Below are 57,340 nucleotides of genomic sequence, written 5' to 3'. Positions count from 1 at the left end.
CATCTACGTGTTGAAGCATCCTAGTATCGGAGAAATCCCGGCTCCTATGAAACAACGGTTAGGTTTAAGTCCTGATGTCAGTATGACAGGAAAGAGCAAATAATGGCAGGTTGTGGAGCGTACCGCGTCTTGGCAAGTGTGATGGATTCTGAAAGCATTGAAACAATAAAAGTAAACGCGATTACAACATTGGCAATGTCGGTAGTTGTTTTGAGTGTTTAGGCGGCGTTTGACGGTCGCAGCGAGAGTTTACTCGCGATCGCAGAATCGAGCGTGTCTTTAGACCTGAGAGTGTCAAAGAAGGGAGATTTGATTTGTGCCTCAAGCACCAAATTTATTTGCGATTTAAACAGAAAAGACGCCTGAGATACTAGGTAAAATCTAGTACCGGGCGTCTTTTTGTTCGTAAAACAAAGCTGATTGTTAACTTTTAATTACTTACTTGGAGGAGCTCATGCTGGCATGACTGAAAAACTAACAATAGAGTTACCGAGCAATCAAAGCGCCATGTCGCTGGCCGGAAATCAAGAAGAAAACTTGAAAATTATCTCTAAGCAAACCGGCGCCAACCTGGTAATGCGAGGCCAAGAACTGCTGATTTCCGGCACAAAAACTCAAGTAGAATTGTGTCATAAATTAGTGCGATCGCTCTCCGACTATTGGAAATCCGGCAAAACCATCACCGGAGTAGAAATCCAAACAGCGCGCTACGCATTGGATACCAACCGCCAAGAAGATTTGCAAGACTTGCAACGAGACGTACTCGCCAAAACCCGCCGCGGCGAAGAAATAAGAGCCAAAACCTTCAAGCAGCGGCAGTACGTCCAAGCAGTACGCACCCACGACCTAACATTTTGCATCGGCCCCGCTGGTACTGGAAAAACATTTCTAGCAGCTATTTTGGCAGTGCAAGCACTGTTAAGCAAGCAGTACGAAAAGCTAATTTTAACCAGGCCCGCCGTAGAAGCAGGCGAAAAATTAGGATTTTTGCCTGGAGATTTGCAGCAAAAAGTCGATCCCTATTTGCGCCCGCTTTACGACGCCCTCCAAGAAATAATCGACCCCGAAAAAATGGCCGATTTAATGGAAAGAGGCTTGATCGAAGTAGCTCCTTTAGCTTATATGCGAGGGCGTACTCTCAGCAATGCTTTCGTCATTTTGGACGAAGCTCAAAATACAACACCTGCTCAGATGAAAATGGTGTTGACTCGTCTGGGCTTTCGATCGAAAATGGTAGTGACGGGCGATATCACTCAAACAGATTTGCCACCAAACCAACAGTCGGGACTGTCAGTTGCTCAAAAAATTCTGGGTAACGTTGAAGGCATTGCTTTTTGCGAATTCAATCAGTCAGATGTGGTGAGACACCCGCTAGTACAGCGGATTGTTGCAGCTTACGAATTGCACGAAAAATAGTCAGTTGACAGTTGACAGTTGTCAGTTGTTATCGGTTATTTGTTATTTGTTATTTGTTGGTTATAATAACTAATAACTAATGCCCAATTCCATAAAAATTGACAGTTGTTATCGGTTATTTGTTATTTGTTGGTTCTAACAACTAATAACTAATGCCCAATGCCCAATTCCCAATTACCTATTCCCAAATTATGCCTAATCTCAAAGAATTCTTAGAAGCTTGCGAAAAATTGGGGACGCTGCGTTTGATCGTGACTAGCAGCGCCGCTGTACTGGAAGTGCGCGGTTCAATTCACAAGCTGTTTTATGCAGAGTTGCCCAAGGGGAAATATGCAAATATGCACGCCGAAATATTTGAGTTTCACCTAAATATGGACAAAATTAAACAAGTTAAATTTGAGACCGGCGAGGCAAAAAGAGGCAACTTTACTACCTATGCAATTCGTTTTCTGGACGAGCAAAATGATGCTGCGTTGAGCGCGTTTTTGCAGTGGGGAAAACCTGGTGAATACGAACCTGGACAGGTGGAAAAATGGCACGAATTAAAAGAACAATACGGGGAGGTTTGGGAACCTGCACCTGTTGAGGCAATTTAAAACTAACAAACAATAAAAAAGGTTGGTAGTGAGGACTTCAGTCCGCAAAAATCAGGACTAAAGTCCTCACTAAAAAAGGTTTGTAGTGAGGACTTCAGTCCGCAAAAAGAAGGACTGAAGTCCTCACTACGAACGAATTAGAGCAAAATATAAAGTTAGCTGTTTGAATGTAATTTGGTATGAAGGTAATTTGGGTTTTTTGTCTGGTTTTGGTTGTGTTGCTGTGGGGTGGCGGTGCGAGGGCGGGGGTTTTGGGCGATCGCATTTCCAGTTTTCCCAATTGGGATAGCAAGCCTCCCATCGCCGTAGCTAAGGGAGATTTAGTGTATCCAGACTGGATGGCCGGAAGTTGGAATGTTGCCAGCACTTTAATAGATTTAGCAGCGCCTTTAGCCCCAAATATTGTCACGCCTGGATTTGAAAAAAACCGCCAGTATTTGCAGCAGCCAGTATTGTTTAAAGTTCGATTTCAACCTGAAAAATTTATTGGTTTAATTTCTACTTATACATCTAAAAAAGCTCCTAAAATTGTAGCCGATCGCAATTTTAACGGTTTGAACATCGCCAAAGCCTATTTAGGCAACGGTGGCGTACTTTCCGTGAAAGTCGATCCAAACAATCCCAACCGCCAGATTACCATACTCAAAGGCGATCGCCAACTAATCTCGATTGTCACCAGTCGCGGCACTGAAACGCCGAATCCTCGGGAGTTTGTATCTACAGAAATTTCTCAGCAGGTGTTTCGGGGCGAGACTGATATTTATTTAAACGAAGTGGAAACAACCACAGCTTATCGAGTGATTGGAAGCGGGGAAAATGGATCTTCTGGGAGTAAAAAAATTGTAGCCGATCAGGTGACAGCGATTTATTTATCGCCCCAAGACCCGGATTATTTCGCGGCTGGAGGGCATCCTGTGGCTTTGTACCGATATCGCTTGGAGTTGGTGCCGGGAGAATCGAGCTAATTTATTGTGAATTATGGCAACTCTATCAGGGCGAATGGCATGGGAACGCATAACACAAGCTATCTCAACTAGGATTAATCCAAAAGCAAGCGACTTTCAAATGTGGGCTGAGTCACAACAGGGCTGGCATCCTACTCAAACACCTAATGGCCCGTTAAAATATATTGATAAAAACGGAGTAACTAGATTAACACTCAAACAGGGAACTCCAAGAGCTCCCGGAAGCAACCACCCTCATGTAGAGCTAAAAAATGCTAAAGGCAGTAGAATCGATCTACAAGGAAAGCTCGTTAACAGAAAAAGCCCAGCTAATCATACTCCTATTGATTGGGACATTTAAAAATGGAACGCTTAAACTACTGGCAATTTCCGGGATTTGAAAATATTTATCTAGAGGATAGCTATGTACTTAGCATTAATGATAAAACATCTATACAAATCCTCTTGGAAGCTGTTCTCACAGAAAATCACTCTCTCTACACTCAACCCTTACCTGAAGAACAGTATTGTTATCGGCGGATGAGCTTAAATTTTCCCTACCCTCAAACCTACGATTTGGTTCTGAACAACATCAGCCCCATTGCAGATCCAGATGGTAGCGTTGATTACGGGAATATAGACGAATTTTTTAGCGCGGATGGCAAATACTATTTAAGAGGGGAATGGGGAGAACTTACTATAGTTTCCGATCCACCCCTACTTTTTGATGTAGAAAACTACCTAATTGTCAAAAACGGCGATAATTTTATTGAAATTAATAAGGAAAAAATTAGTATTTTTGAATGGAAAAGGGAAAGAAAAGGAGTAATCACCTTAGTTTACGAAAACACTTCAGGAAGTCCTTTATCTGTTCAAATTCAGGCAGAGCAAGATCCCGAAGGCTTTGCAGCCGTTTTGGGGTATATGGGTGAAATTGAAAGAGGTTATACAACTGAGTTAACAGGAGGCGATCTGACTTTTGACAAGCTCAAGCAATATTACGCCGCTAATTTGAATCAGGAAAATGTGCAAGCGTTTTCTGTTAAATATCCCAGCTCAACGGGCGATAAATATTTGATTTCGGCAATTACTTCCTAGAATTAAGGTGAAATCTCGATCCAGGCATTGTGAAGTGAGGATTTGAGACATCTCTGCTAATTGTCTTTGTCTTCAGCAATTTTATCGAGATTAAAAAATTCTTCCAACAGTTTGAAAAACTTATCGAGGGCGTCTTTTTCATCAGCAGAGAAGAAGAGAATTATACTGTCCCATCCGTGACTTGACGTAATTTGATATCTTTCTTGTATCCACTCTTGAAATCCATCAAGTTGTTGTTGTTGTTCTGTGTCGGGAAACCCAAGTTCCGCTCTAGCCGTCTCATATCCATCTAAAAATGCGCGCAGGCGGGTAATTGAACACTTGCCCAAATACATACCCGGTCTTTGTTTGATTCTTTGGAGTAAATCAAAAAAGTATTCATTTTTAACATCTAGTTTATTAACATTAACTTCGACCACCATAAAAATAGTCTCCTTTTAAAAATCTTCTTCTGTCACTATAAACCGTAAACCATTAAATATTTTACCGTGAAATTGCAGATTTGTCATCCATTGCTCTTTAGTAAGTCCATCCGGGTGATGGTTATCAAAAATAGTCTCTATATTGTTGATAACAATACCGATTCCTTCGTGGCGACCATTTTCTGAAATAGCATCTCTCGGTACGCTATCATCATAAATGCCACTGTTCCTGCCTCTGCCGAATCCAGTGTACAGTTTTATGCGCTTTCCAGGAATTCCTTGACTTGTCAAGTAATCTTTGAGATTGGTGGCGCACTCAACACATTTAAAGTTTTCATGGCGATCGACAATAGCCTTGATTTGCAGTATTTGCTCAGCACTAATTTAACTCATATCCCACCACAACCAACAAATTGATGACTTACGCATCAATGGCTAAATAACTTAAGCAAATTTGTGGGATGGGCGTCCCGCCCGTGCAGAAAGGACGGGCGGGACGCCCATCCCACAACAATCATCGAGCGTGTAAGTTATTAAATTTTCATTCCTTAGTCGCAGTGTACCCAACCTAAAAATTCACCTAAAAAAATTAGAAGGTGAAAAATTAGTTTTTCACCTTCTAACTTGCGACTTTCCGATTTCGGGTTACTGCACAAACTTCTTGAATGCCAGTGTCACGTTGTGGCCGCCAAACCCAAAGGAATTCGACAGCGCCACATCAACTTTTAGATCGCGACTTGTATGGGGAACATAATCTAAATCGCACTCAGGATCGGGATTTTCTAGATTGATTGTCGGCGGGACTTTATCGTTGGCGATCGCCATTACCGTCGCCACCGCCTCAATTCCCCCGGAACCGCCCAAAAGATGGCCTGTCATGGACTTGGTAGAACTAATTGCTACTTTGTAAGCGCTTTCTCCCAAAACCTTCTTAATTGCCTTGGTTTCCGTAGAATCGTTGGGAAGCGTGCTCGTGCCGTGAGCGTTGATATAGCTCACTCGATCCGGCGTCAAACCCGCATCCTTGAGGGCTAAAGCGATCGCCCGCGATGCACCTTCGCCCCCCGGTACTGGGGATGTCATGTGGTACGCATCGCAGGTTAAACCGTAGCCGACGATTTCTGCGTAAATTCGGGCGCCTCGTGCCAAAGCGTGTTCCATTTCTTCTAAAAGCAGAATCCCAGCACCTTCGCCGACGACAAAACCATCACGATCGCGATCGAACGGACGGCAAGCATGAGTCGGGTCATCATTGCGAGTCGAAAGCGCCCTCGCCGCAGCAAAACCCGCCACGCACAAAGGTGTCACCGCCGCTTCGGTACCGCCGCAAATCATGGCTTGGGCATAACCGCCCTGAACTAGGCGAAACGCATCGCCCACCGCGTTTGAGCCGGCAGCGCAGGCTGTCACCGTGCAAGAGTTCGGCCCCTTGGCGCCCGTTTGAATCGCCGTCAGGCCTGCGGCCATATTCGCAATCATCATCGGAATCATAAACGGGCTGCATCGATCGGGGCCGCGAGTCAGATAAATTTCTTGCTGGTCTTCTAAAACCTTCAGCCCGCCAATGCCGGTGCCAAGAATGACACCCACCTGTTCTGCGTTCAGGTCGTTAATCTCAAACTTCGCATCAGCCAGAGCTTGTTTGCTCGCTGATACCCCAAATTGAGCAAAGCGATCCATCCGCTTTGCTTCCTTGCGCTCTAAATACTCGTGAGGGTCGTAACCCTTCACCTCTCCAGCAATCCGGCAGTCGTGCCGCGACGCATCGAACAAGGTGATCGGGCCGATGCCATTCTTCCCGGCCAGCAACCCGTCCCAATATTCAGACAAGGTATTGCCGATCGGTGTAATCGCGCCGAGACCCGTGATAACAACGCGCTTACGCTCTAAATTTGTCATGATTTCAGTTTCAAAAAATTAAACACCCAGAACGCAGAACAAAAGAGGAGTTGTTAGTTTTTTAACTTCTCTCCTCTTAGGGGAAAAGACAGGTATTTTATGCTTTTGGAGCTGCAAGTTTGCTGCTGATGAAATCTACAGAAGCTTGAACCGTGGTAATTGCTTCGGCTGCTTCGTCGGGAATTTCAATATCAAACTCTTCTTCCAATGCCATTACCAGCTCTACTGTATCTAGGGAATCTGCTCCTAAATCGTTAGCAAAGTTGGCTTCGGGCTTGACTTCGGTGGGATCGACTTCTAGTTGATCGGCCACAATTTTCTTGACTCTAGCAAAAATGTCGTCTTGACTCATAAAAAACTCCAGTAAGTATAAAAACCCTGTGTCTTCAGACTAGGGATGAAACACGGCATTGGTTGCTGCGTATCTGATCTTATCCGAAAGGGGGATCTTCGGGAGAAAGGGTTGCCGCTTTTCTAACTGACCCTTTGTGTAGGGAGTGGGCCGTGGTCAACTTAAGGACTGTTGGGACTCCTCGAAACCGGGTTTTTCACCGAATCTGCGGTCTACAACGAAGTATTTTTCTCCGTCAAACCCGGTTTATGGGCCCAAAATCGTTTTTTTGGTCTTAGGTTCATCCGTCGCAAACAGCCCCTAGGGCGCCGGTACAGTTATTATGTAGGGCGAAGGATGAGGGTGACAGTAGATCGCGATCGCCAACCATTTTTTTGTCCTCATGCGAGAGCCCTGCCAAGGTCTACATCAACATACTATGTCGCTTGTGTCAACCTTTAATACTGAACCGACGCCCTAGAACTCATCCAACCAGTTCTATATGATCGGTGTGCATGGGCCTTATGCCAGCCATGTCAAGGTGCTACCGACACATTTACGCGATCCTAGCTGTTGGCGATCGATAATAAACAAGATTTATTGTTGATCTGGATTGAAAACAATCAGATTGAACGATCGTCTGAAACGAAATTTCAACCGTTTGAAGGCTTTCTTCACCACCTTGACAGGGCTAGCCTTGTTATGAATTCGCTGATTAATGAGTTGCCATTGCAGCATCCAAGCGAAGTGCGATCGTCTCATCTTTTTCTAATCTCATCTTCCAACGCTTGCTTCTTTTTTTCTTTGCTAGCATGGGCTGAAGGTCTTGCCTTTTGGGAACCGACTGATTCTAATTCCTCTTTCTTTACACCAGGCTCGGTTTTCCGTTGTATGCACCAATATCTTTTGTCCATCTGCTCCAGGGCGTTGTTAGATATCGCCGCTATTCACGTGATGTTGATATGCACGCTGGGATTCTAATTTCCCAACCAGTTTCTATGGAATCTGGATTATTGGTCAGAGAAGGATACTTATCACTGTTTACTGACGCAATTTCTTGTGCTGAAGTATTGAAACGAGCAGCAATTTTACTTAGAGTATCACCTCGCTGAATTTTATACAAAGTATCTAGTTTACTAAGTGATTGTCTTACCTTCCAGGCATTGACTAGATCGCCTTGTGAACGATAAAGTTCCTCTGCTATATTATAATCCTTGACAGCCTCTACCTGATTGCCAAATAAGTAGCATTGAAGCTCTCCTCGACTATAGTAAGTAGGAGCATACTGCTGATTTAATTGATATGCTTTTTGATATTCTGCCAGCGCAGCTTGTTTATCATTTTTTCTTCGATAAACATCACCACGTCCTACATAAGCAGGTGCATATTTAGGATCTTTTTGACGTGCATTGTTGAATTCCGTGAAAGCTTTATCAATCTCTCTAATTACAAGATATACCCTACCTTTACCAACATATGCAGGTGCATAAGAACTGTTAAAATCTAAAGCTCTATTAAAATCTTCAAGTGCTAAATTATATTCTTCAATATTAAAATAAGCATTAGCTCGATTTATCAGAAACTCTACATCTCCTGGTTTTTGCTTAATTTTTTCTGTGAGATCAGAGATTATTTGCTTGTTTTGATATTCAATAAACTTAAAACTGTTATCCCAGCGCGATGCTCGATTTGGGTAAGTGCAAGTTAAAGCAGAAGGCTGCCACTGACCAGTCATACTCCAATGTTCAAAGGAACACCAAGTCTCAATACTTTTATCAACTAGAGAGGTTACTCCCGGTGAAAAATCCAGCCAAGGGCGGATAAACCAAAATGGTAAAGTAATCAATGGTGTCAAATATAGGCTTTTTTTACCTACGATCCACTTCCGTTGAAAGGCACTTCTTTCAAAACTTTGACAGGCTTCTTTTGTTCGCTCAATAACTCTTAGTAATCCTTGAAGAAAATTCTCTATTTCCTGTAAAAAATCAGTAATACCATCACCAGACTTGTGTAAAAAAGGTTCAATCTTGTAGGAAAACCAAAATAGTCCATAAACAATTCTATACGCTAGCAAGAATATAAGCTGTAAAGCTCTGGCAATTAGCCAAGGAATCAAGCGTAATAATAAAAGTGGCAAGAAAAACATGAGAAGGGTTATAGTGACAAGTGCTTGCCACGGCATAGGCAAGTAGATTAGCCCCCCCCAAATGCTCCGCAAGATTAGGTGCAATAAGCTCATTACTCTAAAACCTAACTTTCTCTACATTTACAATTCATAGAAACTTATAACGAGTGTTCTAACTCGTCGGCACATCGTCAAAATTATCATCGTCATCGTCATCAGCTCGTGGTTGTAAGTCTTCGTTTGCTGCATTACCTTCCAAAGCAGCTTTTGGTGATTCGGTTAAACCCATTAATCGCCGTAAAACTCTTCTACCAGCTTCATCTAGTTGAGAGCCTTCGATTGCATCTTCTTCAATCATGATTTTTAGCAGATCCATATTGCTGCTTGATGCAAGTCGCTTTTGCTGATCGAGCCTATCAATAATACTGGCGATGTTTTCAGGATTTTGCGCTAGATAGGCAGCAAGTAGACTGGCTTCACCACCTCGTAGAAGTTTCTCATAATGCTCTTGATCCGCAGAAGAACGGATACGTTTTAATTTATCAAGCTCAATTTGGGCAATTTGGTCAGCTTGGGCAAGTCTAAATTGAGCCGCTTTGTCAGTTAATGATGCGGCTTCATTCAGTTCGGTTAGTGTTATTTGTTTGATAGTTCCGATCGCTGATGAGTCAATTTGCAATGAAGCTACCAGTTGAGGAACTCGCAATCCTAAGTCATCAAAGCAGCGTTCATCAACAACTCTTCGCCTCACACTTCTATTAATATCTTTTTCTGCCATCGCATTTTCTCGCAAATCATAATCACGAGAAATTTGTTTCATCTCATTAATGAGGCGTCCTTTTAAAACTGAAGCGACATCCTGTATCCCTGCCTTTACGATGATTTGTGCATCAGAAACAGAGCAGGTAATTTCTACTGTGGTTGGAAAGTCGAACCCAGAAGTTTTTGAAGGTAAGGAACAATCAATTTTTAGTACATATTCACCAACATCTATTTTGTATAAGAAATTATATCCCCCAAATTTAAATTTACTAAAAGAGATCGGTTTATCTGTGTGACTAATGACTAACAATTCACCGCCACTACGAGACAAGACGAGAACTGTATTGGGCGCAGGTACAGGAATCTCTTTAGTCAAAGACCAGCCTCGAACATCTTCTTGGCTTATAATTGGATTGAATGTTTCTTGCATAGTTTCTCTCCTTTACTGTGTTAATCCTTTTTGTTGTAAAAATGTCAGCATTGTTAGTGCATATGAATTTCCTCGATCTGCCCACCTCTTGAGATAGCCCTTAAGGCGGAGCCGTTCTTTTGAATTTCCATGTTTCATAATCCTAGTGATAATTTTTCCAAGAGGTTGCCTCAGTTCAGAATCTTTTTCTACAAAATTAAACCAGGACTCTAGCTCTTCGATCACCAAAGAACGAGTCAGTTTAAGATTTAGAGAAGATCTGATAAGCGACGAAACTGTTTGTGAAATTTTCTCATCTGTCTTGGCCAACCAAAATAGTGTTGGCAATTTTTTGTAAATGAAATTATCTACTGAAGTCTCTGATGTTTTCATAATGCCCCAAGTAACAAAAGCAGCCATTTCATGAGACGATTCTTTTCTGTCATACCTTAGCCATGTCTCAAGATGTTTTAAGATAATCAATCGATTATCAGGAATAGATTCACTCATTTCAAAAAGCATAACTATGCCTTCTAAAATATCTGAAAAAAGACTAACATCATTTGATTTTATAATCTTCTGAAACTTCTCAAAAGCATCATCTGGAAATTTCAAGCCAACGTAAAGACTATAAGCTTCTATGGACGTTTGTCTTAGGTTAGGCGAGTTTTTTAATGTACTCCAATGTGATAGTAGATTTCGTGCTTGTTGGGGAGAATTTTCATCATCGCCTAATGCAGTCATACTCAAAGATAATGCTGCTAACGAACGCTGTGAAGGGTTGTCAGTTTTTGCCCAGGGAATAAAAACCATTTCACGCACTAGGTCAAATCGATATTTGCAAGACTCACGGAGTGCATCAGCAAGATGAACTTTCGTTAGAGAACCTTGTGTTGTACCAAGTTCTACCAAACAACCAAGAATTATCTGCCAGTAATAGTCTTCTTCCTGCCAAATATACCTTAATAAAGCACCTTGAAAATTTGGGTCATTGAACAGGTAAATCTCAAATGAGTTGCGCCCAAACTCTGTATTTTCATGGCTATCTTCAGTATAAGCAAAGACTATCCTCAGTCGTTTTTTAAACCCTAGCATTTTAAATTTGAGGGTTTCATCATCTACTTCTTGAGTATCTTTGCCTGATTCTGAACGCATTTTAGACTCTAGTTTATCGCTCAGAGCGGTAATAGATTTGCAATCACTTCCGTTCAAAAACGCCATCGCTATCATTAGAGAACGATGATGCATCGCTGGATAATTCTCAAACCAACGCTCTACCCTTTCGGGCAAAGGTATTGCACCATAATCAAAATCATCTAAAATTGCAGGATCGCGATCGGAAGCTCCCTCTGAATTACTCTTACTATCATTATATTGGCTACCACCAACAAACTGCCCACTACTGTTGTAAAAACTTCCATCGATATGTGTACCACCAGTTTGGAAGTTAATAGTGCCTACTGAACCACCTTGTTTTATGAACTCGCTGACAAATCTTTTTGCAAAGTTTTGAAACTGCTGTTGAGATTCATCAACCTTATTCTCACTAGATGACTCCTTCTTTACAAATGATTGAAAGATTTTTTCACGCTCATCATCAGAAGGTTTTTCTTTTTTTTCAACATTTGCAGGTTCCTGTTTGGGTTGTTCAGGGGATAGATTTTCCTCATTGACATCGCCTGGAGGTGTGGCAATAGACATGGCGCTTTAAAGAAATCCGGCAGGTATGAACATAGCAGTTAACTTAGCAGGGTTAGAAATTTTACTTATTACCTGCATTGTGTTGATCGCCACCAACAAAAGTTCCGCCAGGATTGTGGAAGTCTCCTCGAACAGTAACTCCACCACTCTGGAGATTAACTGATTTATCTACTGCGCGCTCATGTTCTGAATCTTTCTCTTGCATTAGCTTCAGCAACTCTTGAGTCAGTTCTGGATTTCCTTCGAGAATATCTCTGATTTGACTAATTAACGCAAACTGCGAAATCTCATCTGGACGCTGTATTACATTAGTGACGGCCTCCTGGGCTGCTCCTTTCTGCTCAACTTGAGGGCTGAGTTTTGTCCAAACATTCTTAGCTTTGTCCCAACTGGATTTTCCTAGAGCTTTTACAGCGTCAGCACTAACCCCCTCAGCAACTTTCTCACCAATTTTCATGAGGAAGGGTAATGCAGGACATAGTAAGCTAACAAGGAGCTTTGCAAGTTCTGTAGCATCTGGCATATTAAGTTATCCTGGGTAGTTTAATGGTTAGCCTTCTGATTAGGCTGCTGGCTGCTGTATCTACGTAATTTCCGGCAAATTTGACATAAATTCGTGACAATATCGTCAAGATAGGATATCTTACCTAACGATCTAAATAAAATACACATGGTATGAGACAGCACAGAAGGTCATGAAAACTTAACTTTGGATGCAAACAAAGAGTTTCCAACTACTGCCCCATTGATAACCCTGAAGTCTAACTATGTATGATTCCGTAGGTAGGGTGTAATTTATGCCTATGAAAATATTATGCACCTATTTTTCTTTTTATGTCAAGCACTACTTAGTCTTATCGTCCTTCTGAATTTCCATGCAATACTCCGGACAGTTTTTTGAACTATTCTATAAGGCTTTCAGAGCTTGCAGTTTAAGGCTTGAGCCTTTTATTCAAAGTTAGCTTGAGCCCTAACTTTGAATAAAAAGATCCCACCCACGGCGGGATATGGGTTTGAGCCTCAAAACCTGCCTAAATTCTGTCCGGAGTATTGTCAACACGCTCTGGGGTAGATAATGTTGGTCAATAGCTAGCCGCCTCAACGATTGACTCATAATTGTTTAAAACTAGGTAAGGATATAAAGAACCGAAACGAAGCAGGAAGCATCCCAACTTCGTTAGCGCAGCCCGCCCCTACGGGGGCTGCGCCAACGAAGAGGATCGCCCTCCTGTCTTTTTCCTTGCCTTGTGTCCCCAGCAGAAACAATTATGTCATCCCCAAATCTCAAATATGCTTACTTTCCGGGTTGCGTCGCCCAAGGGGCCGCCCGCGAACTTTACCTGTCCACTCAAGCCCTGACTCAAGCCTTGGGGATTGAACTGGTGGAACTCAAAAAGGCTTCCTGCTGCGGTTCTGGCACTTTTAAGGAAGATTCGCAGTTGCTGGAAGATACTGTCAACGCCCGCAATATTGCTTTGGCTGAGCAACTGAATCTGCCCTTACTCACACATTGCAGCACTTGTCAAGGGGTAATCGGTCATGTGGACGATCGCCTCAAGCAATCCCAAAAAACCGATCCCAACTACGTAGAAAAAGTCAACGGTTTGCTGGAAAAACAAGGCTGTTCGCCTTACAAAGGCAGTACCGAAGTGAAACATCTCCTCTGGGCGATCGTTGCCGATTACGGTTTGGAGGAAGTTCAAAAGCGAGTCACTCGCAAGCTTTCGGGTTTGAAGTGCGCGGCTTTTTACGGATGTTACCTGCTGCGAGCTCAGGATAAGTTGCTTTACGATGACCCGCACCAACCCGAATCGATGGAAAATGTGTTTCGGGCGATCGGGGCAACTCCGGTTTATTATCGCGGAAGGACGCAGTGTTGCGGGTGGCCTCTGGCGAGTTATGCCACTAACCAATCTTTTCAGATGGCCGGCAAACATATTGTAGATGCGCTTGACAATGGTGCTGATTGCATGGTGACTCCTTGTCCGCTTTGTCATTTAAATTTGGATTCGCGGCAGCCGGAGGTGGAAAAAGTAATCGGGCGAAAATTGGGTTTGCCTGTGCTGCATCTGCCACAATTGATGGCTTTGGCTTTGGGTGTGGAGCCCAAAAAACTGGGACTCGATCGGCATATTGTTTCAACTAAGCCCGTGTTAGAAAAATTAGGCTTTTAGTTTTTCTAAAGTTCGTAGTCAGGACTTCAGTCCTTTCTAACTCGGATAGGACTAAAGTCCTGACTACGAACCTACGATCGACTGTGAAGTTTTGTCGCTTTTTCGCGAAGTGCTTCCAAGCACTGCGGTAGACTAACCTTTAATTCTCTGTGCAGGCATAAGCGGTGGTACCTCGCCGTCAAATCTTTTAACTCGCAGAGCCCGCAAATTTTTAGTGACTCGTTGGGAGCCTTTATTCAATGTCTCATTCAGTCAAAATCTACGATACCTGCATCGGCTGCACTCAATGCGTCCGCGCTTGTCCGACTGACGTTTTGGAGATGGTACCCTGGGATGGCTGCAAAGCGGCTCAGATTGCCTCGTCTCCCCGCACAGAAGACTGTGTCGGTTGCAAACGTTGCGAAACAGCTTGTCCTACCGATTTTCTGAGCATCCGGGTTTACCTGGGAGCAGAAACCACTCGCAGTATGGGTCTAGCTTACTAAATATCGATCGAACTGTCGATCGAGTTACGGGCACAGGAGAGGGGGCGATTAAATTGCCCCCTCTCTTTTTGTCGCGGAATCTGCATTCTGCGACAGGAAGAAGGTAATACAATTTGGGATTTGGGATTTGGGATTTTCGACGATCGGCAACAAACGGACACAAGCCCCCGACGCGAGTGTCAGGATCAAAAGCAAAATATTAGATCTGAGATCTTGCACCATTCTCAATTAGCCGTAGGGGCGGGTTCGCCAGTAGCCTTAAAGGTAGCAAACAGGTTCTATAAACCCGCCCGACCCCACGAAAAATCCTCTTATTGACAAGGCGTGCAAGATCTCAGTTAGATCCTAGTTCCAGCTTCCAAATTCAAAGTTGCAAGTCAAATCTAAAATCTACAATCTAAAATCGACTGAGTATCATGGTTGGGATCTTCCCTACAGTTGCATTCTTTTTTGCAACTGGTGTAAAAATGATAAAAATTGGGTTTTATCGCGATCGCTAAGCAGGAGAATTACCTTAAATGTGCGGAATCGTTGGTTATATCGGCACGCAAGCAGCAAGCGAGATTTTGCTATCAGGATTGGAGAAACTGGAATACCGGGGTTACGATTCATCAGGCCTCGCTACCATCTCCGAAGGAAAAATTACCTGCATCCGAGCAAAAGGCAAATTGCACAACCTCCGGGAAAAGCTAGCAGAGATAGACTCTCCCGCTCCCATCGGCATCGGGCACACCCGCTGGGCAACTCACGGCAAACCAGAAGAATATAACGCTCACCCTCACCTAGATAATAGCGGGCGAATTGCCGTAGTTCAAAATGGAATTGTCGAAAATTATCGCGAGTTGCGCGAAGAATTGAAAGCCAAGGGACATAAATTTGTCTCGGATACGGATACAGAAGTTATCCCTCATTTAATAGCTGAAATTTTCCAAGAAGGAAGAAGGAAGAAGGAAGAAGGAAGAAGGAAGAAGGAAGAAGGACAAGATCCAACAGCAGAGGAAATTACTGAGTTGTCGTTTTTGGATGTGGTTTCAAAGGCGGTGAATCGGCTAGAAGGAGCTTTTGCGATCGCCACGATTTGTGCAGATTTTCCAGACGAAATAATTGTCGCCAGACAGCAAGCTCCTTTGGTGATTGGCTTTGGTGCAGGTGAATTTTTCTGTGCTTCCGACACGCCAGCGTTAATATCTCACACCCGTGCTGTTTTGTCCCTCGAAAATGGCGAATTAGCAAGACTAACTCCGATGGGAGTAGAAGTTTATAGCTTTGCAGGACAAAGGCTGAAAAAAACTCCGCGCATCCTCGGCTGGAATCCGGTTTCTGTCGAGAAACAGGGCTTCAAGCACTTCATGCACAAGGAAATTTACGAACAGCCGGCCGTAGTGCGAGCTTGTTTGGAGACTTATTTAGACAGCGATTGGCAGCCCGGAAATCCAGGCTCTCCCATCAATCTCAACTTGCCACCAGAACTTTGCGCCGATGTCGAGCAAATTTCCATTCTCGCCTGCGGAACGAGCTGGCACGCCTCGCTAATTGGCAAATATTTGTTGGAACAGTTAGCTAATATTCCCACGGCTGTGCAGTACGCTTCTGAGTACCGTTACGCGCCCGCACCGCTGACAGCAAATACTTTAATTATTGGGGTAACTCAGTCGGGAGAAACGGCGGATACGCTGGCTGCTTTGGGGATGGAACAGCAGCGTCGCGCGGCTTTTACCGATAAATTTCGATCGCGAATGTTGGGCATTACTAACAGGACTGAAAGCTCGATCGCCCACATGATGCCACACATCATCAACACCCACGCTGGTATAGAAATCGGGGTGGCGGCAACTAAAACTTTTGTCACTCAGTTGATGGCTTTCTATTTCTTAGCTTTGGATTTGGCGCACCAGCGGCAAACCATCAGCACCGAGAGATTGGCAGAAATTCTTGCGGGTTTGCGCCAGTTACCAGCCCAAATCGAGAAGTTTTTGGAGATTCAAGAACAGTATGTCGAGGAATTGTCGCACCAGTTTACAGAAACCCAAGATTTTATCTTTTTGGGGCGGGGAATTAACTTTCCGATTGCTTTGGAAGGGGCGCTGAAACTTAAGGAAATTAGTTACATTCATGCCGAAGGATATCCGGCGGGAGAGATGAAACACGGCCCGATCGCCCTTTTGGATGCTAAAGTGCCTGTAGTGGCGATCGCGATGCCCGGAAGCGTCTACGAAAAAGTCCTTTCCAACGCCCAGGAAGCCAAAGCCCGCGACGCCCGTTTAATTGGCGTTACGCCGAAGCATGGCGCGGCGGAAGCTGATATTTTTGACCACGTTTTGCCGGTGCCTTTGGTGGATGAATTGTTGTCGCCGATTGTGACAGTGATTCCGCTGCAATTGTTGGCTTATCACATTGCCGCGCGCCGAGGTTTGGATGTGGATCAGCCACGCAATTTGGCGAAGTCGGTGACGGTGGAATAATTGTTGACAGTTGACAGTTGACTGTTGACTGTTGACTGTTGTCAATTACCCGATGCCCGATTCCCGATGCCCGATGCCCGATGCCCGATGCCCGATTCCCTATTCCCTATTCCCTATTCCCGATTCCCTATTCCCGATTCCGCAAATCGCCGCCAACAACACCCAACTTATCGTATTAACCCGCAAATCAAACAGAGTTACATCTACAGTGTTAAACAGCGTACAGGCGGCGAAGGCTAATAAATAACTGAAGAAAATTAGGCGATCGGCATTTTCGACATCTTGACAAACCACCTGATTTGTGCTACTAGATATTGAATTTTGATTGAGAACTAAATTATTTTCTGGTACTTCGAGAGTTGCTATTTGCTCTTGTTTAATATCCACAGCAGAAACCTGCCAATTCGCCAACAGCAAAACACCTCTAGCCAAAACCCAGCCAACTAAACCAAATAACAAAAGCGTTGTTGGGAATCCCGTTTCCGCAGCCAACATCAGCATCAAACTGTGAGGATGACCCAGCCATTCGTGCATTCTATCTTGATAGAGAGGCGTAAAATTTCGCAGTCCCCAACCAGTCCAAGGACGCTGCTGAGCCATCGACCAAGCAAATTCCCATTGAGTAGTTCTCAAAGTAGCAGTCGGGCGATTTGGAAACATTTCATCCGTAAGTCTCGCCCAGAAAAAAGCCGGGATAATTATTCGTAAATATTGCCGCAGCGGTTCCGGGCCAAACGCCGACAAAAACACTGCACCCACCGCACTAAAAACCGCAGCTAATATTTTTTTATAACCCGCATAAAATGCAAAAGCCAAAACTGCCAAAACTGCCAATCCCCAAGCATTCCGAGAATTAGTAAAAATCAAAGCAACAGCATTTCCTACTACTGCAAAACTTAAAAATATGAATTGGGTATTGGGCATTGGGCATTGGGCATTGGGCATTGGGCATTGGGCATTGGGCATTGGGGATTGGGCATTGGGCATTGGTAATTGGTAATTGGGCAATTCTCCCCCTCTCCCCGTCTCCCCCTCTCCCCCTCTCCCCCTTTCCCCCTCTCCCTTCTTCCCTCTTCCTTCTTCCTTCTTCCTTCCTCGTTCTTCCATCCACAATCCGAGTGTTAAAATAAAAGCGATTGTTAAATAGCCGGCTAAAATATTAGCGTACATAAATACAGAAGCCATGCGGCCGGGGGGATTGCCTTTCGGTTCGAGTACCCAGCCAAAAATAGGCTGCAATTGATCGATGCCGCTCCAACCTAAAAATTGCTGTCCCAAACCTAAAATTATGACGGGAATTGCACTAATTGCTATTATCCAAGACAATTGTCTTAACTGAGCCGGAGTTTGAATTAAACTGCTGAAAACGGCAAACAATATAAAGAATGGCCAAAAATTGCACAAGCCTAAAACAGCCTCGATACGGTTGTTGGCAAAAATCGTCGTGATGACTAGCAGCACACTCAAAATTGCGAATCCTCGATTCAGCGGGCTGCGGCAGATTTGCCGGAACTTTTGCTGACAAGTGCCGGCCAATCCCAGGAATATTCCTAAAGCTCCCAAGATTGGAATTGTCGGAAAAATTAGCATCCCGATTTGAGCTAAATTCCAAGGGATTTGCAGGCGGCGATCGGGATGTTTTTGCAGGTAAGAATTGAGATTTTTTGCTGTCTGTTTTACAGCTAATTTCCACGTTTTTTTGATATTCACCCAAACTCCCAATTCTTCAATTCTTCACTCCAAAATCCAAAATCCAAAATCGCTACGCTAGTTCCCAAACGCATTCCGATCGCGTTAAGCGAATTTGAGCCAAGGCAAAAATGGTCGGGATAATGCGCCCGTAGTTCGTAGAAATCGATCGCCAACCCAAATCTGCTAAAAACCAAGTCCACATCACCGGGCCGAGCAATGAAAACACGCTCCGTGTCGCACCGTAACGAGCCGCAGTCACGGCCATCCCCCGCCGCGCCGTCTGAATTGCGACATAATTTTGAAACTGGGTTGCTGCGGTTGCAGTCCCTGCGATCGCTACTTGTGTGGCCATTTGATAGGTAGCAAAGTGCAGCGCAAATTGATTGGCCATCAATTTCAGCAACATGGGTTTTAAAATTGAACTAACGGCTAAAGCGCTGCCACCTTTGAACAGCAAACCGAGCGGGTCTTTTTCAGCAGAAATTGGCAACGGTTCAGAAAGTTTAGCATCGACAATTGCTCGCTGTACGCGGACTGTCAGGGCTTGCTGTTCGTCTTTCGGTAAACGCTTCCAGGTGCGGCCCATTAAATGCAGAAATACTTCTGCCTCTAAGTCGGTGGTTGACAACTGTTTGGGATAAGGGATTTTGAGATAGCGGCAAACTTGAATTAGTGCTTGTCTGTAGGTTACTTGTTCGGTTCGCCCTCTCAGTACCGTCAACCCGTCGGCGGCAAGATACCGAAACCTTTGTTCTACGGCGTCTAGCCATGCTTCGCGATCGCGGCTTTGTACGTCTAGGGGTGCGGGGGTTTGCACGTAATCTAAAGGGTTAAACTTGCGACTGAACAGAAGTTCGGTTAGTTGCTGCAATTCTTCTTCTGTTGTCAATTCTAGTGCTGCTCTGAGTTCGTCCAAGATTTTGCCCTCCCGTCATACTATTTTAGATTTTAGATTTTAGATTTTAGATTGTCGCTGAGTAGCGCGCTTTTGGAACTTGCCGATCGCTACATTTTTTTAACTAATCTTACCTGTCGATTATTTTACTACCTGGCGGAGGGCGATGGCTTACGCCCCGCTACGGCTTTGGGCTTTTATGTTCGTGGTGCAGAGCATCTTTTGCCCCGCAGCCTTTATGCTGATTGGTAAATCAAAAATACCTCACAATTTATACGTATGTTCGATGTTGTGGCGATCGGTGCGGGGATGGCAGGGCTGATTTGTGCTCGACAGTTGCGTCTGGCTGGCTATTCTGTGGCGGTTGTTGAGAAATCTCGCGGCCCCGGCGGACGAGTCGCTACTCGTCGCGTGCAGGGGACTAGAGCCGATCACGGGGCCCGCTATTTGGAGCCGCAGGGGGATGCGGTGCAGGCGTTAATTGATGTTTTGGTCGATCGCCAGATCCTGAAACTTTGGACGGATAGCGTGGGAGAATTTCGAGAAGGAGAAATATCTTCGATTCCCAGTTCTTGTTATGTCGCACCGGCTGGGATGAATGCTGTCGGTAAGTATATCGCAGAGGGTTTAGACATTTGGTACGGCCGCCGAGTCAAAGCGATTTCTCGTACTGAGAGTGAAATGTGGCATCTTTCTCTGGAAGTTACCGACGACAATTTAGATCTACCTCAAGAATTGATTGCTAAGGCTGTGGTGGTGGCAATTCCTGCTCCTCAAGCTTTAATGTTTTTGGATACAGAACTTGGTTTTTCCTCTAATTTTCTTGACAAATTGCGCTCTGTAGAATACGACGCTTGCATTACAGTTATGGCTGGCTATTCTGCGGAACGAAATTCTGATTTGAGCAATCTAAATCCGCAGTGGAAATCGGTTTCTTTTCCCGATGATTCTGATTTAAGTTGGATTGGGCTCGACAGCAGCAAGCGGCTCGACGATCCGCAACAGCCTGTGTTTGTAGTTCACAGCAGCGCCAATTTTGCCGATCGCCATCTAGAATCTACCGATTTGCCAACAATCGGTCAGCAATTGCTCGATCGCGCTTCTGAACATTTAATGCCTTGGCTCAAGCAGCCGGAATGGTTGCAGGTTCACCGCTGGCGCTATGCTTTTTGTCGGAATCCTTTACCTGTTTCTTGTTTGGTGGCGGAAGAAACTTTGCCGTTGGTTTGTGCGGGGGATTTGTGCGGGGAAGGTCAAATTGAAGCTGCTTTGCGATCGGGAGTTGCGGCGGCTAATTGGGTTGATTCTCAGTTGGATAGTTTGCCGTTAAATTCCAGTCTAAATTGGTAATTAAGACTACAATTAAGGTGCGGCTGGGAGGAAAATCTAAGTTAAGCTTGATGTTAGGTTGGGTTCTGTAGTGAAGATTTACAGCAAAGCAAGTGGTTGAGATTAAACTAATCCAGCAACATCAAATTGAACAAGCCAAGCAAGTAGTCATTGCGGTATGTATAGAAATTTGGCAGGGCGTATTAACCAAGGATGAGTTGAGTCGCTATGATTCAATGTCTGATATTGAGAATGTACGATCGCACTATTTCGACAATAACGGCACTTTTTTGGTATTAGTTGATGGTGAGCAGGTTGTAGGCACTGGAGGCATCCGAAAACTTGATGATGAAATCTGCTAACTTAAGCGGATGTGGTTTCTCAAAGAGTATCGAGGACAGGGGTTAGGCTGGAAAATGGCTCAAATACTCTTTGATTTCGCAAAGCAGGCAGGTTATTGGAAGATTAGGCTTGACCTAGCAAACGAAGAGCGACAACCAGAGGCACTCAAACTTTATAGGAAGCTTGGCTTTTATCCAATTGAGAGATACAACGATAGTCCATGCCTTGTATTTATGGAGAAGTTGTTGCAATAGATTTCTGGCAAAAAGATAGTCCCTAACAGGCAGGATGCCTGTTCCACAATAATTATGCCAGAGGTCTAATAGTAGGGACAAAGAAGCAGAGCTTTATCTCAAACGCTGCACCTCCTCCACCGACACAGAAAGCGCCTGGGCAACTTGTTCGAGACTCAAACCCATTCCCAACAGTTGGGGGATAGCATCTCGTTGTGTTTGCTCCGCGCGATCGGCCCGTTGACTCTCAGCTTCCGCCCGTTGACTCTCAGCTTCCGCCCGCTGACTCTCAGCTTCCGCCCGCTGGCGTTCCTGTTCGGTATGGAGGCGTTCGAGTCGAGCTTGCTCGCTTCCGGTGAGCAACAAATTTCCCTGGTTATCCCACCAGCGCAACCACCGCTGTGTCTGATTTTGATAGCTGCCTTCCCATAGGCCTAATTCTATGCCCATACGGTCGATCGGGTAATGTCCGCGATCGTTCGGTTCCAATCGGCAATAGCAACCATTCACCCAGTTGTAGACTTCCAGTTGGCTGGTTTTAATTACATAAATGGCGTAGTAGGGAATGCGGATAATCTGTTCGTATACCCAAAACTTCCCTGGTTTCTGAGTAGTACCTTCTGGTAAACGGGATAAAGGCGTGTTGTCTCGCTCTTCGGAACCATTCCCACTGGCAAACTCGATCGCAATTATTGGCACCATATACTCGCGCCAAATCACGTAAGAGCGACGAATTTCGCCGTCCACGAGGGGCCCAACGTTGGGGACGTAGAACCAGTCAGGCGCTTCGGCACCCTTTTCTGGTGGGTCGGTTTCGCGCCAGTAGATGCCACAATCTTGCCCGATCGCATATTGTCCGTCGGGGTGAAGCCTTTGCAGTGTGATTTCTAGGGAGTCTGTGAGCAAGATGCTTTGGGGATGCTCTTGGAAATTTTTCACAAAAGTGCCATCAGATTCGGGGAGTTGCGTGTGATCCGGGAAGGCGGGGGGTAAGCCTGTCGTACTGAGACTTTGGGTCATGACTGGTACGCGATCGACCTAGCGATCGGACTGATGCTCTATTACCACAGCATAGCGATTGTCGATCGATTTGTGCAGAGGAAGAAGGCAATTAAAGCAATGATTTTAGCAATATAACATCCGGTGGAACCGGGCGTGGTTGCTACTTCTTCGTTATTCATTCAGCTATTGCTCTAAAAAATAGATCGAATGATATCAAATCCGCTCTTCATCGGAATCATATAAACGGAGGACACCGCGAGTGCCTTAGTCCCTACAATTGATCGCGGTAGGGAAACGGCATCTTGAGTGTCCTCTATATCATTCCGGCGCAGCCGGAATTGATATGACTTACAAAAACCTGGGAAATGGTGTAAATTGCCACTTTCCCCATTTTTTATTTTTGTGCTGTCTCCTGCTTTTTCAAAGCTTGTTCTTGCATCTGCAATAACTCTGGAACTGTTACAAATTTGTACCCTTCTTTTCTCAGTTTAGCAATAATATCCGGCAAAGCTTGTACAGTCCTCGATCGATTGCCACCGCCGTCGTGCATCAACACAATGCCGCCAGAATTTGCCTGCCGCATCACGTTGTCCATCAACGATTGCGTCGCAGTCCGCCAATCTAAAGAATCAGCAGACCACATGATAACTGCATAATTTTTCTTCTGTGCGTAGGCTGCCAAGCCATTGTTTAAAATGCCTCCTGGCGGCCGAAACAGTGATGTTTTTACCCCCGTCACTTCCTCAATTAATGATGACGTGCGATCGATCTCGCGAGCCGCACCGTCTTCGTTATATTTAATGTATTGGTGGTTCCAAGTGTGGTTGCCGATCGCGTGGCCGGCTGACGCAACTTGTTTGCCAAGTTCGGGATATGTTTGCAGGTATCTTCCTACCCAAAAAAATGTAGCCTTAATATTGTTTTTCTTGAGAATCTCTAGGATTTGTCTAGTAGTTGTCGGCCAGGGCCCGTCATCAAATGTCAGGGCGATCGCCTTGTGCTGCTGGTCCAGTTTTGCCTGACGCAGCATGGTACCTTTAAACTGGGATGGTAGGGATGATTGAAAACGAGTTTCCTGCTGTTGAGCTAGAGCTTTTTGGGAAACTTCAACTCGATGGGCGATCGCTCCTGCGATCCCACTAACATTAGATATCAGTTTTGGTTCTGGCGAGGATACTGCCAAGACTTGTGGCTGCATCGGTGGCGCTGGTTGATTGGCCCGCAAGTTCATTGGTAACGTCACACCCAGCAAAAAACTGCCTGCGGCGGCCAGAAAAGCAACGATTAATTTTTTTTGCCGCCTCAAAAGCCGTTTCATATTTGTCACGTCATTATCTCCTTCACACCTTGGAAAATTAATTCTAGATTTTATTTTGATATCAAGTTAATCCACTCAGGACGATCGTATTAAATGCGATTGTCATAGAAATGTTACTGCAAATGACCGATCGCGGGGAAGTCCGGCAGGATTAACAAGTTTAAGAATTTTCACCGAGAGTTCCCCTAACCGATCAAAACGGGGAATAGTGGCAATCTTCCGGAAGGTAGTTAAATCCCGTTAATTGCACGTTCTATTCTATATAGTTAGGGGCTCAGACCCAAAAAGCCGGGCCGCTAACTGACACTACGGGCCGATCGCCCGCCCCAGCGTCTTCAAATTAACTTTTAGGGCCGATTCTTTCTTGATACAAGCCGACAATCCGATCGATAACTTCGTCAACAGTCAGATTATCTGTTTGAATTTCCACAGCATCAGCAGCTTTCCGTAAAGGTGCTATCAGGCGAGTGCTGTCCTTGGAGTCCCGCAGAGCGATGTCTTGTTCTAACTGGGCCAAACTAATATTAGCCCGATCGGCGTCTTTAAGTTCTAACATCCGCCGGCGCGATCGCTCTTGTACCGAAGCCGTCAAATAAATCTTCAATTCCGCATCGGGAAAAACATTAGTTCCTATATCGCGGCCTTCTGCCACAATCCCACCTTTTGTACCGCAGCGCCGCTGTTCATCTACTAGAAACTGGCGCACAGCGGGAATTGCCGCCATTTCCGAGACGCGAGATGTCACTTCCAAACTGCGAATTGCCTCGGTTATGTCTTCGCCGTTAATCTTCAGCATGAAAGATGCGGGATCGAGATTGTATTCCAAATAGCTGTAACTAATTAATTCGGCGATCGCACATTCGTCGGACATCGGCGTGTTTGTTTTCAAAGCCAGCCAAGTCAGCGCCCGGTACATCGCGCCGGTATCGAGATAAAACAAGCCCAAAGCTTTTGCTGCTTGGCGAGTTACCGTAGATTTGCCAGCCCCCGCCGGGCCATCGATCGCCACAATTGGCCTGCGGTTCCTGAGAATTATATTATCAATCAAGCGAGTAGAGCCAACTCTGGCTGCTACCGCTAAAAGTCCCGCTGTTTCCACCACCTCCAACGGCATCAGAGTGTCGGGATCGACGAGTTCGGCGTATTCGAGCTTAACTTCGGGTTCTCCAGCGACTTCGGCGCGCGCGGCAGCGAGTGTGGCGGCCCAGGTGCGGTCGCCTGAAGCAAAAGTTTTTGAGGCTTGTTCCAGCGCGCGGTAGAGGGCGCAGGCTTGCTGTTTTTGCTCTGTTGTTAAATACTGATTTCGAGAACTCATTGCTAGTCCAGACTCTTCGCGGACGATCGGGCAAGCAACAATCTCTACAGGCAAGTTAAAATCCCAGGCGAGCTTGCGGATAATTGCTAGCTGCTGGGCGTCTTTCTGACCAAAATAAGCTTTTGTCGGCTGCACCAAACTCAAAAGTTTGGTCACAATTGTCGCGACGCCCTGAAAATGACCGGGCCGAGACTTGCCGCACAACACCGATGTCATCGCGGGTGGCGGCACTACTTGAGTTAAGGATGAAAGTTGATTTTGTGTTTGGGCGGTTTTGTCGGTTGCTGTGCGATCGCCCCCTGGGTTCCCAAACATTTCTGTTGCTGGGGGAGCAAAAATGGCATCAACACCAGCTTGTTCGCACAGCAGCCGGTCTCGATCCAAATTTCGGGGATAATCTTGAAAATCTTCTGTCGGGCCAAATTGCAGCGGGTTGACAAAAATGCTGACTAGGACGATCGCATTGTCTTGTCTTGCCCGCTGGATCAAGCTGAGATGTCCGGCGTGCAAAGCTCCCATCGTCGGCACCAAACCGACTGTCACGTGAGGTGCAGCAGACTTTTGTGAATTTAAGTAGCAGCGAAGTGCTGCAATGCTAGTAAACAGTTGCACCGATACAATCTCCTGAAGGCATTCGGCAGAATGCAGAATTTATTTGTCTGAATTTGTTCGATCGGACATCTGGCACCAATGTTAGCAACTTGCCTCGCGTGCGAGTTCCACAACAAATAAACTATGGTGGGGCGCGAGACTATGGCGACGAGTGCAAGATGTCAGATACTTCAAGCCCGGACAAGTTTTATTCTAGTTTCTGCTTTCTACAGTTCGGATAACTTTTGTATTCTGCCTTACCAGAAAGAATTGGTTTAAAGCCGCAACCCTTGTAGGGAGAAATTAAAAGCAGACTATTCATTAGACTTCTTGCATAAGTCTTTGAGCGATGTCTTTGAGCGATCCTTCAACCGCAGATGTCAGACAGATAAACACAGATAAACGCAGATGATTTCAGGGTGTTTTCCGATTTTTGCAAGAGGTCTATTACTCCAATCCTCGGACTTCTAGGTAGAGGTCGCCCTCAAGCTGTCAACTGTCAACTGTCAACTGTCAACTGTCAACTGTCAACTGTCAACTGTCAACTGTCAACTGTCAACTGTCAACTGTCAACTGTTGTTTACTTTTTCGGTTCGATTACTTGGATTTCCACTCTCGCAACGCCGCTGCTCATCATTCCGAGCACGTTGGCTGCGCCGGCCGACAAGTCAATCAGCCGATCGCCCACGTAGGGGCCGCGATCGTTAATCCGAACGACGACGGAGCGGCCGTTGTCAAGATTTCGCACCATGACTAGAGTGCCGAAGGGCAAGTGGCGGTGTGCAGCAGTCAAGGCATTTTGGTTAAAACGCTCGCCGCTGGCGCTGAGGTTGCCATCAAATCCGGGGCCGTACCAGGAAGCCAAGCCGCTGAGCCGCACTTGAAGTGGGCCCAAAGATAGCACGGGGGCTTCTGGTTCGGGTTGGGGTTGGCCTGCGACTGCTTCCAAGGGTGGGGCGTTGCCCAGGAGTCGGCGGAGGCGATTGGTTACTTGCAGAGCATCTCGGCTGAAGTTGCTCGTGGTGTCGGGGAGGATGTTTTGAGCGTTGATGCTTACCAAATCCTCGCCGTTTGCCTGGATTATGTAGCGATCGCCTTTTTCCCACTTAACGGTAATGCTGTTGGGATCGATGTTGTTGCGGTTTAGCTGGTTGAGTCTTGCTGCTAAGCTAGATGCCCGCCACATTGGATCTGGTTCTTGATTGGTGGAATTGCTGGCAGTGTTTCCGGCTTTGGGATTTTCTTTTGTGCCGGCTACTTTTGACTGACTGCTACCACTGGCTTTGCGATCGCCAGTTTCTCCAATTTTGGTGTTGGTTTCCTGGCTTGGGTTCAGAAAGGTGATGACTGGAATGTTTCGCACGTAGACTGTCACTGCTTGTCGCCCCTCCAAGTCGTGGGGCTGAATTTTGACGATCGAGTCTTGGTCAATGTCAGCTCTTGCTTGGTACTGATACTGTCCAACTTTTTGTGCTTCGGCCCGAGTTGCGTTTAACTGCGGGGACGGTTGGGTGGCAATTACTTGCTGCTTGGAGCCCTGAGAGTCTGGCTTCAGAGCGTCTGTCGCTTGTGCGTGACAAGAAGAGGCCGTTCCTACCACAGGAACTAACAGGACAGCGAGTAAACCACCAACAAATTTTTCCTTCATACGTCCATTTTTGTGAAGAGCCATTGCCAACCGAGATTGGAGGATTGGCCATTTGGCGGCAGGCGTCAAGGATTTTTCTCGATCCCTTCGCTATTCCCCCGTGAGTCAAAGCAAAGTATCCGGGTGCGTTTTTGCTGTAATGCTTCAGCGAAAAAAAAATTTTGGCTGAAACTTCCCCGATCTTTGACAACTCAATACTCGATCTGCAATTTGTGTTTTGGTAACGAACTGCAACAGACTACCACAAACTTTTGCGCTTGGGGATCGCTGTTTCGATACATTTGAGCAATATTGCTCAAATTTTCTCAGAACTCTGTCTAATAAAGTCCTTTAATTGCAGTGGTTACAGCCATTTTCAGAATTCCAGAAATTTTTACAAAAATTTACAAAAAATTCGTGTATTTTATGGCTGCCGAAGGATTAGCCTGAAAAAATCTGTTTGTCAAGTATTAAATGTTGAGTTCGCCCCCAAATGGATACTTGCTGCGATCGCAAAATTTTATACTTCTGTTCGAGATCCCAGCTCCAGAGCTCGTTCAACCTTGGCGCTTACCTGGAAGCCTAAAATCCGCAATCGGCAATCCCCAATCCCCAATCCGCAATCGGCAATCCTCAATCCGCAATCGGCAATCCCCAATCCTCAATCCAAAATCCCCAATCCTCAATCCAAAATCCCCAATCCTCAATCCAAAATCCGCAATGCCCAATGCCCAATGCCCAATGCCCAATGCCCAATGCCCAATGCCCAATGCCCAATTCTCAATCCCCAATCCCCAATCCAAAATCCAAAATCCAAAATCGGCTGACTCTTGGGAATAAACTAAAACTTACAAATGGATTTGGGGGACTTATGGATTATCGAGCAGCAGGTGTGGATGTTGAGGCGGGCAGAGCTTTTGTCGATCGCATCAAAAATACAGTCAAAAGCACCCACCGATCGGGAGTTTTGGGCGGATTCGGCGGATTTAGCGGATTTTTCAGCGTCCCGGAGGGTTTAAAAGAGCCAGTGATGGTTTCGGGCACTGACGGCGTGGGAACTAAGTTGAAATTGGCCCACGATCTCGATCGGCACGACACGGTAGGTATCGACTTGGTGGCGATGTGCGTCAACGACGTGCTGACATCCGGCGCCGAGCCCCTCTTTTTTCTAGATTATTTAGCGACAGGAAAGTTAAACTCCGAACAATTAGCTGGGGTGGTGACAGGAATTGCTGACGGTTGCAAACAAGCGGGCTGTGCTTTGCTCGGAGGGGAAACCGCAGAAATGCCTGGTTTTTACCAAGCCGGCGAGTACGATTTGGCTGGTTTTTGCGTGGGAATTGTCGAAAAGAGCAAATTGCTTGACGCTTCCCAGGTACGGGTGGGAGATGTGGCTGTCGGGCTGGCTAGTTCCGGGGTGCACAGCAACGGTTTTAGTTTGGTGCGAAAAATTGCCGGCGATCTAGGTTTTGATTGGAATTCCCAACCGGAAAGATTGGGCGGTCAAAGTTTAGGAGAAGTGCTGCTGACTCCGACTACAATTTATGTGAAACCAGTCCTCGAAGCCCTTAAGAGCGGTTTAGAAATTCACGGTATGGCTCACATTACAGGCGGCGGTTTGCCGGAAAATTTGCCCCGCTGTTTGGGAGCCAATCAATCTGTGAAAATTGACTGCAATAGCTGGCCGAGTTTGCCAATTTTTGACTGGATTGCTGAGGCTGGCTCTGTGGCGACTGCCGATATGTTCAATACTTTTAATATGGGTATTGGCTTTGTGCTGTTGGTCGATCGCCGGGAAGTTGAGCAGGCTGTGAAGTGGTTTGAGTCTCAGGGAATTGGTGCTTTTGCGATCGGCGAAGTTATTGACGGTAGTGGAGAATTGGTAATGGGCGTCGATTAATTTTAGTTGCGTGAATTAAAAAAAATCGCCCTTTTTTTTCGGGTTAAATGCTTGACTCCTGGCAGCAAAGGAAGTACAATTAGATAATGGAAATAGTGGCAATTTTAAAATTTAACTTACCACTCCCATTATCTAAAATATACCACAGTAATTCTAGCCTAGTCAATAGGTAATACTTCTTTTTTAAGGCAAAATTTTTTAACAAGATTTATCGCATTAACTCTCATTATAATCAAGACAACCTAAAGGAGGTAATACTATGTTGACAAGCGATCTCAATGCTCTACTTGACCAACAAGCACTCCAACGCCAAGATTCCGAATGTCGCTATATTACCGATCGCATTAACTGGGAACAATACGAAACCTTACTCACCAGAAATGGGGATAGTTTGGCATATCGAGTCACATATTTAGATGGAGTCTTAGAAATTATCTCACCTTCCCGTCGCCATGAAAACAGAAAAACGCGGATTGGAGATCTTTTAGAAATCTACTTTTTAGAAGCAGATATCGACTATTTTCCCTTTGGTTCTACAACCCTGCGGCAAGAGGAAAAAAGAGGTGGGACGGAACCCGATGAAGCTTACTGCATTGGTACAGACAAAGAATTTCCCGATTTGGCAATTGAGGTTGTTGTTACCAGTGGTGGTCTGAATAAACTGGAAGTTTACAGAAGGTTAAATGTTAAAGAGGTTTGGTTTTGGCAAAATGAACGTTTTAGCCTCTACTACCTGCGAGAAGAGATTCCAGTTCAATTTGTCCAAACCTGCGGTTATGAGCAAATCTATCGGAGCGAAATTCTTCCTAATTTAGATATAGAATTATTGGCGGAATATGTCCGATATCCGAATTCCCTCGCAGCAGTTAAGGAATTTCGACAACGACTGATTTCTGGTTAAAACCAGAATAGATGCCGATCGAATGTAGCTATGACTCTTGATCAGCATAAGCTTGACGGCATACTCAAATTACTGCAAAAACCTTTTGTGCTAAGATTAAAGAGCTTAAACATTACTGATTAAGAGCCTTTAACTAAGATGTCTAAGGAATCAGTCATCACAGAACATATCGAAATTACGCCTGGGGTACTTGGTGGTAAGCCGTGCATTGCAGGCCATCGAATTGCTGTAGCGCACATCGCTGAAATGTATCTGAAAATGGGGATGTCTATAGAAGAAATCGCGGGCAAGTATGATTTGCAACTTGCCTCGGTTCATGCAGCAATGACCTATTATTACGATCGGAGAGAAGAAATCGATCGTCACACTGCTGAAAGTCGAGCTATGGTGGAAGAATTAAAGCGCAAGAGTCCACCATCTCCGTTACAAGAAAAATTGAGAGCAATTAGAGGTGAGTGAGCAAATTCGTTTTCATTGAGACGAACATATTGACTCTAACATTGCGCGCGGTTTGCGTCGTTACGGCATAGATATTACAACAACAGTTGATGCAGGATTGCGTACAAAAAGCGATGAGTCACACCTGGAATTTATTCGCTTTGAGCAGCGCGTGATAGTAACTCACGATGACGATTTTTTAATTATGGCAAGCGATACCACAGATTATCCGGGTATTGTCTATTGTCCTTCTAATTCTCGTTCTGTGGGCGAGATTATCCGTAGTTTGATTTTAATTTATGAAGTGTATGCACCTGAAGAAATGATCGGGAGGATTGAATATATTTGACATGATTGTAAGGCGATCGCACTTTTTGTTGTTTGGGGGAAAAGGGCGATCGCACTTTTGACAATTTGGGACATAACAGATAACTCATCTTCTACCCTATTTTTTTCATTTTGTGTTTCTTGATGCTATTGACTTCGCATTCTTCATTGCCAGAGCTAAATATTTATCAATTTGCTCAAACCGAGAAGAATTTAATAGTATATTTTCTGAGATAACTTCCTCGCTGTCATAGATAATTTCTAAATGTGCTGGCTTAGAAGAAGAATAGATAGGATATTGATAACGAACGTTAAGTTCACCATTATCTAAAGGTATTAACCACCTCCAATATATAGCTCCATCCCTTTTGGCTTCGAGTGTCTGTGCCGCAGGAAAGTTATTCAAAATCCATCCTCTATCTTCACTCCGTATTTTTTGCATAAAATCTGTGGCTACCTCCATCTGAGGTCTATGTTCAGAAGCACCTCTATAGAAATTTGCTTGACTTCTACGATGAGCAAATGCAGCTTCTTCGGCAATTTTCAAAATTTGCTCTAAAGGTGATGATCCTTTAATAATATGTACGGCAGAATCAGGGATTTCCGCAGAGCCTTGACTTCTGACAAATAAGTAGTAACGCTTCCGAAGTTCCGAGCCACACAAATCTGTAATCAATAGAGCAAAGAAATAGTCCAAATCATATTGACGGCTATTCACAGTTTCTGTATAACCCCTAATGTCACCTTGACTCAATTCTGCTAGTCCATTGCAGTGATGAGTATGCCAAGAACCCAGGTAATTAATATCTTGGTCAAATGTCTCCAACACGCGAAACATTGCTTCTTGATACTCACCATCTGGCATCAAGTGACCTACTGAGTTATTGACACGAGGCCCAGAGTCTATATAAGTTTCTACTCGGATTTTTATATGATTGCCATTTTGACTAATTTTTCCAATAAACTTTCCACCTTCCTCACGGTTAGAAACTGATACTGCATGACTTATTCTGGCAATGACAGTCTCAAAAATTTCAACTGATACGTCTAGATTAGAAGGCCTATAATCTGATCTACCTATTCCAAACCAAGATAAAACTCCCGACATATTAATCCTCCATTTGATGATTGACATTAGTGCAGTAGCATACTTTTTGAGGTTTTAAAAGCATTTGCTTTGCTTCAAAATGACTGCGGAATATTCCTGGGGCTGGTCTATTTCCATACACAATCCAGTTACTTTTTAATGTAGGCATGGACTGAGTTGACTCTCTAAGCAAAATAGAGAGAGCCATCCTAACTTGAATCAATGCAATCATTTGGATATCAATTGAGAGTCCTGATGCACGAAATTCTTTTTCATCAAGACCATAAATTCTACTTTCTTCATCTTCCGTAAGTCCCAAAACCTCGTCTGATAAGTCAAGTTGATTGAGTTCGGAGAAAAGTTGTAAACACTTGTAACAACCAGTCAGAGTTGGAATGTAGCCAAAAACTTCACCTCCTATGCCTGTCCGAAACACGGATGCTGTTACAAAAGGAACTTTTGCTGCCACACACTGGTCACTGACAAACTCTCTGACACTCTTTTTATCTGAACAAGAAAGAACGAGATCGGAGCGACGAACCGACTCAATAAAGTTCGGAGATTGCATCACATCCTCTGCAAAAGTTTTAACTTCTACATCAGGATTTCTGTCTTCTATCCACTCCTTTTGTATGTCTACTTTGAGTCGTCCTAAATCTTTACGCATTCTAGGATGCTTGACAAGATTTTCAGGTTCTAGAGTATCTGGATCGTAAAGTTCCCAAATCCGAATACCATTCATTACAAGGTGATCGCAAGCTGGTGTACCACCGCTACCTAAACCAACAACAGTGATCCGCTTATCTGAAAAAATCTCTGGATTAAGTAGATAGCTAATTCTATCAAACTCAAGTGAATAATTTTGATCTTTCATTAATGTGCTTGCTCTTTTCCTGGCCAATTTTTAGTACGTTGCCAAACATCATATTTGTTAACCCAGATTGCAGCCTTAGATACCATATATGCCAATGAATAGTTTGAAGTCCATTGCTCTGGCTTCATCACACATAAATTGCCACTCGAATACCTGTGAGGACAATCAGGTTCAATGGTTCTTTCAAGCAACTTAATCAATGGCATATTGTAAGGATAGTTTGAAGGAATTTCTATTCTAACTCGGTAATAGTTTTCGTCCGCTGTCTTTAAATACCCCTCTACAGCCTTGATAGAGCCTTTAGATGCTTTAAAATTAAACTGTGGATAGTAGCGCTTAATTTTCTCACTCTCAACAGCCATCCTATCTCTAGATAAATCATTTTCGAGAAATATAAGTCCACGATTAATCGCAATATTTGTCATTATTTATTATTGTTTAATAACTACTTTTGAGGTTAGGCAACTAATACTCACCTTTTGGATCGCGCAGTGCCACTCCTTTTGGAGATTGATTGGGTTCGAGTGGACGAACTACACCATCTGAATCGATTTCTACAAACTCATCTTCTTCTTGAGCGTTAAAGGCTCTTTCTGCCATATTTGCAATTGATCTGCCAACGCCTCTAGCAGCAGCACTAATTACTCCTTCCGTAATTCCATCGACTATATCGTCAAAATCATTTGGCATTTGATTAACCCGTGAAAAACAGCTTTAGCTACTCCTAACTTAGTCATTCGGGCAAAGGGAGCAATTAATCTTGACTTACTTACTTAAGTAACAAATTCTGAAGTTATTGCAAATTAGCAAGAACTCTAAAAGCTTACTCTGTCAAGCTAACGATTTCTCAATTCCTCTTTTACCCTGAATTTTTTTAACCGTACATAGCCTGAAAGCATGATTTAGCAAAGCTTTGGGTGGGTATAATGCCTTGTTAGTCCAAATAAGCTAAATCTGAGTAGCTAATACGATGATAAACTAGCTATACCCAGCTAGCAACTAGCCATAGCTATAAATTTTGGTTAGGCTCTAGCTATCAACTTACCACAATGCCCTGCGATGACATCTAACGACGATATTTTTGCCGATGCCGCGAATAACTGGGACTTGGAAAGGCTCTACAAAGCTATGGCAGAAGCCAAGTGGCAAGTATCTCCTCGTGCCAGAAAGGGACTCACAGAACGGGAAAAGCTTTTTTTGCGCGGTTTGCTGTGTGGCTACAGTCCGGCTGAAATAGCTAACCAAGTACATCAAAGTCGCAAGGGTGTTGAGGTCTATGTCTCTAAAACTTTATATCAATACTTTAAAAAAATTAAAGATGTGCCTAATGAAACAGTAGGCAACTGGAGAAATATTCCTAACTGGCTAGAGGAAGAAGGATATAAAACTAAGTCATCTGTTCAATCTGACTCAAGGAATTATTGGCCGAATGAGCTATTAGTAAAGATCGGAAATATATGTTTTGATACTAATACAGGAACAATTGATATCAACATTCGGGTATCACTTCCATCATTTTCAGAATACCAAAGAACAGAAGATATAGATTCAGACGATCGCCCCTATACAAACTAATCTAATTGAAGGGCGATCTGATTAATTCTATCATTGTGCTATAATCTGCCTAATCTGAGCTAACGCTTCTTCTCCTGGAATTGGCTCAACCATACCGCTTCGGATTTCATCGCGACGCTGCTTAGCTTCCGCAGTCCACAACTTTTGAACTGTTCCGTCTATATCAAATTCAAGACTCTCAACTAGCCTCTCTGCTAACTGCGCTCTCAACGCATTTGGCAAAGATAAAGCTTCTTTCATCAGTTGCTCGATCGATAGCATAATTACATCCCAAACTAAAATCCCTAAATAGTTAAGTTGAAAAAAGGAAGCACATTGTGCAATCTTGTTTGATTATAGCCGATCGCGCGATCGAGAGTAAAACAGCATTTTCCAAACACTCTAAGCAACTCCATAGCTCGTAAATGGTCTTGCATAGGGAGGCTGAAGCCCCAAAACAATATCCTCCCGCGCCACACCCATCAGCACTAACTCCTCAGCAATCAGTTCATCAGTTTGATTGCGTTGAATCCAGACTTTTTCATTGCGGATATCTAAGTGGATCGGGCAACTATAAATCCGATTATGACCGTCCCAACCTAAATCTAATATCTGATAATGGTCATGTTCGGTGTCAAATAATACCTGAATTTCAATGTCGCCATTGATGGGTTTAGTCTTACTATATTCCATCAGGAAAGTGCGAACAATCTGCCGATATTTAGCTAATCGATCCATTCTACAATCACCTCATTAGTAGGGTCGTATACCAACAACTTCAGATCGTACTCAGCGATCGCCCTTTCATCCGAAACAGCGATCGCTTTTATACAAAAACTGGGCGGACACGCACCATCCACTGCCCCTACATAAACCGATCGCGCCTCCGATCAATTTTCGCCAAAACAGCACCGGAAACATCCGCCAGAATGCTGATAATCCGATACAAAGCGACCGCACTCAAAATTATACCCACAGAAAAGCGATCGCCAAGCAGGGCGATCGCCGTTGCTTCAAATACTCCCATCCCCCCCGGCGCACCCGGTACAACCAAACCCACAACAAACGCCAAACCAAAAGCACCGAACAAGTTGGGAATATCGATAAAATTTACCGGATTTAAAGCCATTACCGTTAGCAAAAAACCGCTGCCCCGCAATCCGATAAAACAGATTTGTCCGATTAACGGCACTAAAGGATAGCGTTTAATTGGTAAATTATTTTGGCGCTCGGACTTGACACTAGATGTTTTTTTAGCTAGATTGGAGCTAGACTCTAAAGGCGAAATTAGTCGATCGCCCGCAGCATCCCCAACCTCTGAATTTTCCCCCTTGTTCTTGGATAACTTCAACCGCTCTACAAATAGGACGATCGGATTTAAAATTCGGGGATGAATGGCTATTAAAATAGCAGCACAGCCGACAATTCGCAAATAGCCATCGGCGCCCTCAAAACAAATCAACCCAATCAGCACGCCCGCAGAAGCCATCAGCAACGGTTCCAGCAAGACGCTGAGAGTAGCAGCTTTGGGCGCAATGCCTGCCTTTTTGGCCTCCAAGATGCGACCCCAAAAATGCCAAATATTCCCCGGTAAATACTTGGCAATATTAGTCTTGAGAAAAACTTGAATCGCCCAGGCGGCATTGACAGGTTGGCGGAATTCGCGCAAAATCAACATCCACACCCAGCCGACAAAAATTAGAGACAGTAACGTGATACCAACCGCGATCGCCAATAACGGAAAACTTTCGGCTCGAATTCGGATATTAGCGACTTCTTGCCAATGACTTACAAAAGCTTTGGCAATAAATAAAAACGTGCCGCCCAAAATCACATAGCGCAAATAAGGCTTTAAACGTGATTTGGCGAGGTTGAAAAAATTCTGAATTCGATGCAAGTGTTGTTTTCCCATTTTCCGATCCTGATTAATGAATTTGGGATGGTAGATTTATTAAGGACAATTTCATGTTTGAAATCTAAAATTTAGATCGATCGCAATTTAAGGAGTAAATTTTTATGGCCGGCCCGAGCCCTGACGGATTTTCCTATCTTTTAGATGATAGCGCCAATAGTTTCGCATTAACTCCGGGCTTTTTGACTCCTTATCGTAACGGACTTTTTGCCCTCGGAGGTAATGATTTTATTGTCGGTGCCTCGGATGCCGATCGCCTCAGCGGTGATAATGGTAACGACAGACTCCTCGGCGGTGGCAATTCCGATACTCTCTTCGGTGGTGTCGGGAATGACTTGCTTAACGGCGGTGCCGGCAATGACTTCCTATTTGGCGGTAAGGGCAGCGATACCTTGCAAGGAGGTAGGGGAGATGATAGCCTCAACGGCGGCAACGGTAGCGACGTTTTAATGGGCGATGGAGGCAAAGATACGCTGACAGGGGGTTTGGGCGCAGATACCTTTGTCCTTCGCAGCAACTCCCCAGTCTCTGATCCGGCTGTTGCAGACGCGATCGCTGACTTTAACAGTTTTGAGGATGCGATCGGACTAACTGACAATCTTACCGAAGCAGACCTCACTTTAGAAACAGTTTCCGGCACTCCCAATACAGTAATTAAAATTCGCCAATCCGGTGCTATTTTAGGCTTAGTCGCCAACACATCACCACAAAACCTCAGCGGTAAGTTCATCTCTGCAAATACCGTATTGGGCAACCAACTCAGCCAAGCCCGAGATTTAGGTGTTTTGAGCAGCACTCAAACCATCGCTGACTCGGTTAGCAACGCCCGCCCAGACAACCTTTATCGCTTTACTTTGCCTGCAAATAACGACTTTAAATTAACTGTCAGCGGTTTTAGTGCCGATGTTGACGTGGCTGTGATTAAAGATATTAACGGCGACAATTCTATTGACTTTACCGATATTATTGCTTCTGCTAAAGAACCCGGTTTATCGCCAGAGTCTATCGATCTCAAAAATTTGGCAGCCGGAACATACTTTGTCCGAGTTTATCAAAACCAAGGTAATACAAATTTTACCCTAAATTTATCTGCAACTCCTGCAACTATTGTTCCTGACAATCCCAGCAACTCACCGGGTTTTGACTCTCGTTTTGGGTTCGGTTTGGTGAATGCAGCGGCGGCAGTTGCTAAAGCTCAAGGTGTGCCAACTTTTCCTGATGTTCCCGACTTGGGCGGCGATGAGTGGGGCAGAGACTTAATTAAAGCTCCAGAAGTTTGGGCGAAGGGCTTGACTGGAGATGGCATTGTCGTAGCAGTTATCGACAGCGGCATTGACTACAATCACCCAGATTTAGCAGGGAATGTTTGGAGCAATGGGGGGGAAAATGGCGTTGATGCCACAGGTAGAAATAAAGCTAGCAACGGCGTAGATGATGATGGCAATGGCTTTGTAGATGATTTCCGGGGATGGGATTTTGCCAACAACGATAACGATCCAATGGATGATAACAATCATGGCACTCATATCTCGGGTTTAGTTGCGGCGAAAAAGGATGGGGTGGGAATAACTGGAACGGCTCCGACTGCCAAGATTATGCCTTTGAAAATACTCAACAGCACAGGAGTAGGCAAAATTAGGGATGAAATTAATGCGATTAATTATGCGGTGGCAAATGGGGCAAAGATAATTAATGTAAGTTTTGGCGGTCAACAGTTCAACGATCAAGAATTGAGCGCGATTCGAGCCGCAGAAGCTAAGGGCGTGGTGGTGATTTCGGCGGCAGGGAATGATGCTCGCCCGGATGTAGATTATCCGGGTAGGTTTGCAACTGAGGTAGGCATTACTGTCGGTGGAGTTAACCGGAATGGCTTGTTTACCGATTATTCTAACCGGGCGGGATCTAACACAATTAGTTATTTTGTCGCTCCGGGTGGCGACGGCGGCAGGGCTGATGCTGGGGACGTTTATTCAACGGTGTCGCTTTCTCAACCGGGGGTTCCCTATCGATATTTTGCGGGTACTTCCATGGGAGTGCCGCACGTATCCGGGGTGATAGCTTTGATGTTGCAAGCCAATCCCAGTCTGACTCCTGCTCAAATTAAGCAGATTCTGGCGGAAACGGCGAGTCGATCGGTTTAAACTCGATTCAGTTCGATCGTTCGGACTTCAGTCCTTCCTTGAAGTTTTACGAGGAAGGACTAAAGTCCGAGCGATCAAAATATCTCTTACAAAAGTCCTTTTAATTAAATTTGGGAACAGGCAAGATGCCCGTTCCACAGAAAAATAATTCTTGTGGAACGGGCATCTTGCCCGTTGCGTTTTAATTAAATTTGGGAACGGGCAAGATGCCTGTTCCACAGAAAAAATAATTCTTGTGGAACGGGCATCTTGCCCGTTGCGTTCCTCCAATCTTAATAATTGGCGGCGTAAATCAAGTCAAATTGACGGCACAGGGTGATGCAGCAGTAGCCTGGTCGATCGAATACTAACTCGTAATTCATCTCGCCATCTATTTTGGTAATCGGCTGCTTTAAGGGGATGCCGTGAATGTCGTATTGGCGGCGTTCTAAGGCACTCCAGTCGATAATTTTGATATCGATTTGGTTCTGCAACTCACTTGCGATCAGATACAGGTGCATCTTGTCTTGAACTTTCCCAGTCAGGGGAATTTTCATTAACACTGACTGAGTGACAAGGGGTTTTTGGTCGTTGGGATGCTTCTGAGTGTGGCAGTTGTTGAGTTCGATATCGTAAGGTTCTAGCTTAAATTTCTCTCCATTGGCGATCGAGGAAGAGTGCAAATCTTGCAGGCACTTTTCTAGATGAGGGATTAGCCCTAAATCTGGATCGCACAGCAGTCTGCGAATATTGGAGGTTTCAGTTACTGTCATTTTAGATTTTTGATGTTATGTTTGTGATTCTTAAATCATAGCTTACCGCAAAAAGTAATTATGTTCTATTATACTTGCGACATAGTTCCAAAAACCAGGTTTCTGGGCAGTATTTCCCGGCAAACCAGATTTTGATTAGTTAATGTTTTTATAGCCTTTCTCAGAAAGATGAGGTATGACTATAAATGGAGTTTTTTATGCGACCTCGCTTACTATATAATAAATATAAGAGGGCTCCCATCCCAACAACGTACCTCACTTTTTTGAGAACCGCTATAAATTATTTTTTGGTGAGTTTCCACAGATTGAGTTCGACATTACCGCCAACCGGATCTATTTGATAGTTTTGCTGTTCAATTGCCGATCGCAAATCTGAGGAAGGCCTGTATAAAAACAACTCGCCCAAACCGCTGGGAATTTTCGGAGGTTCTGGTTTTTTTCGTGCCAACTCTCGATTTGTGTAACAAGAAGTGTAACAGCGGGGTTGGATTAGCAGTTTGACTTTTGGTTGCAGGCGATAACTTAAAGGCATGATGTATGCGATATTCGCATCGCTGATAATTAAGGGATTGCTTGCAGAATTGACAGTCGCTGCGACTTCTAATTCCGCACGCAACCAACCGCTGCCTTTATTCCACCAACTATCGGCTTGAGAACTAACTCCACCGGAGATGATGCCTGCACAAAACAGTGCAACTATAACTATTTTCCACAGTCTTTGCAGTTTTGAGTTATCAAAATTGTTGCTAATTTTCACAGACAGCAGGTAAGCAACTGCTAGCTGAATTCCCACATAACAAGGAACTAAATATCGCGGATTTGCCGATCGCCTCCCGCCTTTAAGTATATCGGGCACTGCCAAAAATAAGGCAGTTGTGGCAATTAACAATAATATCAATAACCAAACCCGTTTTGGTGTTTGCCGGCATAGAAAATAAAGGGAATAGCCGACTAAAGCTAGAATCAGGATGCCAACGGGAATTACCAAGGCTAGTTGTGCGGCGTTGGCAGTCCCATCAGTGCCAATATCAAAAAATCCTATGCTGACTGCGCCCACCCACCTGCTGACTAATCTGAAGAGATTTGTTTGTTCTGCCCATACTGTGGTACTTCTAACTTGATTGAAGTTTTCGACAATATTTACGAGGGAAGGCATGAAGCCAATTAAGGCGACCATTGCTGCTGCATAATAGGCAATAAATGTTTTAACATCGCGCCAGTTGGCAATAACTGCGACGTAGATTGCGTGGGCTGCGGCTACGCAGATAAATAATAAGTGGGTGTACAATCCCATTGCTGCTGTGACTGCGTATAGTGTCCAGTGATAAATCAGCAACATTGGATTTTGATTGACATCCGGGCGCATTGCTCGCAATAAGGCTGCACTGGATAAAATGGTAGTTAATGTCCACAAACTGTACTGTCTGGCTTCTTGGGCAAACAGGATGTGGTAGGGAGAAATGGCGAGAATTGCGATCGCCATCCAAGCCACAGCAGAGGATTCAAATAACTCCCAAGCCAGCCAATAAATGGCGGGAAATACTAGCAAGCTAATGACGGCGGCCAAACTTCTCATTGTTGCCACGGAACTGCCGAACCATTGCGCCCAAAATCGCGCTAGTATGTAATAGAGTGGCGGGTGTTGGGGGTCTTCGGTTGTTAAGGAATTGAGGGTATTGCTTAAAGTTTTTTGGGAGTTGATCTGCTGGTATTTTTGTAAATCCGAGGGCGAAGTTATTTTCTGGTATGAAATTTGTTTGATAATTTCGGCTTCGGTGTAGCCGGAAACTCTTAAGGAAGTATAGTTTTCGTCGATCCAGTAGAATTTGCGATCGAGATTGACAAATCGAAATAAAATGCCGATCGCTAATACGGCTATAATTAAAAATCGCAACCACTTCTCAAGTGGAGGGTTGTGAGAATTTAGTCGATCGCGATTTTCAGTAGATTCCATTTTTTAGCTAGCTAATCTCGCAGAACTTTTTTGATGTCACCCACAGACAACACGGTTCGTAGTGAGGACTTTAGTCCTTCTGTCTAAAGATCCGATAGAGATCGAGGACGACAAGACATTGTAATTAATCCACTTTCACGCTCAGAGCATCCCGTTTTTGTAGGGGCGAAGCATTCGCGCTGACAATCTCTCCTATAGTCGATAGGATACAGGCGCGAATGCTTCGCCCTTGCGGATATGTTTGTACAATCGGGATGATCCCCTTTCCCTGTTTTCTAAAGTCTGTCATAACTTTAAAAAAATGGTATTAGTGCTTCTTTCTTTCTTAATAGCCAGAGAGAGGACTGAAGTCCTTACAGACAACATGGTTTGTAGTGAGGACAGGTGCATCTGGTTTTTGCAGAGGGCGAAGCATTTCGGCACATAACTTATGAGTGAGAATCAGAGATTTACTGCCGAAATGCTTCGCCCCTACAAATCGTCAACTGTCAACTGTCAACTGTCAACTGTCAACTGATTAATCGTCTACTCCTTCAATCGGTGCAAAACCTTGGCGCTGAATATTTTCAGTTATAGTACGAGGTTCGAGGAATTGCAGCAAATAATCCGGGCCGCCCGCTTTGGAACCAACTCCCGAAAGTTTGAATCCTCCGAAGGGTTGGCGCGATACCACAGCGCCGGTAGTTCCGCGATTGATGTACAGATTTCCGACTTCAAAATCGGCTTTGGCGCGATCGATATGCGAAGGCGTGCGAGAATACAATCCACCAGTTAAAGCGAAATTCGTATCGTTAGCAATTGCGATCGCCTCATCGAAATTATGAGCCCGAATCACCGACAAAACTGGGCCGAAAATTTCTTCTTGGGCGAGAGTTGCAGTCGGCGCTACTTCCGTCACAATCACTGGGCCGACAAAATAGCCTGTTTGGGGCGCGGCCATTTCTAAGGCTATCTTAGCTTCAGCGCGACCTTTTTCGATGTATTCGCGGATGCGCGACTGCGCCGTAGCATCGATGACAGGCCCGACTTGAGTGCCGGGATTTTCAGCAGGGCCGACATTGAGCGATCGCGCTGCTTCTACCAATCTTTCCACAAAAGCATCGTACACCGACTCGACCACAATTACTCGCGAACAAGCGGAACATTTTTGACCGCTATATCCAAAGGCAGAATAAACTACGCCAGCAACTGCTTGGTCTAAATCCGCACTTTCATCGACAATAATTCCATTCTTGCCACCCATTTCCGCAATTACTCGCTTCAGGTGTTTTTGTCCCGGTTGCAAAATCGCAGCTTGGGCATAAATCTGACAGCCAACTTCCTGAGAACCTGTGAAGGTAATCATGTGAACGTCGGGATGTTTCACCATGTAAGCGCCGACTGTTGAACCTTTGCAAGGTACGTATTGAAATACGCCTTTGGGGATGCCTGCTTCTAGCAAAATTTCAGCTATCTTTGCAGCAATTACTGTGGAAAATTCCGCAGGCTTGAGTAAGGTACAGTTACCTGCAACTAGCGATGCAACTGTCATCCCGACGGGAATTGCCAGGGGAAAATTCCAAGGTGAAATAATCAGAGAAATGCCGCGCGGTTGATAGGTATAGCGGTTGTTTTCTCCGGGGATGTCGTAATTTTGCCCTTGTTCCAACCGTTCCATTTCGTCGGCGTAGTAGCGACAAAAATCAATGGCTTCGGAAACTTCGGCATCGCATTCTCTGACTGGTTTGCCGACTTCAAACACCATCCAAGCTGACAGTTCGTGGCGCCGCTGTTCCATCAATTCGGCTGCTTTGCGGAGGACTCCGGCGCGCTGGCGGACGGGGGTTTTGCGCCAACTTGTGGAGGCTGCTTTGGCTGCTTCTAGGGCTTGTTTGGCTTGTTCTTCAGACAGCAATCCGATTTTTCCGACTACTTCTGCGGGATTGGAAGGGTTGAGGGAATTAACTGTTGTTTCGGTGTTTTGGTACTCGCCATCGATTAGTGGCAAATATGTTTTACCTAGGTTGGCGCGCACTGATTTGATGGCTGCTTCTGCTTGTTGCCGCAATTTGGTATTGGCGTAGTCGGTATCGGCGACGTTGGGAAATACTTTGCTGTAAGCTATCTGGTCGTTGCCATTAGCGACTGGGGCGGCTAATAATTGTTCGATCGGCATTTCTTCGGAACTTTGCCGGATAAACGAACTGTTGGCGGTATTTTCCAGCAATCGGCGGATCAAATAAGCCATACCTGGGAGCAAATCGCCGTAGGGACAGTATACTCGGACGCGATAACCGCGATCGACCAAAAGCTTGGCCAGTTTGTCGCCCATGCCGTACAGCACTTGCATCTCAAAGCGGCGGCGCGGTATATTGAGAGTCTCGGCAATCGCGATCGCCCTGGCTTGCGATCGGACGTTATGACTTGCGATCGCAGCATACAAATATTCATGATTTTCGAGCAGTAACTGAGTCATCTGCTCAAAATTTGCATCCGTAGCAACCTTGTCATTGTAGACAGGCTGCGGCCAATCCTTCTGCATCGCCTTAATTGTTTCCTGATCCCAGTAAGCGCCTTTCACCACACGCACCGTTACCGGGTTTCCACGTTTTTTTGCCCAAGCAATAATGCCTTGCAAATCTTGTTTGCTATCGCGCAAATATGCCTGCATTGTAATTCCGACATCTGTGCGACTGCGGAACTCTTCCTCTAACAATAAGTCTTTGAGAATGCTGAGAGTTAAACTCTTATATTCGTACTGTTCCATGTCGAAGTGAACAGCCGCACCCAACTCTTTAGCGCGCCGCAATAACAGGCGAATTCTCTCGCTAACTTTTTCCTCGCTGCCTTTCGCATCCAGCGGATCGAACTGAGAATAAAAAGCCGTTAACTTGACAGATACTTGCACTCGCGGCAGAGTTTCGCCGTCAGCCTTATCAATCGCATCTACCTGCGACCAATTCTTAGCTGCACTGCTCAATTCGGTCATCAATTCCAAATAGCGATTCAGATAAACTTCCGCCTCAGTTTCAGTAATCACAGCTTCGCCCAAAAGGTCAACTGTAAAACCCATTTTATCTTTGCGAAGTCGTTCTAAGGTTTTAATTACCTGCTTGATATTTTCCCCAGAAATATACTTGTGCGCCAAAGTTTCTACAGCAGGTGCAACCGTCGTCGCCGCCAATTGTCCAGGAATCGAATCAGCGTTAGTAAAACTTAGCAATTTTTTCAAAGCTTCCGGCAATTCTACCTCTTCCACAGTCAGGTATTCTTGCAAGTGGCGGGCAATTTCCGGCTTGCTGCGGAGTGCGGGTAAACAGTCAATAAATCGAAACAATTGCACGCGCAGTCCGGGGCTAGCCATTGCCCAATCCATCAGTTTATCGTCCCAGCGCATTTGGTCTTGCAATTGACCGAAAAACGATCGCTTTTTGTCTTGAGTTGCCTTAAGGATTTCTTTAGCAATTTCCTGAGTCTTGGCTTCGTAGATGCTTGGAGATACTTGTGCGACCATTGGTAATTAGTAATTGGTAATGGGTAATTGGCAACGGGAGCATCTCACTTTTGCATTTACAGTGCGAGCGTCCCCGCTCGCGTATTGTACAATACGCGAGCGGGGACGCTCGCACTACAATAAAAAAAATGCTTTTTACAAAACTGAGATGCTCCCATTGGCAACCAGGGCGGGTCGATCTATTGTGCAACTACCCCCTGATACAATTATACTGGCTATTTGACTTCAATTTTCACTCCGTAGTTTGCTTGGCGATCGCCCGAAATTTCAATAGTATAATCGCCGCTGCTGGCTAGTTGACCTTGCCACTGACCTGTGCTATCAACAGTACCTACTTTTTCACCGTTAGGAGCAATAATATCTGCACTAACTTGACCTTCTTGAACCTTTACTGTCATGCTTTGGCCGCTATTGCATTCTAGCAAGTAGCGCTTCGATTTGTTGGCTGGCAAACTATTGCTGAGAGTAGTTCCGGTAGCACCTGCTGGAAAGCTAACTCGCTCAGTTACAGGGGTTTCCACCGCAGCGGGAGACGCCGCCGGAGAAGGTAACGGTGACGGGGAAGCAAGTTGCGGAACGCCTGAGAGCGATGGTACTTGAGTCGGATTCGGCGATGGTGCGCTGTTGGCGGGCAGTGTCTGCTGGGGTGCTGGGGGCACTCCGGGCTGGCGGTAGGCGCGCGCTGTTGGAACAGGGGGAGCGCTTTCCGGTAGGGGTACGTCGGAAGGCAATCTGATTTGAAGGTTCGCTCTTTCTTGATACATTCTCCACGCGAGCAAACTGCCGAGACTTATCGTGGAACCGACTAACATTCCGCTCAGAAAAATTGCCAATATTTGCCAGATTCGACTTGGTTTGCGATCGGGATTTGCGGTGTAATTTGTAACAGGTAAATCACCGATATTTTGACTGGTTTCCGGGGCATTTTCGGCGGAAATTGGAATTGTTTCTGTTTCGTCTATTGCCGTTAAAATATTTTCGGGTGCGGCAATTTCATCGGAAGTTTCTGGGGGTTGGGAAGTTGCTGTTAAAACATTTTCACTGGGGAGATTTTCTGTAGGAGTTTCTGGGGGTTCGGAAGTTGCTGCTAAAACATTTTCACTGGGGAGATTTTCTGTAGGAGTTTCTGGGGGTTCGGAAGTTGCTGCTAAAGCATCTTCAATTGGGGGGATTTCAGCGAGAGTTTCTGCGGGTTCGGAGGTTGTATGGGGATTGGTAATGACAGTATTCGCGAACTCATCGCTGTCAGTAGCAATTGTTTCCGGTTGCTGAGTCAAAATTTGATTTTTTTCCTGTTCGTTACTCATGGGACTAAATTTTTTGTACAAATACTGCTTTTAGACATTTTACGTTATATTAAATCTGGTGATAGCCCAATGATGCTGAGGGCGCGGGCGGGACGATCGCACTTAGGACTGAAGTCCTCACTACAAGCCAATTTTATGAGAAATTTGTCGGTTGGGGCGATCGCAAATTTAGCAACTTTTAAAACCTCTGATATTTATCGAGATGGATGATTGACTCTAAAAAGCCTCCCTGTCAATGTTTCCACATTAGAAATAGCCTCCGAAATTCGTGCAGCCATCCTCTGTCTGTCCTGTTGGTCGTCTTTACAGACAATGATACCAGCATGGTTAGGCTGTGAAGCGTGCAGTCGGATAAAATCGATTCAATTGAGTGTTAAAACTACCCGTTCATTTGTAACAGCGGCGCGGGTGCGTCGCTCATATATTGTCGTCAATTACCGAGATTATCGCAGCGACACACCCTACTTTCATATCAAATCCCGTTGCATAGGAATTATTAATCTCTCTATTCTCTCTCTGTGTCCTCTGCGCCCTCTGCGGTTAAATCATTTCCATACAACCGGAAACGATATCACTCGCGGCGCGGGTGCGTCGCTCATATATTGTCGTAAATTACCTAGATTATCGCAGCGACGTACCCTACTTTGACTACAAAATTGGTACATTTGAATTTATCGTTGGGTGGGGGCGGGTTTTTGAGATTGTGGGTTTTTGGCGGGAATTTTTGGCGAACCCGCCCCTACAAGATACTCAATTATTAGGCAAAGATTGCCAAAAAGGCCGGGGTTCAGGCTTCCTCACAGTATTCGTCGCCGACTGTACATTTCCTTTCAATTCTTGATAATATCTATCGTCCAGAAAACTCATGCTAACACCAGCAGGAAGCAGCAATTGGCGCAATCTTTCTTGAGTGTAATCTAGACCATCAATTATCGGGCCGCGCGGATTTGAGACTAACAACTTACCGTTAACAGGCACCGAATTGACCATATTCGGCCACCAAGCATAACCGCTGTAGCCAAACATCGCTGGAACCTGAACGATTTGGTCGTCTGCGAGGGAAAACTCTCTTTTCAACTTCTCTAAAATCGGATAGATTTTCTGCTTTTGCAGATTGAGATTGTGTTGAATTAAAGCAGGATTATTCAATGCAGCCCTGACTGTAGTTTCGGTGCTCAAGCCGCGATTGATTGTAACATCACCATAACCTTTTCCCGCCAATTCTTCCAACAGCCTAACTCCGGCTTCTGGACTGGCGATCGCCATTATATATTTTCCCGGAATTTGAGTGGGAATAAAATTGATAATTTCATCGACTTGGCGAGTCAAAAGCCAAGAAGTATCAATATCCACCGCTGGGCCTTGAATTCTTTGAGCTTGAATAAAATCAAGTACCTCAGGATTAAAACCAGCATTCCCCGAATTTCCGTAATAAACTCGACCCATTGGATGTCCGGGAATCGGCGGCGTCACCTGCAAATTTCCGTATCCATCAGACCACTGATTCACAGGGTCTAAAGAGCGAGGTTTGCCAATTTTAAATACTCTCAAATCCCGCTCTTGATTTGACTTAGCCGGCTTGTCGAGTGCTGGATTGCTAGGGCTTTTAATCGCGACATTAACTTGACGCATATCGGATTTTTCTGGAACTTGAACGTAGCCATTTTTATGACTGTCTTGCATCCAAGCATTATCACCCTGGATGATTTTTACTTGAGCGCCCGTGGGTTCTACAGCTTGTTTGAGTTGGGAGATAAATTCACTGTTAGCCGAGCCTCGATCGCTGACCTGAACTTCTGTTACTGGTGCTGTATTTGGTGCTATCATCCAAGGACTAACGCCCATTTGGATGGTCGCGGCGGCGATTTGTTGACCGTTATTTTCGGCGGTTGCTTTGAGATTAACAGTGCCGTTCCAATTGCGATCGGCAAATTGTTTGGCTTCCACTCCTAAAACAATATTGGTGCTGAAAATTATGGGTTTAGTACCGGATATATCTACAGGTAGCCAGCCGCCGGCAGTTTTCTGAAAAACGCTGACGTAAGGGCTGCCAATGCTGTCAGCGGTGATAAATAATTGAGAATTTTTGAATTTTTCCGACAGGATTAAGTTAACTTGAGAAAGCATTGCTGCGCGGCGAGGGACGCTAACCTTGGTTTCTTGCCAAGTCGGTATTTTGCTGCGGCGATCGTTATTGCGATCGTTATACACAATCAGCGCGCCGCTGGACAATGACCATTGTTCTTTTCCGGCTTCGTCTACCTGATTAATTTTGCCGTCTCTGTTAGTATCTCCGGCAAAGAAGAAGTTGGTCGGTGAGGTTGCGGGCGTAACTAGGGCTGGAGTTGCGGTTGCGGTTGATTCGGGAGTTGGTGTTGCGGTTGACTCGGGAGTTGGTTGAGGAGTTGGTTGTTGATTGAGTTCTAATTGTTGTCTTTGTTGTTCTTTTAGGGCGAGTTCTTGCTTTTCTAATTCTTGTCTTGTGAGTTCTTTTAGTGCTAATTCTTCCCTTTCTTTTGCTTGGCGGGCGAGTTCTTGTTTTTCTTGTTCTTTGCGGACTAATTCTTGCCTTGCAAATTCTTGTCTTTCTATTTCTCTGCGGGCGAGTTCTTTTTTCTCTTGTTCTTGTCTCTCTATTTCGCGGCGAGCAAATTCTATCTTCTCTTGTTCTTTTCTGGCAATTTCTCTTACCTGTTCTTCCTCGGCTCTAATTTTCTGTGCAGAACGTGCTACTTGCCATTCGTAGGTAGCGAGAGTGAGGTTTCCTTGATATTCGATGGTTTTGTCGATCGCGCGTTCAGCCAACAAAGAACCGTGGGGAATGAGTCGGAGGTTATTGATAGCCAATTGCCAAAAGCGTTGCGACTGTTCCCAAGTAGCGGGATCGGCTTTAGAAGTGCGTCCAATGACGACGGCTTGGGAAGCTATTCTAGCAGCTTCGTCCCAGTTATTTTTGGCTTGTTTTTCTATTTCAATCTGATTTTGAAGGTTTTGGAGTTGCTGCGTAAGAGTTTGGGATTGGTGGCGGGGGCTTTCTGGTTGCCAATATTCGGGAGAAAACAGACTGCTGTCGGGAGTTTGGGCAAGTTTATCTAATCGTACCTTGAGGCGATCGCGCAATTTGTAGAGTTCCGGGAGGGATTGCGGAGTGTCGCCGTCGGGTTGTCGCGCCGAGAGTGCGAGTTTGTAGTTTAGAGTAGGTTGAGCCACTGTCGTAGGGATGGCAACCCAAATTATACCGATGACGACACCGAAAGCATTGACGATCGCGATCGCCACATATCGAACCCAGCGCATATAGTTAATCCTCAGACACCCAGATGATTTTACCTAATCTTGGTGCATTTAGTAAGATTTTAGGATAGGTTTGGGCAAATAGGACTTAGCATGGGGCCCAGAAACCGGGTTTTTCGCGAAAATACTTTGTTGCTACCGACAGATTAGGTAAAAAACCCGGTTTCTTTGTCGGAGTCGGTAAGTTCTGTTATGGGTAATTTGCGCCATGTTTTATGCTGCTTCATTTCTAGCTATTGCTGTTTCAATTTCGTCTGGGTAAGCATCAGCATAAGCCCAGGCATTTACTAAATCAGCCGCAGTCAAATGGGGATAGCACTTCAAAAGTTCAGCATCGCTGCATCCGAGACGGCGATACCCGACAAGTACCCAAACTTGTATGCGAGTATTGCCAACACAGGCATCGCCGCCACACACGCCGGGAGTTTTTTTAACGCCTAGAGAACCGTTGGTTAAAGTTTGAGTTAGGATGCTGATGAGTTTAGCTTTATCAACCGGATTTTTTGTTAGTTTGGAAGTTTCGCGGGCGGGAAGCAGCGAGCAAGATGGCGAGAAGAATCAGAAGAAGAGTGAAGTGAGGATAGATACTTGCTAAACCCTTATTTTTTCTTAGTGCGGTTGCGTTTTCTCGATTCAGCCGCCATATTTTTGGCTTTTTTTTGCTTTGCTTTACTTGCCTTAGAGCCATTGACAGGACTACCACCGATCGGTTTGCTTGACCATCCAAATAGATCGGAGTTTTCAGATGCAAGCGTAGGGGCAATTTTAGCATTATATATCTGCTGAAATTGTTTTAGACCTTCCTCCGTACTCATATCAAACCCTGCTTGATGACCGAGCGTTACAAAGGATTTGGCAAATCCGAATTTAGAAGAATCTTCCATAATCTCCTGAAATTCCGGCTCAATATCCCGCAGGTATTTGATAATTGAAGTGGCATTTTGCAGTTTAAATTCTCGTTTCAAAAATTGCCATAACGCCAATAATTCCGGGATAGCATTTTCACCGTCTTCCGGCGAAAGCAAAGTCACTTTCCTGGGAAATAAGTCTTCGATTACAGTTTCCACATCTGCCACTTTCATGCAAGGTAGTGTAAAACCTTCATAGCTGAAAGCGTAATAAATGAACTGCGATATCCAAGATCCAACGTCTGGATAAGTTTTACCGTATTCTTCTCCTTCGGGAGAATTGACAAATAACTCGATTAGAGTTTCCTGATAATCTTCCAGGAGGGGTTCTGCTTCGTCATAGTCTAGGCCGTCTAGTTGGCGGATGTTAAAAGGTTTATCTGACATAGTTGATTTTTTTTGAATTTAATTGACTTTAGATCTAAGGTTAGTACAACTTTGGCAGTTCGATTAATTCTTTAGGATTTTATTATATTTAAAATCTTCGATCGCAGAAATTTGTGCCATGTTTTAGGCTTCCTCATTTTCTCTGATCGCAGCTTCAATCTCTTCTGGGTGTGCCTCAGTGTAAGCCCTAGCATTCGCCAAATCCGCTGCACTCAAATGAGGAAAGTCTTGCAAAATCCGCACATCATTTGCACCCAGAAGGCGATAATTTGCGATCGACCAAATAGGTATGCGAGTCTTGGTAATTCTAGCATCGCCACCACATACGCCCGGAGTTTTTTCAATTCCTTGCCAAGTATTGCTTAAACTTTGAACTAATAGCTGTATTGCTTGAGTTTTTTCAATGGGAGTTAAGGCAAGGAGTTGTTTTTTTAATTCTTTCAGTGCCATTTTTTACAATCTCAATCATTTTATATGGTTGGCTTTCTTTACATTGAAGGACGATTAACTCGAATCAATTTGCCACTCAATGTTTCTTCAGCAGAAATAGCGTCATTAATTCGGGTCGCCTGTCTTTCCCAGTTGCTATCTTGAGTACAAATGATAATACCAGCATGGTCTGGTTGTGAGCGATGCAGTCGAATAAAATCACCTCGATTGAGAGTCAAAACTGCTCGCTCATTAATCACTGCAAAAGCCAATACATCCTCATCAGGAATTCCTGATCCTGCGTTTCCGGCTTCTTGAACTGTTAAAATATCGTAACCTAAAGGTCGAAGAAACTCAACTACTGGCAACGGATATTGTTCATCTGCATAAATTCGCGCCATGTTTTAGGCTTCCTCATTTTCTTTAATTGCTTGTTCAATTTCTTCTGGGTAAGCATCAGCATAAGCCCAAGCATTGACTAAATCAGCAGCAGTCAAATGGGGATAGCACTTAAAAAGTTCAGCATCGCTGCATCCGAGACGGCGATAACCCACAAGTACCCAAACTTGTATGCGAGTATTGCCAACGCAGGCATCGCCGCCACACACGCCGGGAGTCTTTTTAATGCCTATAGCACCAGTGCTTAAGGTTTGAAGTAAAATTTCTATAGCTGCTGCTTTGTCCGCTGAATTTAAGGATGCTAGATCGATTTTTAATTCGGTGAGTGTCATTATTTACTATCCCATTTTTACAGATAGAATATCCTAGCTAAATTATAACGCTTTATCCACTTGCTTCACCTCTTCCAAGGTTAGTCCCAGCACCTCTGCGATTTGCGAGTCGCTCAAGCCAAACTGCCGTAACTTACCAATTGTTTCTATTTTGGCTTCATCCTTTGCCTGCTGAAAGTCAGGAGTTTTAGGCTGATTTTCATCTGGGGTAGCAGTGGGGCGATCGGAACAAACGTTGATATAGCCAATAATGTTGCTATTACCAAAACTAATATTCAGATTGTCTTGCCGAGCAAGAACAGATTTAAGATTACTTTTATCAACAGGTTCATCAAAGGCATCAGATAACATTTGTAAAAGTTCGTAACCCACATCTTTAACGTGACCTTGTGTAAGACGATAAGTATCTGCAATCTCAGAATACTTTTGTTGCTTCAGTGTTCCCTCGATAATTCCGCGCTGCAAGTCATTTAGACGTTTGCCAGTCTTGGCATAGACAACTTTATCTACAAATTGCAATACCTCGTGAATGTCCATCAGCATAGATGTGAGAGAACTGGTGTCATTATACCCGACTTTATCCGTCTATATCCGTCCCGATCCGACTTGCACATCAAAGGTTATAAAAGATCCGTCTTTTTCCGCTTTTCAGATTGTGAGAGAAAACTCTACTATATGGAGGGTAAAGTTATGAAGCGTAGCTTGGCTGGAGAAAGTAGCTATGAGTGGAGGACTATTCGATTGGGTTGGCGAAGTGATTGCAGAGATAGGGTCTGAGATCGCTGAAGCGTTCGGATCTGATGATGCTGCTGGTAGTAACTCAGGACAGGCACAGGAGAAAAGCAGTAACAGCGATCGAGAAAGAGGTAGAGCTAGTTATCAACAGGGAGAAGACTTGGAGGTATACACAGAGGAAAAACTCGAAAAATTTGGATTGAATGCTGTTCAGGTTCCTCGTAACTTCCTTTACAATGAGACATTTGAACAGTACGGTAGACCTACTCAAGTCGATGTCACCATTGATGATAATAATGACAACGAAGTAGCAATAATCGAGTGCAAAGCTTACACAACAAAATGGAATGATGTGGATCAAGCTCAACGGCTAGTTCATGTAGCCAAGGAAAGAGGAATTCCCCTAATCTTTTCTACTTCTGATGGAACGACAGACTGCTTTGGCTCTCGTGTCAAAGAAGTTTTGAATGAAACTCAGTGCTTCGTAATCTCTCCCGATAATATCTTCTTTGCCGATCCATCTGATGTCAAAGAAAATGGCATTACACTGGGACTTCCTCCTGAAATCAAATCTCACTGGAATAGCAACAGTAGTGACAGTGGAGGAGAATCATTATCGAGTGATGGTGGAGGAGAAGCCTTACTTGGTGGCTTAATATCATCATTTGTTGGCTTTTTTGGGAGCAGTCCCGACTCTGAATCAAGTGATACTTCTGATTCCAATAGCAGTGATTCTAGCGATAGTGACGGCTCTTGGGATTTGTTCGGTAATTGGTTCAGTGATAGCTCTGACTCTGAATCGAGTGATAGTTCTGATTCCAATAGCAGTGATTCTGGTGATACTGGCGGCTCTTGGTTCAGTGGTTTGTTCGGGGATAGCTCTGACTCCGAATCAAGTGATAGTTCTGATTGCAGCAGTAGTGACTCTGACTCAAGTTACAGTTCCGACTCTGGCTCAAGCTATAGTTCCGATTCTGGAAGTAGTGATTATGGAAATAGTGGCGGCTCTTGGGATTTGTTCGGCGGTAGCTCTGACTCCGAATCAAGTGATAGTTATGATTGCAGCGACAGTGATTCTGACTCAAGCTATAGTTCCGATTCTGACTCAAGCTACAGTTCCGACTCAGACTCAAGCTCAAGTTCCGACTCTGGAAGTAGTGATTATGGAAGTGGGGATTATGGCGATAGTGGCGGATCTGATAGTAGCTCTAGCAGTAGTGATAGTTGGTGGTAACACCGGCTTTTTATGGGAAGGGAGCAATGGATAAAGCTATCTGGCAAGAAAAGAAATTTTCGGGAAAGGTAAGCGACTACATCATCCTAGTAGCACAGGGCAACATCCTAAATAGTGAGACTTGCAGTGTGGTTTTATGAATCAACAACCAGTTATTAGACAAGAGACTCATAGCGGACACAATTTTGAGACTCCTCTCTCTCAACTATCGGAAACAATTAGAAAAAGCAGATGGGCTAAGTCTCAACTAGATGGCATAGTTGCAGTTGGTTTGGAAGTTGCCAAGGAGACTGACGCTATTTACTATGAGGAAGGAAGCTTTACCAAATTTAGGCTATACCTACTGTACAAAGTAGCTTTTGAAGTATGGTCATATCAGCATCAAGCTATTCTCCAGATTCTAGAAGCCGGTAAATCGGAACACTTGAAAAAACATTCCCAGCTAGTTTGGCAGCATCACAATGTAATGATAAAGATGTTTGATGATCTCAACCAGCTTGCTAGTGTCACTGACCCAAATAGCTTGAGAGATAGCTGGTTATCAGTATGGACAGAGGCTATCTCTGAGTTGACGAAATTCGTAGACATCCCAAGGCTTTATCCGGTAAATAAAAACAAGAAGCTAAATTTCCCTAAATTTAGCTTTAGGATGAGGCTACCGGATATGTCTCCAGATAATAAGTTTGCCATTTTTGCAACCTGTTTATTAGTGCTTGCAATAGTTATTGCTACCCTACTACTGATTCGTAATTGAGGAATATATGAGAGATAAAGGAATATCCGAAATCTTAATTTTTGGGTTTGGCTGTGGGATGCTATGGGACTTCATAACAACATTTTTAGGGGTAGTAACTATAGTTGCAGGACCGAATTTTTCTATTTCTATGAAGAACATTGATACTAATACTTTTGGAGTCTACGGAATAGCTTTTGTTGGTACAGTTATAGTCTTTTGCTTCAACCTCATTACTAAAAATGTCTGGAATGACGCTCGTGAGGGAAAATGGACATTATTACCAATTTGGTTTCTCTGCGTTGTTTTTGACTTCGTTACATCACTTGCTGGAAACTACAAGTTTATACTACCGGGAAGACAAAATGAAATAGCTGTTATAGGTGTCGTATGGTTCACAACTCTACTCACTACTATCAGCCCAATGACTGTTTACTATTTAATGATGGACTACGAGGATAAGAACCGCTAGATAGACATAAATCCCCAAAACAAAAACCCGGTTTCTCCAAGAAACCGGGTTTTTTACGAGAGGCGAGCATAATTCATGTGATATAATGACGAGTAAAACTATAATTGTTTGAGCTTGGCAGTCCGCCACTTCAAATTATGAAGTCAACACAACAGTTTACAGCAATCATTGAACGAGAAGGCGACGGATATGTATCCCTTTGCCCAGAACTTGATATTGCCAGCCAAGGTGACAATATAGAAGAAGCGCGACAAAATCTGATCGAAGCGCTGGAACTATTTTTTGAGACAGCCGATCCTTCTGAAGTCAAGAATCGGCTGATAAGATTCGGCGATTGAAATCGCTTCTACAAAAACGAAGTCGGCCTCCGCCGACTGAAGAATACTGATATCAAACTAGACTTAAATACCACTTATTTTCTTAGTCCGCGCAGGCGGACTTCGTTTGTGTAGACGCGGTTTCAACCGCCGAGTTTCTCTAAAAAAACTAAAAAAACCGGGTTTTTCATCAAATCTATCGACTACAGCGAAATATTTTCGTAAAAAACCCGGTTTCTCGGCCTCGCAATCCTACAACTGCTTCACCTCAGCAACCAACTTCGCAACCACATCCTTAGCGCTACCAAACAACATCATTGTCTTATCTTTATAAAACAACTCATTGTCAACACCCGAAAAACCAGCACTCATCCCGCGCTTAATTACGATCGTATGCTTGGCCTTATCAACCTCCAAAATCGGCATCCCATAAATCGGGCTCGCCGTATCGTGACGCGCCGCCGGATTCACCACATCATTCGCCCCGATTACCAAAGCAACATCGGTTTCGTCAAATTGCGGGTTGATATCGTCCATATCGTACAACTGCGGATAAGGCACATTTGCTTCCGCCAACAGCACATTCATGTGCCCAGGCATCCGCCCAGCCACCGGGTGAATCGCGTATTTCACGTCAACGCCCATTTTTTCCAAACCGTCGGCTAACTCGCGTACTGCGTGCTGCGCTTGCGCTACAGCCATCCCGTAACCGGGAATAATTACTACCGATCGCGCATAGCCTAACATCATCGCACTTTCTTCGAGATTGATACTGCGAACAGTTTTGTCGATCGCACCACCAGCAACCCCAGCAGCCGCAGCACTTCCGCCACCGCTACCAAAGGCGCTAAACAGCACGCTACCCAACGATCGATTCATCGCCTTACACATGATTTGCGTCAAAATAATCCCCGACGCGCCCACCAATGCACCAGCGATAATCAGCATATTGTTCATCAAAATGAACCCAGCCACACTCGCCGCAATCCCCGAATAAGAGTTTAGCAGCGACACCACCACGGGCATATCGCCGCCCCCAATGGGTAGCACAAACATGATTCCCAGAATATTGGAAATCGCCACCAAACCGAGGAATACCGGCACATTTTCGGGATTCGTCAGCATATAGCCACTGCCGGCTAAAAGCGCGATCGCCAGCATGGCATTAAACGGCTGTTGTAGCGGAAACGTCATCGGCGCACCCGGCAGCAATTCTTGCAGCTTCGCAAACGCTACAAGGCTACCAGTGAAAGTGATTCCGCCAATCAACACGCCCAAAAGGATCGTGATTGTCGCGTCAGGTGCCGGCGATTCCGGGATGCTGAGATAGCGCCAGAATTCGCCCACAGCAACGAGTGCAGAAGCCGCGCCCCCAAAGCCGTTGAGCAAACCCACCATCTGCGGCATATCCGTCATCGCGACGGTTTTCGCCATGATTGTTCCCAAAATGGAACCGATGATGATGCCGACAGCAATCAATTCGTAGCTGATGACTTGCTTTTCTAGCAATGTACCAACGATCGCGATGAACATCCCGATCGCAGCTAACACATTTCCTTGACGCGCAGTTGCGGGCGATCCCAACTGTTTCAAACCGACAATAAACAAAGATGCGGCAACTAAATAACCTAGTTGAATGGCACTTGGCAGAAAATCACTCACGCTTTAACCTCTTTTTTCTTGAACATTTGTAGCATTCGATCGGTGACTAAGAAACCCGCAACAACGTTAATTGTGGCAAGGGCGATCGCGATCGTCCCCAAAATCGAAGTAACAGTTACATTACCTTGCCCTGAAATTAGAATTGCGCCTAAAACAGCAATTCCTGAAATCGCATTGGAACCCGACATCAAAGGTGTATGTAGCGTCGGTGGGACTTTGTTAATAACTTCAAATCCCACAAACGATGCTAGGGTAAACACCACTAAACCTGCAATCAATCCTTCTGCCATGACAATTGGTAATTGGTAATTGGAAATAACTCGTTCTCGGTTGCGTTTTGCATTAACATTCGGCGGTTGAAACCGCTACTACACAAACGAAGTCTGCCTCCGCAGACTAAGAAATAAAAGATGATTCGGCGGTTGAAACCGCTACTACACAAACGAAGTCTGCCTCCGCAGACTAAGAAATAAAAGGGGTATTCTAGCCAGATTTGGTATCACTGATAGGCAGAGCCCTGTAACTATAGAACTTCATTAGTCCGCGGAGGCGGACATTGTTTGTGTAGCCGCGATTTCAATCGCCGGGGCTTCATTAGTCCGCGGAGGCGGACATTGTTTGTGTAGCCGC

At 44.8% G+C, this 57,340-nt stretch carries 60 protein-coding genes; 23 read left to right on the top strand and 37 right to left on the bottom strand.

Annotated elements, in window-relative coordinates:
* Window positions 1-462: 462 nt before the first annotated feature.
* The 5 genes from JGK14_RS17530 (at window position 463) to JGK14_RS17510 (ending at window position 4,054) form a co-directional block, all read left to right on the top strand.
* Complete coding sequence (locus tag JGK14_RS17530) at window positions 463-1,416, top strand: PhoH family protein (protein WP_293183065.1); 954 nt, start codon at window positions 463-465, stop codon at window positions 1,414-1,416.
* A 191-nt stretch (window positions 1,417-1,607) separates the two neighbouring features.
* Window positions 1,608-2,012, top strand: a complete 405-nt coding sequence (locus JGK14_RS17525; RefSeq protein ID WP_293183125.1) for a ChuX/HutX family heme-like substrate-binding protein — start codon at window positions 1,608-1,610, stop codon at window positions 2,010-2,012.
* A 179-nt stretch (window positions 2,013-2,191) separates the two neighbouring features.
* On the top strand, window positions 2,192-2,977 hold the full coding sequence (locus tag JGK14_RS17520; protein WP_293206152.1) for a DUF6816 family protein: 786 nt from the start codon (window positions 2,192-2,194) through the stop codon (window positions 2,975-2,977).
* Between the two features lie 13 nt (window positions 2,978-2,990).
* Complete coding sequence (locus JGK14_RS17515; protein WP_293183061.1) at window positions 2,991-3,317, top strand: hypothetical protein; 327 nt, start codon at window positions 2,991-2,993, stop codon at window positions 3,315-3,317.
* A gap of 2 nt (window positions 3,318-3,319) precedes the next feature.
* Window positions 3,320-4,054 carry a hypothetical protein gene (locus JGK14_RS17510; protein ID WP_293183059.1) on the top strand — a complete coding sequence of 245 codons (735 nt, stop codon included), beginning with the start codon at window positions 3,320-3,322 and terminating at the stop codon, window positions 4,052-4,054.
* A gap of 56 nt (window positions 4,055-4,110) precedes the next feature.
* Here the strand turns inward: JGK14_RS17510 and JGK14_RS17505 are convergent, their stop codons facing one another.
* The 8 genes from JGK14_RS17505 to JGK14_RS17470 all read right to left on the bottom strand — a co-directional run bounded on the left by JGK14_RS17505 (window position 4,111) and on the right by JGK14_RS17470 (window position 12,226).
* Window positions 4,111-4,476 carry a hypothetical protein gene (locus JGK14_RS17505; RefSeq protein WP_293192133.1) on the bottom strand — a complete coding sequence of 122 codons (366 nt, stop codon included), beginning with the start codon at window positions 4,474-4,476 and terminating at the stop codon, window positions 4,111-4,113.
* A 15-nt stretch (window positions 4,477-4,491) separates the two neighbouring features.
* Window positions 4,492-4,836, bottom strand: a complete 345-nt coding sequence (locus tag JGK14_RS17500) for a papain fold toxin domain-containing protein (RefSeq protein ID WP_293217661.1) — start codon at window positions 4,834-4,836, stop codon at window positions 4,492-4,494.
* Between the two features lie 285 nt (window positions 4,837-5,121).
* Window positions 5,122-6,375 carry a beta-ketoacyl-ACP synthase II gene (gene fabF, locus JGK14_RS17495; RefSeq protein WP_293192131.1) on the bottom strand — a complete coding sequence of 418 codons (1,254 nt, stop codon included), beginning with the start codon at window positions 6,373-6,375 and terminating at the stop codon, window positions 5,122-5,124.
* A 97-nt stretch (window positions 6,376-6,472) separates the two neighbouring features.
* Window positions 6,473-6,727, bottom strand: a complete 255-nt coding sequence (gene acpP, locus JGK14_RS17490; RefSeq protein WP_293185403.1) for an acyl carrier protein — start codon at window positions 6,725-6,727, stop codon at window positions 6,473-6,475.
* Window positions 6,728-7,649: 922 nt separating this feature from the next.
* On the bottom strand, window positions 7,650-8,888 hold the full coding sequence (locus JGK14_RS17485; protein WP_325315319.1) for a LysM peptidoglycan-binding domain-containing protein: 1,239 nt from the start codon (window positions 8,886-8,888) through the stop codon (window positions 7,650-7,652).
* Between the two features lie 115 nt (window positions 8,889-9,003).
* On the bottom strand, window positions 9,004-10,023 hold the full coding sequence (locus JGK14_RS17480; RefSeq protein ID WP_325315318.1) for a hypothetical protein: 1,020 nt from the start codon (window positions 10,021-10,023) through the stop codon (window positions 9,004-9,006).
* A 12-nt stretch (window positions 10,024-10,035) separates the two neighbouring features.
* On the bottom strand, window positions 10,036-11,703 hold the full coding sequence (locus JGK14_RS17475) for a hypothetical protein (RefSeq protein ID WP_325315317.1): 1,668 nt from the start codon (window positions 11,701-11,703) through the stop codon (window positions 10,036-10,038).
* Window positions 11,704-11,764: 61 nt separating this feature from the next.
* Window positions 11,765-12,226: a hypothetical protein gene (locus JGK14_RS17470; RefSeq protein WP_325315316.1), complete on the bottom strand. Its 462-nt coding sequence runs from the start codon at window positions 12,224-12,226 to the stop codon at window positions 11,765-11,767.
* Window positions 12,227-12,971: 745 nt separating this feature from the next.
* Here JGK14_RS17470 and JGK14_RS17465 point away from each other — a divergent pair.
* From JGK14_RS17465 to glmS, 3 genes are all read left to right on the top strand, one after another.
* Window positions 12,972-13,877: a CoB--CoM heterodisulfide reductase iron-sulfur subunit B family protein gene (locus JGK14_RS17465; RefSeq protein WP_325315315.1), complete on the top strand. Its 906-nt coding sequence runs from the start codon at window positions 12,972-12,974 to the stop codon at window positions 13,875-13,877.
* Between the two features lie 239 nt (window positions 13,878-14,116).
* Entirely contained in the window at window positions 14,117-14,362 is a 246-nt protein-coding gene (gene psaC, locus JGK14_RS17460; RefSeq protein ID WP_015175986.1) for a photosystem I iron-sulfur center protein PsaC, read from the top strand.
* 518 nt (window positions 14,363-14,880) lie between these two features.
* Entirely contained in the window at window positions 14,881-16,824 is a 1,944-nt protein-coding gene (gene glmS, locus JGK14_RS17455) for a glutamine--fructose-6-phosphate transaminase (isomerizing) (RefSeq protein WP_293192880.1), read from the top strand.
* Window positions 16,825-16,923: 99 nt separating this feature from the next.
* On the opposite strand, the gene JGK14_RS17450 is transcribed toward glmS, so the two are convergent.
* Both JGK14_RS17450 and JGK14_RS17445 read right to left on the bottom strand, forming a co-directional pair.
* Window positions 16,924-18,534, bottom strand: a complete 1,611-nt coding sequence (locus JGK14_RS17450) for an O-antigen ligase family protein (protein WP_325315314.1) — start codon at window positions 18,532-18,534, stop codon at window positions 16,924-16,926.
* 52 nt (window positions 18,535-18,586) lie between these two features.
* Window positions 18,587-19,432: a YaaW family protein gene (locus JGK14_RS17445; protein WP_293185418.1), complete on the bottom strand. Its 846-nt coding sequence runs from the start codon at window positions 19,430-19,432 to the stop codon at window positions 18,587-18,589.
* A gap of 51 nt (window positions 19,433-19,483) precedes the next feature.
* Between JGK14_RS17445 and JGK14_RS17440 the strand changes: the two genes are divergently transcribed.
* The 4 genes from JGK14_RS17440 (at window position 19,484) to JGK14_RS34070 (ending at window position 21,336) form a co-directional block, all read left to right on the top strand.
* The gene (locus JGK14_RS17440) at window positions 19,484-19,663 is read left to right on the top strand and encodes a hypothetical protein (protein WP_293225245.1); all 180 of its coding nucleotides are present in this window, start codon (window positions 19,484-19,486) and stop codon (window positions 19,661-19,663) included.
* Between the two features lie 27 nt (window positions 19,664-19,690).
* Window positions 19,691-20,761, top strand: coding sequence for an NAD(P)/FAD-dependent oxidoreductase (locus tag JGK14_RS17435; RefSeq protein WP_293326654.1), 1,071 nt, complete (start codon window positions 19,691-19,693; stop codon window positions 20,759-20,761).
* Between the two features lie 92 nt (window positions 20,762-20,853).
* Entirely contained in the window at window positions 20,854-21,102 is a 249-nt protein-coding gene (locus JGK14_RS17430) for a hypothetical protein (protein ID WP_325315313.1), read from the top strand.
* 9 nt (window positions 21,103-21,111) lie between these two features.
* On the top strand, window positions 21,112-21,336 hold the full coding sequence (locus tag JGK14_RS34070; protein WP_367120481.1) for a GNAT family N-acetyltransferase: 225 nt from the start codon (window positions 21,112-21,114) through the stop codon (window positions 21,334-21,336).
* A 93-nt stretch (window positions 21,337-21,429) separates the two neighbouring features.
* Here JGK14_RS34070 and JGK14_RS17425 read toward each other — a convergent pair whose 3' ends face one another.
* The 5 genes from JGK14_RS17425 to JGK14_RS17405 form a co-directional block, all read right to left on the bottom strand.
* Entirely contained in the window at window positions 21,430-22,335 is a 906-nt protein-coding gene (locus JGK14_RS17425) for a Uma2 family endonuclease (RefSeq protein ID WP_325315312.1), read from the bottom strand.
* Between the two features lie 376 nt (window positions 22,336-22,711).
* Window positions 22,712-23,635 carry a polysaccharide deacetylase family protein gene (locus JGK14_RS17420; RefSeq protein ID WP_293185445.1) on the bottom strand — a complete coding sequence of 308 codons (924 nt, stop codon included), beginning with the start codon at window positions 23,633-23,635 and terminating at the stop codon, window positions 22,712-22,714.
* A gap of 340 nt (window positions 23,636-23,975) precedes the next feature.
* The gene (locus JGK14_RS17415; RefSeq protein ID WP_293242650.1) at window positions 23,976-25,562 is read right to left on the bottom strand and encodes a bifunctional pantoate--beta-alanine ligase/(d)CMP kinase; all 1,587 of its coding nucleotides are present in this window, start codon (window positions 25,560-25,562) and stop codon (window positions 23,976-23,978) included.
* Window positions 25,563-26,121: 559 nt separating this feature from the next.
* Window positions 26,122-27,189 (bottom strand): septal ring lytic transglycosylase RlpA family protein, encoded by a 1,068-nt coding sequence (locus JGK14_RS17410; protein WP_293185424.1) that lies wholly within the window; start codon window positions 27,187-27,189, stop codon window positions 26,122-26,124.
* A gap of 536 nt (window positions 27,190-27,725) precedes the next feature.
* Window positions 27,726-27,971: a hypothetical protein gene (locus JGK14_RS17405; protein WP_325315311.1), complete on the bottom strand. Its 246-nt coding sequence runs from the start codon at window positions 27,969-27,971 to the stop codon at window positions 27,726-27,728.
* Between the two features lie 68 nt (window positions 27,972-28,039).
* On the opposite strand from JGK14_RS17405, the gene purM reads away from it, so the two are divergent.
* The 4 genes from purM (at window position 28,040) to JGK14_RS17385 (ending at window position 30,756) form a co-directional block, all read left to right on the top strand.
* Complete coding sequence (purM, locus tag JGK14_RS17400; RefSeq protein ID WP_325315310.1) at window positions 28,040-29,068, top strand: phosphoribosylformylglycinamidine cyclo-ligase; 1,029 nt, start codon at window positions 28,040-28,042, stop codon at window positions 29,066-29,068.
* 259 nt (window positions 29,069-29,327) lie between these two features.
* A complete protein-coding gene (locus tag JGK14_RS17395) occupies window positions 29,328-29,969 on the top strand; it encodes a Uma2 family endonuclease (RefSeq protein ID WP_293225255.1) in 642 nt (213 codons plus the stop codon).
* A gap of 138 nt (window positions 29,970-30,107) precedes the next feature.
* Window positions 30,108-30,428 carry a DUF433 domain-containing protein gene (locus JGK14_RS17390; protein WP_325315309.1) on the top strand — a complete coding sequence of 107 codons (321 nt, stop codon included), beginning with the start codon at window positions 30,108-30,110 and terminating at the stop codon, window positions 30,426-30,428.
* Window positions 30,429-30,456: 28 nt separating this feature from the next.
* A complete protein-coding gene (locus JGK14_RS17385) occupies window positions 30,457-30,756 on the top strand; it encodes a DUF5615 family PIN-like protein (protein WP_325315328.1) in 300 nt (99 codons plus the stop codon).
* Between the two features lie 105 nt (window positions 30,757-30,861).
* On the opposite strand, the gene JGK14_RS17380 is transcribed toward JGK14_RS17385, so the two are convergent.
* Genes JGK14_RS17380 through JGK14_RS17365 form a run of 4 tightly spaced genes read right to left on the bottom strand, consistent with a single transcriptional unit; the run spans window position 30,862 to window position 33,385 of the window.
* The gene (locus tag JGK14_RS17380) at window positions 30,862-31,842 is read right to left on the bottom strand and encodes a hypothetical protein (RefSeq protein WP_293225261.1); all 981 of its coding nucleotides are present in this window, start codon (window positions 31,840-31,842) and stop codon (window positions 30,862-30,864) included.
* 1 nt (window position 31,843) lies between these two features.
* A complete protein-coding gene (locus tag JGK14_RS17375; protein ID WP_293192897.1) occupies window positions 31,844-32,695 on the bottom strand; it encodes a HesA/MoeB/ThiF family protein in 852 nt (283 codons plus the stop codon).
* The gene (locus tag JGK14_RS17370; RefSeq protein WP_293192899.1) at window positions 32,695-33,120 is read right to left on the bottom strand and encodes a ubiquitin-conjugating enzyme E2; all 426 of its coding nucleotides are present in this window, start codon (window positions 33,118-33,120) and stop codon (window positions 32,695-32,697) included. The genes JGK14_RS17375 and JGK14_RS17370 overlap by 1 nt, the downstream gene beginning before the upstream one ends.
* 40 nt (window positions 33,121-33,160) lie before the next feature.
* On the bottom strand, window positions 33,161-33,385 hold the full coding sequence (locus JGK14_RS17365; RefSeq protein ID WP_293192902.1) for a hypothetical protein: 225 nt from the start codon (window positions 33,383-33,385) through the stop codon (window positions 33,161-33,163).
* Between the two features lie 369 nt (window positions 33,386-33,754).
* On the opposite strand from JGK14_RS17365, the gene JGK14_RS17360 reads away from it, so the two are divergent.
* Window positions 33,755-34,270, top strand: a complete 516-nt coding sequence (locus JGK14_RS17360; protein ID WP_293217539.1) for a LuxR C-terminal-related transcriptional regulator — start codon at window positions 33,755-33,757, stop codon at window positions 34,268-34,270.
* Window positions 34,271-34,300: 30 nt separating this feature from the next.
* Here the strand turns inward: JGK14_RS17360 and JGK14_RS17355 are convergent, their stop codons facing one another.
* The 4 genes from JGK14_RS17355 to JGK14_RS17340 all read right to left on the bottom strand — a co-directional run bounded on the left by JGK14_RS17355 (window position 34,301) and on the right by JGK14_RS17340 (window position 36,161).
* Window positions 34,301-34,531 carry an addiction module protein gene (locus tag JGK14_RS17355; protein WP_293192906.1) on the bottom strand — a complete coding sequence of 77 codons (231 nt, stop codon included), beginning with the start codon at window positions 34,529-34,531 and terminating at the stop codon, window positions 34,301-34,303.
* Window positions 34,532-34,651: 120 nt separating this feature from the next.
* Window positions 34,652-34,987: a XisI protein gene (locus JGK14_RS17350; protein ID WP_293217545.1), complete on the bottom strand. Its 336-nt coding sequence runs from the start codon at window positions 34,985-34,987 to the stop codon at window positions 34,652-34,654.
* On the bottom strand, window positions 34,975-35,109 hold the full coding sequence (locus JGK14_RS17345; RefSeq protein ID WP_293217548.1) for a hypothetical protein: 135 nt from the start codon (window positions 35,107-35,109) through the stop codon (window positions 34,975-34,977). The genes JGK14_RS17350 and JGK14_RS17345 overlap by 13 nt, the downstream gene beginning before the upstream one ends.
* A gap of 5 nt (window positions 35,110-35,114) precedes the next feature.
* A complete protein-coding gene (locus JGK14_RS17340; protein WP_293217551.1) occupies window positions 35,115-36,161 on the bottom strand; it encodes a lysylphosphatidylglycerol synthase transmembrane domain-containing protein in 1,047 nt (348 codons plus the stop codon).
* A 104-nt stretch (window positions 36,162-36,265) separates the two neighbouring features.
* Between JGK14_RS17340 and JGK14_RS17335 the strand changes: the two genes are divergently transcribed.
* Window positions 36,266-38,302: a S8 family serine peptidase gene (locus tag JGK14_RS17335; RefSeq protein ID WP_293217554.1), complete on the top strand. Its 2,037-nt coding sequence runs from the start codon at window positions 36,266-36,268 to the stop codon at window positions 38,300-38,302.
* Between the two features lie 272 nt (window positions 38,303-38,574).
* On the opposite strand, the gene JGK14_RS17330 is transcribed toward JGK14_RS17335, so the two are convergent.
* The 4 genes from JGK14_RS17330 to JGK14_RS17315 all read right to left on the bottom strand — a co-directional run bounded on the left by JGK14_RS17330 (window position 38,575) and on the right by JGK14_RS17315 (window position 45,808).
* Window positions 38,575-39,054 (bottom strand): hypothetical protein, encoded by a 480-nt coding sequence (locus JGK14_RS17330; protein ID WP_293196699.1) that lies wholly within the window; start codon window positions 39,052-39,054, stop codon window positions 38,575-38,577.
* Between the two features lie 280 nt (window positions 39,055-39,334).
* The gene (locus JGK14_RS17325; protein ID WP_293196698.1) at window positions 39,335-41,008 is read right to left on the bottom strand and encodes a glycosyltransferase family 39 protein; all 1,674 of its coding nucleotides are present in this window, start codon (window positions 41,006-41,008) and stop codon (window positions 39,335-39,337) included.
* 517 nt (window positions 41,009-41,525) lie between these two features.
* Entirely contained in the window at window positions 41,526-44,501 is a 2,976-nt protein-coding gene (gene pruA, locus JGK14_RS17320) for an L-glutamate gamma-semialdehyde dehydrogenase (RefSeq protein WP_293196697.1), read from the bottom strand.
* A 215-nt stretch (window positions 44,502-44,716) separates the two neighbouring features.
* Entirely contained in the window at window positions 44,717-45,808 is a 1,092-nt protein-coding gene (locus tag JGK14_RS17315; RefSeq protein WP_293178188.1) for a hypothetical protein, read from the bottom strand.
* Window positions 45,809-45,877: 69 nt separating this feature from the next.
* Here JGK14_RS17315 and JGK14_RS17310 point away from each other — a divergent pair, with 69 nt between their 5' ends.
* Entirely contained in the window at window positions 45,878-46,018 is a 141-nt protein-coding gene (locus JGK14_RS17310) for a hypothetical protein (RefSeq protein WP_293225267.1), read from the top strand.
* Here JGK14_RS17310 and JGK14_RS17305 read toward each other — a convergent pair.
* The 8 genes from JGK14_RS17305 to JGK14_RS17270 form a co-directional block, all read right to left on the bottom strand.
* On the bottom strand, window positions 46,003-46,155 hold the full coding sequence (locus JGK14_RS17305) for a hypothetical protein (protein ID WP_325315327.1): 153 nt from the start codon (window positions 46,153-46,155) through the stop codon (window positions 46,003-46,005). The genes JGK14_RS17310 and JGK14_RS17305 overlap by 16 nt on opposite strands.
* A 403-nt stretch (window positions 46,156-46,558) precedes the next feature.
* On the bottom strand, window positions 46,559-49,105 hold the full coding sequence (locus JGK14_RS17300) for a protein-arginine deiminase family protein (RefSeq protein ID WP_325315308.1): 2,547 nt from the start codon (window positions 49,103-49,105) through the stop codon (window positions 46,559-46,561).
* Window positions 49,106-49,315: 210 nt separating this feature from the next.
* On the bottom strand, window positions 49,316-49,639 hold the full coding sequence (locus JGK14_RS17295; RefSeq protein ID WP_293212480.1) for a DUF433 domain-containing protein: 324 nt from the start codon (window positions 49,637-49,639) through the stop codon (window positions 49,316-49,318).
* A gap of 62 nt (window positions 49,640-49,701) precedes the next feature.
* Window positions 49,702-50,397, bottom strand: coding sequence for a hypothetical protein (locus tag JGK14_RS17290; RefSeq protein ID WP_293178182.1), 696 nt, complete (start codon window positions 50,395-50,397; stop codon window positions 49,702-49,704).
* 123 nt (window positions 50,398-50,520) lie between these two features.
* Window positions 50,521-50,847: a DUF433 domain-containing protein gene (locus JGK14_RS17285; RefSeq protein WP_293178179.1), complete on the bottom strand. Its 327-nt coding sequence runs from the start codon at window positions 50,845-50,847 to the stop codon at window positions 50,521-50,523.
* 38 nt (window positions 50,848-50,885) lie between these two features.
* Window positions 50,886-51,227, bottom strand: coding sequence for a DUF5615 family PIN-like protein (locus tag JGK14_RS17280; RefSeq protein ID WP_293192923.1), 342 nt, complete (start codon window positions 51,225-51,227; stop codon window positions 50,886-50,888).
* A gap of 3 nt (window positions 51,228-51,230) precedes the next feature.
* Window positions 51,231-51,557, bottom strand: coding sequence for a DUF433 domain-containing protein (locus tag JGK14_RS17275; protein ID WP_096829719.1), 327 nt, complete (start codon window positions 51,555-51,557; stop codon window positions 51,231-51,233).
* Between the two features lie 42 nt (window positions 51,558-51,599).
* Window positions 51,600-52,094 carry a hypothetical protein gene (locus JGK14_RS17270; protein ID WP_293217566.1) on the bottom strand — a complete coding sequence of 165 codons (495 nt, stop codon included), beginning with the start codon at window positions 52,092-52,094 and terminating at the stop codon, window positions 51,600-51,602.
* 184 nt (window positions 52,095-52,278) lie between these two features.
* Between JGK14_RS17270 and JGK14_RS17265 the strand changes: the two genes are divergently transcribed.
* The 4 genes from JGK14_RS17265 (at window position 52,279) to JGK14_RS17250 (ending at window position 55,069) form a co-directional block, all read left to right on the top strand.
* Complete coding sequence (locus JGK14_RS17265; RefSeq protein ID WP_293217569.1) at window positions 52,279-53,526, top strand: hypothetical protein; 1,248 nt, start codon at window positions 52,279-52,281, stop codon at window positions 53,524-53,526.
* 136 nt (window positions 53,527-53,662) lie between these two features.
* Entirely contained in the window at window positions 53,663-54,280 is a 618-nt protein-coding gene (locus JGK14_RS17260; protein WP_293217572.1) for a hypothetical protein, read from the top strand.
* 7 nt (window positions 54,281-54,287) lie between these two features.
* Window positions 54,288-54,731 (top strand): hypothetical protein, encoded by a 444-nt coding sequence (locus JGK14_RS17255; protein WP_293217575.1) that lies wholly within the window; start codon window positions 54,288-54,290, stop codon window positions 54,729-54,731.
* 137 nt (window positions 54,732-54,868) lie between these two features.
* Entirely contained in the window at window positions 54,869-55,069 is a 201-nt protein-coding gene (locus tag JGK14_RS17250) for a type II toxin-antitoxin system HicB family antitoxin (protein WP_293217579.1), read from the top strand.
* A 231-nt stretch (window positions 55,070-55,300) separates the two neighbouring features.
* Here the strand turns inward: JGK14_RS17250 and JGK14_RS17245 are convergent, their stop codons facing one another.
* Both JGK14_RS17245 and JGK14_RS17240 read right to left on the bottom strand, forming a co-directional pair.
* Window positions 55,301-56,710, bottom strand: coding sequence for an NAD(P)(+) transhydrogenase (Re/Si-specific) subunit beta (locus JGK14_RS17245; RefSeq protein WP_325315307.1), 1,410 nt, complete (start codon window positions 56,708-56,710; stop codon window positions 55,301-55,303).
* Window positions 56,707-57,000: an NAD(P) transhydrogenase subunit alpha gene (locus JGK14_RS17240; RefSeq protein ID WP_106150865.1), complete on the bottom strand. Its 294-nt coding sequence runs from the start codon at window positions 56,998-57,000 to the stop codon at window positions 56,707-56,709. Before JGK14_RS17240 ends, JGK14_RS17245 begins: the two co-directional genes overlap by 4 nt.
* Window positions 57,001-57,340 lie beyond the last annotated feature (340 nt).

This window comes from Microcoleus sp. PH2017_28_MFU_U_A (assembly GCF_020738035.1).
Lineage (GTDB): Bacteria > Cyanobacteriota > Cyanobacteriia > Cyanobacteriales > Microcoleaceae > Microcoleus.
The sequence above is the reverse complement of the archived record's forward strand: the minus strand, read 5'-3'. Positions and strand labels throughout refer to the sequence as shown.

Coding starts and splice junctions, on each gene's coding strand:
- JGK14_RS17530 (WP_293183065.1), top strand. CDS start 463: ATGACTGAAAAACTAACAATAGAGTTACCGAGCAATCAAAGCGCCATG.
- JGK14_RS17525 (WP_293183125.1), top strand. CDS start 1,608: ATGCCTAATCTCAAAGAATTCTTAGAAGCTTGCGAAAAATTGGGGACG.
- JGK14_RS17520 (WP_293206152.1), top strand. CDS start 2,192: ATGAAGGTAATTTGGGTTTTTTGTCTGGTTTTGGTTGTGTTGCTGTGG.
- JGK14_RS17515 (WP_293183061.1), top strand. CDS start 2,991: ATGGCAACTCTATCAGGGCGAATGGCATGGGAACGCATAACACAAGCT.
- JGK14_RS17510 (WP_293183059.1), top strand. CDS start 3,320: ATGGAACGCTTAAACTACTGGCAATTTCCGGGATTTGAAAATATTTAT.
- JGK14_RS17505 (WP_293192133.1), bottom strand. CDS start 4,476: ATGGTGGTCGAAGTTAATGTTAATAAACTAGATGTTAAAAATGAATAC.
- fabF (WP_293192131.1), bottom strand. CDS start 6,375: ATGACAAATTTAGAGCGTAAGCGCGTTGTTATCACGGGTCTCGGCGCG.
- acpP (WP_293185403.1), bottom strand. CDS start 6,727: ATGAGTCAAGACGACATTTTTGCTAGAGTCAAGAAAATTGTGGCCGAT.
- JGK14_RS17485 (WP_325315319.1), bottom strand. CDS start 8,888: ATGCCGTGGCAAGCACTTGTCACTATAACCCTTCTCATGTTTTTCTTG.
- JGK14_RS17480 (WP_325315318.1), bottom strand. CDS start 10,023: ATGCAAGAAACATTCAATCCAATTATAAGCCAAGAAGATGTTCGAGGC.
- JGK14_RS17475 (WP_325315317.1), bottom strand. CDS start 11,703: ATGTCTATTGCCACACCTCCAGGCGATGTCAATGAGGAAAATCTATCC.
- JGK14_RS17470 (WP_325315316.1), bottom strand. CDS start 12,226: ATGCCAGATGCTACAGAACTTGCAAAGCTCCTTGTTAGCTTACTATGT.
- JGK14_RS17465 (WP_325315315.1), top strand. CDS start 12,972: ATGTCATCCCCAAATCTCAAATATGCTTACTTTCCGGGTTGCGTCGCC.
- psaC (WP_015175986.1), top strand. CDS start 14,117: ATGTCTCATTCAGTCAAAATCTACGATACCTGCATCGGCTGCACTCAA.
- glmS (WP_293192880.1), top strand. CDS start 14,881: ATGTGCGGAATCGTTGGTTATATCGGCACGCAAGCAGCAAGCGAGATT.
- JGK14_RS17435 (WP_293326654.1), top strand. CDS start 19,691: ATGTTCGATGTTGTGGCGATCGGTGCGGGGATGGCAGGGCTGATTTGT.
- JGK14_RS34070 (WP_367120481.1), top strand. CDS start 21,112: ATGTGGTTTCTCAAAGAGTATCGAGGACAGGGGTTAGGCTGGAAAATG.
- JGK14_RS17425 (WP_325315312.1), bottom strand. CDS start 22,335: ATGACCCAAAGTCTCAGTACGACAGGCTTACCCCCCGCCTTCCCGGAT.
- JGK14_RS17420 (WP_293185445.1), bottom strand. CDS start 23,635: ATGAAACGGCTTTTGAGGCGGCAAAAAAAATTAATCGTTGCTTTTCTG.
- JGK14_RS17410 (WP_293185424.1), bottom strand. CDS start 27,189: ATGAAGGAAAAATTTGTTGGTGGTTTACTCGCTGTCCTGTTAGTTCCT.
- purM (WP_325315310.1), top strand. CDS start 28,040: ATGGATTATCGAGCAGCAGGTGTGGATGTTGAGGCGGGCAGAGCTTTT.
- JGK14_RS17395 (WP_293225255.1), top strand. CDS start 29,328: ATGTTGACAAGCGATCTCAATGCTCTACTTGACCAACAAGCACTCCAA.
- JGK14_RS17390 (WP_325315309.1), top strand. CDS start 30,108: ATGTCTAAGGAATCAGTCATCACAGAACATATCGAAATTACGCCTGGG.
- JGK14_RS17380 (WP_293225261.1), bottom strand. CDS start 31,842: ATGTCGGGAGTTTTATCTTGGTTTGGAATAGGTAGATCAGATTATAGG.
- JGK14_RS17375 (WP_293192897.1), bottom strand. CDS start 32,695: ATGAAAGATCAAAATTATTCACTTGAGTTTGATAGAATTAGCTATCTA.
- JGK14_RS17370 (WP_293192899.1), bottom strand. CDS start 33,120: ATGACAAATATTGCGATTAATCGTGGACTTATATTTCTCGAAAATGAT.
- JGK14_RS17365 (WP_293192902.1), bottom strand. CDS start 33,385: ATGCCAAATGATTTTGACGATATAGTCGATGGAATTACGGAAGGAGTA.
- JGK14_RS17360 (WP_293217539.1), top strand. CDS start 33,755: ATGACATCTAACGACGATATTTTTGCCGATGCCGCGAATAACTGGGAC.
- JGK14_RS17355 (WP_293192906.1), bottom strand. CDS start 34,531: ATGCTATCGATCGAGCAACTGATGAAAGAAGCTTTATCTTTGCCAAAT.
- JGK14_RS17350 (WP_293217545.1), bottom strand. CDS start 34,987: ATGGATCGATTAGCTAAATATCGGCAGATTGTTCGCACTTTCCTGATG.
- JGK14_RS17340 (WP_293217551.1), bottom strand. CDS start 36,161: ATGGGAAAACAACACTTGCATCGAATTCAGAATTTTTTCAACCTCGCC.
- JGK14_RS17335 (WP_293217554.1), top strand. CDS start 36,266: ATGGCCGGCCCGAGCCCTGACGGATTTTCCTATCTTTTAGATGATAGC.
- JGK14_RS17330 (WP_293196699.1), bottom strand. CDS start 39,054: ATGACAGTAACTGAAACCTCCAATATTCGCAGACTGCTGTGCGATCCA.
- JGK14_RS17325 (WP_293196698.1), bottom strand. CDS start 41,008: ATGGAATCTACTGAAAATCGCGATCGACTAAATTCTCACAACCCTCCA.
- pruA (WP_293196697.1), bottom strand. CDS start 44,501: ATGGTCGCACAAGTATCTCCAAGCATCTACGAAGCCAAGACTCAGGAA.
- JGK14_RS17315 (WP_293178188.1), bottom strand. CDS start 45,808: ATGAGTAACGAACAGGAAAAAAATCAAATTTTGACTCAGCAACCGGAA.
- JGK14_RS17310 (WP_293225267.1), top strand. CDS start 45,878: ATGATGCTGAGGGCGCGGGCGGGACGATCGCACTTAGGACTGAAGTCC.
- JGK14_RS17300 (WP_325315308.1), bottom strand. CDS start 49,105: ATGCGCTGGGTTCGATATGTGGCGATCGCGATCGTCAATGCTTTCGGT.
- JGK14_RS17290 (WP_293178182.1), bottom strand. CDS start 50,397: ATGTCAGATAAACCTTTTAACATCCGCCAACTAGACGGCCTAGACTAT.
- JGK14_RS17285 (WP_293178179.1), bottom strand. CDS start 50,847: ATGGCACTGAAAGAATTAAAAAAACAACTCCTTGCCTTAACTCCCATT.
- JGK14_RS17280 (WP_293192923.1), bottom strand. CDS start 51,227: ATGGCGCGAATTTATGCAGATGAACAATATCCGTTGCCAGTAGTTGAG.
- JGK14_RS17275 (WP_096829719.1), bottom strand. CDS start 51,557: ATGACACTCACCGAATTAAAAATCGATCTAGCATCCTTAAATTCAGCG.
- JGK14_RS17270 (WP_293217566.1), bottom strand. CDS start 52,094: ATGGACATTCACGAGGTATTGCAATTTGTAGATAAAGTTGTCTATGCC.
- JGK14_RS17265 (WP_293217569.1), top strand. CDS start 52,279: ATGAGTGGAGGACTATTCGATTGGGTTGGCGAAGTGATTGCAGAGATA.
- JGK14_RS17260 (WP_293217572.1), top strand. CDS start 53,663: ATGAATCAACAACCAGTTATTAGACAAGAGACTCATAGCGGACACAAT.
- JGK14_RS17255 (WP_293217575.1), top strand. CDS start 54,288: ATGAGAGATAAAGGAATATCCGAAATCTTAATTTTTGGGTTTGGCTGT.
- JGK14_RS17250 (WP_293217579.1), top strand. CDS start 54,869: ATGAAGTCAACACAACAGTTTACAGCAATCATTGAACGAGAAGGCGAC.
- JGK14_RS17240 (WP_106150865.1), bottom strand. CDS start 57,000: ATGGCAGAAGGATTGATTGCAGGTTTAGTGGTGTTTACCCTAGCATCG.